51 protein-coding genes and 4 pseudogenes (2 of these 55 running past the window's edge) are annotated in these 57,451 nt (G+C 53.4%); 41 read left to right on the top strand and 14 right to left on the bottom strand.

Annotation, left to right across the window (positions count from 1 at the left end):
- Positions 1-258: the 3' portion of a glycosyltransferase family 2 protein gene (locus ACYQ3G_RS04980; protein ID WP_459823063.1), read on the top strand. 171 nt of this gene lie to the left of the window's left edge; 258 of the gene's 429 nt are visible here — the last part of the coding sequence; its start codon lies beyond the left edge, outside the window; it ends in the stop codon at positions 256-258.
- A 97-nt stretch (positions 259-355) separates the two neighbouring features.
- Here the strand turns inward: ACYQ3G_RS04980 and istB are convergent, their stop codons facing one another.
- Together istB and istA are read right to left on the bottom strand one after the other, a co-directional pair.
- Entirely contained in the window at positions 356-1,099 is a 744-nt protein-coding gene (istB, locus tag ACYQ3G_RS04975; RefSeq protein WP_459822251.1) for an IS21-like element helper ATPase IstB, read from the bottom strand.
- The gene (gene istA / locus ACYQ3G_RS04970; RefSeq protein ID WP_459822249.1) at positions 1,093-2,625 is read right to left on the bottom strand and encodes an IS21 family transposase; all 1,533 of its coding nucleotides are present in this window, start codon (positions 2,623-2,625) and stop codon (positions 1,093-1,095) included. The genes istB and istA overlap by 7 nt, the downstream gene beginning before the upstream one ends.
- 199 nt (positions 2,626-2,824) lie before the next feature.
- Between istA and ACYQ3G_RS04965 the strand changes: the two genes are divergently transcribed.
- The 16 genes and pseudogenes from ACYQ3G_RS04965 to ACYQ3G_RS04890 all read left to right on the top strand — a co-directional run.
- Positions 2,825-3,367: a glycosyltransferase family 2 protein gene (locus ACYQ3G_RS04965; protein WP_459823060.1), complete on the top strand. Its 543-nt coding sequence runs from the start codon at positions 2,825-2,827 to the stop codon at positions 3,365-3,367.
- Positions 3,364-4,569, top strand: a complete 1,206-nt coding sequence (locus ACYQ3G_RS04960; RefSeq protein WP_459823057.1) for a glycosyltransferase family 4 protein — start codon at positions 3,364-3,366, stop codon at positions 4,567-4,569. The genes ACYQ3G_RS04965 and ACYQ3G_RS04960 overlap by 4 nt, the downstream gene beginning before the upstream one ends.
- 32 nt (positions 4,570-4,601) lie before the next feature.
- Complete coding sequence (locus tag ACYQ3G_RS04955) at positions 4,602-5,486, top strand: glycosyltransferase family 2 protein (protein WP_459823055.1); 885 nt, start codon at positions 4,602-4,604, stop codon at positions 5,484-5,486.
- Positions 5,486-6,646 (top strand): glycosyltransferase family 4 protein, encoded by a 1,161-nt coding sequence (locus tag ACYQ3G_RS04950; RefSeq protein ID WP_459823052.1) that lies wholly within the window; start codon positions 5,486-5,488, stop codon positions 6,644-6,646. Before ACYQ3G_RS04955 ends, ACYQ3G_RS04950 begins: the two co-directional genes overlap by 1 nt.
- 30 nt (positions 6,647-6,676) lie before the next feature.
- Positions 6,677-8,812 (top strand): STT3 domain-containing protein, encoded by a 2,136-nt coding sequence (locus ACYQ3G_RS04945; protein ID WP_459823049.1) that lies wholly within the window; start codon positions 6,677-6,679, stop codon positions 8,810-8,812.
- Between the two features lie 274 nt (positions 8,813-9,086).
- Positions 9,087-9,401 carry a type II toxin-antitoxin system PrlF family antitoxin gene (locus tag ACYQ3G_RS04940; RefSeq protein WP_459823046.1) on the top strand — a complete coding sequence of 105 codons (315 nt, stop codon included), beginning with the start codon at positions 9,087-9,089 and terminating at the stop codon, positions 9,399-9,401.
- On the top strand, positions 9,398-9,850 hold the full coding sequence (locus ACYQ3G_RS04935; protein ID WP_459823044.1) for a type II toxin-antitoxin system YhaV family toxin: 453 nt from the start codon (positions 9,398-9,400) through the stop codon (positions 9,848-9,850). Before ACYQ3G_RS04940 ends, ACYQ3G_RS04935 begins: the two co-directional genes overlap by 4 nt.
- 55 nt (positions 9,851-9,905) lie before the next feature.
- Positions 9,906-10,883, top strand: a complete 978-nt coding sequence (locus ACYQ3G_RS04930) for an NAD-dependent epimerase/dehydratase family protein (protein ID WP_459823041.1) — start codon at positions 9,906-9,908, stop codon at positions 10,881-10,883.
- Complete coding sequence (locus ACYQ3G_RS04925; RefSeq protein WP_459823038.1) at positions 10,883-11,866, top strand: MraY family glycosyltransferase; 984 nt, start codon at positions 10,883-10,885, stop codon at positions 11,864-11,866. Before ACYQ3G_RS04930 ends, ACYQ3G_RS04925 begins: the two co-directional genes overlap by 1 nt.
- A complete protein-coding gene (locus tag ACYQ3G_RS04920) occupies positions 11,863-13,764 on the top strand; it encodes a polysaccharide biosynthesis protein (RefSeq protein ID WP_459823034.1) in 1,902 nt (633 codons plus the stop codon). The genes ACYQ3G_RS04925 and ACYQ3G_RS04920 overlap by 4 nt, the downstream gene beginning before the upstream one ends.
- 182 nt (positions 13,765-13,946) lie before the next feature.
- The gene (gene gmd / locus ACYQ3G_RS04915; RefSeq protein WP_459823031.1) at positions 13,947-15,095 is read left to right on the top strand and encodes a GDP-mannose 4,6-dehydratase; all 1,149 of its coding nucleotides are present in this window, start codon (positions 13,947-13,949) and stop codon (positions 15,093-15,095) included.
- Positions 15,096-15,113: 18 nt separating this feature from the next.
- A pseudogene (locus ACYQ3G_RS04910) lies at positions 15,114-16,058 on the top strand (GDP-L-fucose synthase family protein).
- A gap of 73 nt (positions 16,059-16,131) precedes the next feature.
- On the top strand, positions 16,132-17,040 hold the full coding sequence (locus tag ACYQ3G_RS04905; RefSeq protein WP_459823029.1) for a glycosyltransferase family 2 protein: 909 nt from the start codon (positions 16,132-16,134) through the stop codon (positions 17,038-17,040).
- Complete coding sequence (locus ACYQ3G_RS04900) at positions 17,027-17,641, top strand: class I SAM-dependent methyltransferase (protein ID WP_459823026.1); 615 nt, start codon at positions 17,027-17,029, stop codon at positions 17,639-17,641. Before ACYQ3G_RS04905 ends, ACYQ3G_RS04900 begins: the two co-directional genes overlap by 14 nt.
- A 42-nt stretch (positions 17,642-17,683) precedes the next feature.
- Positions 17,684-18,643: an FkbM family methyltransferase gene (locus ACYQ3G_RS04895; protein ID WP_459823022.1), complete on the top strand. Its 960-nt coding sequence runs from the start codon at positions 17,684-17,686 to the stop codon at positions 18,641-18,643.
- A gap of 303 nt (positions 18,644-18,946) precedes the next feature.
- A pseudogene (locus tag ACYQ3G_RS04890) lies at positions 18,947-19,312 on the top strand (class I SAM-dependent methyltransferase); the annotation flags it as partial.
- A 150-nt stretch (positions 19,313-19,462) separates the two neighbouring features.
- Here ACYQ3G_RS04890 and ACYQ3G_RS04885 read toward each other — a convergent pair.
- Complete coding sequence (locus tag ACYQ3G_RS04885) at positions 19,463-20,815, bottom strand: IS1380 family transposase (RefSeq protein ID WP_459823019.1); 1,353 nt, start codon at positions 20,813-20,815, stop codon at positions 19,463-19,465.
- 350 nt (positions 20,816-21,165) lie between these two features.
- Here ACYQ3G_RS04885 and ACYQ3G_RS04880 point away from each other — a divergent pair, with 350 nt between their 5' ends.
- From ACYQ3G_RS04880 to ACYQ3G_RS04840, 9 genes and pseudogenes are all read left to right on the top strand, one after another.
- Positions 21,166-22,254 carry a glycosyltransferase family 4 protein gene (locus ACYQ3G_RS04880; RefSeq protein WP_459823016.1) on the top strand — a complete coding sequence of 363 codons (1,089 nt, stop codon included), beginning with the start codon at positions 21,166-21,168 and terminating at the stop codon, positions 22,252-22,254.
- Positions 22,179-24,098, top strand: a complete 1,920-nt coding sequence (locus ACYQ3G_RS04875; protein ID WP_459823014.1) for an ABC transporter ATP-binding protein — start codon at positions 22,179-22,181, stop codon at positions 24,096-24,098. Before ACYQ3G_RS04880 ends, ACYQ3G_RS04875 begins: the two co-directional genes overlap by 76 nt.
- Positions 24,091-25,164, top strand: coding sequence for a glycosyltransferase family 8 protein (locus tag ACYQ3G_RS04870; protein ID WP_459823012.1), 1,074 nt, complete (start codon positions 24,091-24,093; stop codon positions 25,162-25,164). Before ACYQ3G_RS04875 ends, ACYQ3G_RS04870 begins: the two co-directional genes overlap by 8 nt.
- Positions 25,157-26,329, top strand: a complete 1,173-nt coding sequence (locus ACYQ3G_RS04865) for a glycosyltransferase family 4 protein (RefSeq protein ID WP_459823009.1) — start codon at positions 25,157-25,159, stop codon at positions 26,327-26,329. The genes ACYQ3G_RS04870 and ACYQ3G_RS04865 overlap by 8 nt, the downstream gene beginning before the upstream one ends.
- A 2-nt stretch (positions 26,330-26,331) precedes the next feature.
- The gene (locus ACYQ3G_RS04860) at positions 26,332-27,291 is read left to right on the top strand and encodes a glycosyltransferase family protein (RefSeq protein ID WP_459823005.1); all 960 of its coding nucleotides are present in this window, start codon (positions 26,332-26,334) and stop codon (positions 27,289-27,291) included.
- Between the two features lie 267 nt (positions 27,292-27,558).
- A pseudogene (locus tag ACYQ3G_RS04855) lies at positions 27,559-27,803 on the top strand (hypothetical protein); the annotation flags it as partial.
- 13 nt (positions 27,804-27,816) lie between these two features.
- A complete protein-coding gene (locus tag ACYQ3G_RS04850) occupies positions 27,817-28,815 on the top strand; it encodes a glycosyltransferase family 2 protein (protein WP_459823002.1) in 999 nt (332 codons plus the stop codon).
- A 153-nt stretch (positions 28,816-28,968) separates the two neighbouring features.
- Positions 28,969-30,057 carry a glycosyltransferase family 4 protein gene (locus ACYQ3G_RS04845; protein WP_459822999.1) on the top strand — a complete coding sequence of 363 codons (1,089 nt, stop codon included), beginning with the start codon at positions 28,969-28,971 and terminating at the stop codon, positions 30,055-30,057.
- An 18-nt stretch (positions 30,058-30,075) separates the two neighbouring features.
- Positions 30,076-30,316 (top strand): annotated as a pseudogene (locus ACYQ3G_RS04840) (integrase core domain-containing protein); the annotation flags it as partial.
- A gap of 230 nt (positions 30,317-30,546) precedes the next feature.
- Here the strand turns inward: ACYQ3G_RS04840 and ACYQ3G_RS04835 are convergent.
- Positions 30,547-31,899 (bottom strand): IS1380 family transposase, encoded by a 1,353-nt coding sequence (locus ACYQ3G_RS04835; RefSeq protein ID WP_459822997.1) that lies wholly within the window; start codon positions 31,897-31,899, stop codon positions 30,547-30,549.
- A 161-nt stretch (positions 31,900-32,060) separates the two neighbouring features.
- Here ACYQ3G_RS04835 and ACYQ3G_RS04830 point away from each other — a divergent pair, with 161 nt between their 5' ends.
- The 4 genes from ACYQ3G_RS04830 to ACYQ3G_RS04815 all read left to right on the top strand — a co-directional run bounded on the left by ACYQ3G_RS04830 (position 32,061) and on the right by ACYQ3G_RS04815 (position 35,875).
- Complete coding sequence (locus tag ACYQ3G_RS04830) at positions 32,061-33,002, top strand: UDP-glucuronic acid decarboxylase family protein (protein WP_459822995.1); 942 nt, start codon at positions 32,061-32,063, stop codon at positions 33,000-33,002.
- 275 nt (positions 33,003-33,277) lie between these two features.
- Complete coding sequence (locus tag ACYQ3G_RS04825; protein WP_459822992.1) at positions 33,278-33,841, top strand: hypothetical protein; 564 nt, start codon at positions 33,278-33,280, stop codon at positions 33,839-33,841.
- Positions 33,834-34,769, top strand: coding sequence for a hypothetical protein (locus ACYQ3G_RS04820; protein WP_459822989.1), 936 nt, complete (start codon positions 33,834-33,836; stop codon positions 34,767-34,769). Before ACYQ3G_RS04825 ends, ACYQ3G_RS04820 begins: the two co-directional genes overlap by 8 nt.
- On the top strand, positions 34,766-35,875 hold the full coding sequence (locus ACYQ3G_RS04815) for a glycosyltransferase family 4 protein (RefSeq protein ID WP_459822986.1): 1,110 nt from the start codon (positions 34,766-34,768) through the stop codon (positions 35,873-35,875). The genes ACYQ3G_RS04820 and ACYQ3G_RS04815 overlap by 4 nt, the downstream gene beginning before the upstream one ends.
- 86 nt (positions 35,876-35,961) lie before the next feature.
- On the opposite strand, the gene ACYQ3G_RS04810 is transcribed toward ACYQ3G_RS04815, so the two are convergent.
- Positions 35,962-36,789, bottom strand: coding sequence for a glycosyltransferase family 2 protein (locus ACYQ3G_RS04810; protein ID WP_459822984.1), 828 nt, complete (start codon positions 36,787-36,789; stop codon positions 35,962-35,964).
- A 25-nt stretch (positions 36,790-36,814) separates the two neighbouring features.
- The gene (locus ACYQ3G_RS04805; protein WP_459822981.1) at positions 36,815-37,666 is read right to left on the bottom strand and encodes a glycosyltransferase; all 852 of its coding nucleotides are present in this window, start codon (positions 37,664-37,666) and stop codon (positions 36,815-36,817) included.
- A gap of 52 nt (positions 37,667-37,718) precedes the next feature.
- Here ACYQ3G_RS04805 and ACYQ3G_RS04800 point away from each other — a divergent pair, with 52 nt between their 5' ends.
- From ACYQ3G_RS04800 to wbaP, 3 genes are all read left to right on the top strand, one after another.
- Positions 37,719-38,675, top strand: a complete 957-nt coding sequence (locus ACYQ3G_RS04800) for a hypothetical protein (RefSeq protein WP_459822979.1) — start codon at positions 37,719-37,721, stop codon at positions 38,673-38,675.
- Positions 38,676-38,839: 164 nt separating this feature from the next.
- On the top strand, positions 38,840-39,970 hold the full coding sequence (locus tag ACYQ3G_RS04795) for a glycosyltransferase family 4 protein (RefSeq protein ID WP_459822976.1): 1,131 nt from the start codon (positions 38,840-38,842) through the stop codon (positions 39,968-39,970).
- Positions 39,951-41,417 (top strand): undecaprenyl-phosphate galactose phosphotransferase WbaP, encoded by a 1,467-nt coding sequence (gene wbaP / locus ACYQ3G_RS04790; RefSeq protein WP_459822973.1) that lies wholly within the window; start codon positions 39,951-39,953, stop codon positions 41,415-41,417. Before ACYQ3G_RS04795 ends, wbaP begins: the two co-directional genes overlap by 20 nt.
- On the opposite strand, the gene ACYQ3G_RS04785 is transcribed toward wbaP, so the two are convergent.
- The 8 genes from ACYQ3G_RS04785 to larB form a co-directional block, all read right to left on the bottom strand.
- On the bottom strand, positions 41,374-42,699 hold the full coding sequence (locus tag ACYQ3G_RS04785) for an O-antigen ligase family protein (RefSeq protein WP_459822970.1): 1,326 nt from the start codon (positions 42,697-42,699) through the stop codon (positions 41,374-41,376). The two genes, wbaP and ACYQ3G_RS04785, sit on opposite strands and share 44 nt — an antisense overlap.
- 1 nt (position 42,700) lies before the next feature.
- Positions 42,701-43,525 (bottom strand): hypothetical protein, encoded by an 825-nt coding sequence (locus ACYQ3G_RS04780; RefSeq protein WP_459822967.1) that lies wholly within the window; start codon positions 43,523-43,525, stop codon positions 42,701-42,703.
- Positions 43,522-45,273: an ABC transporter ATP-binding protein gene (locus ACYQ3G_RS04775; protein ID WP_459822964.1), complete on the bottom strand. Its 1,752-nt coding sequence runs from the start codon at positions 45,271-45,273 to the stop codon at positions 43,522-43,524. Before ACYQ3G_RS04775 ends, ACYQ3G_RS04780 begins: the two co-directional genes overlap by 4 nt.
- Positions 45,270-45,890: a hypothetical protein gene (locus ACYQ3G_RS04770; RefSeq protein ID WP_459822960.1), complete on the bottom strand. Its 621-nt coding sequence runs from the start codon at positions 45,888-45,890 to the stop codon at positions 45,270-45,272. Before ACYQ3G_RS04770 ends, ACYQ3G_RS04775 begins: the two co-directional genes overlap by 4 nt.
- A complete protein-coding gene (locus tag ACYQ3G_RS04765) occupies positions 45,887-46,951 on the bottom strand; it encodes a glycosyltransferase (RefSeq protein WP_459822957.1) in 1,065 nt (354 codons plus the stop codon). Before ACYQ3G_RS04765 ends, ACYQ3G_RS04770 begins: the two co-directional genes overlap by 4 nt.
- Entirely contained in the window at positions 46,948-47,862 is a 915-nt protein-coding gene (locus tag ACYQ3G_RS04760) for a polysaccharide deacetylase family protein (protein ID WP_459822955.1), read from the bottom strand. Before ACYQ3G_RS04760 ends, ACYQ3G_RS04765 begins: the two co-directional genes overlap by 4 nt.
- 80 nt (positions 47,863-47,942) lie before the next feature.
- Complete coding sequence (locus ACYQ3G_RS04755; RefSeq protein ID WP_459822952.1) at positions 47,943-49,052, bottom strand: glycosyltransferase; 1,110 nt, start codon at positions 49,050-49,052, stop codon at positions 47,943-47,945.
- Positions 49,053-49,054: 2 nt separating this feature from the next.
- Complete coding sequence (larB, locus tag ACYQ3G_RS04750) at positions 49,055-49,807, bottom strand: nickel pincer cofactor biosynthesis protein LarB (RefSeq protein ID WP_459822950.1); 753 nt, start codon at positions 49,805-49,807, stop codon at positions 49,055-49,057.
- A gap of 136 nt (positions 49,808-49,943) precedes the next feature.
- Between larB and ACYQ3G_RS04745 the strand changes: the two genes are divergently transcribed.
- From ACYQ3G_RS04745 to rplS, 8 genes are all read left to right on the top strand, one after another.
- Entirely contained in the window at positions 49,944-51,347 is a 1,404-nt protein-coding gene (locus ACYQ3G_RS04745) for a sigma 54-interacting transcriptional regulator (protein ID WP_459824185.1), read from the top strand.
- 26 nt (positions 51,348-51,373) lie between these two features.
- Complete coding sequence (locus ACYQ3G_RS04740) at positions 51,374-52,564, top strand: pyridoxal phosphate-dependent aminotransferase (protein ID WP_459822947.1); 1,191 nt, start codon at positions 51,374-51,376, stop codon at positions 52,562-52,564.
- A 162-nt stretch (positions 52,565-52,726) separates the two neighbouring features.
- Positions 52,727-54,226 (top strand): signal recognition particle protein, encoded by a 1,500-nt coding sequence (gene ffh, locus ACYQ3G_RS04735; protein WP_459822945.1) that lies wholly within the window; start codon positions 52,727-52,729, stop codon positions 54,224-54,226.
- A gap of 72 nt (positions 54,227-54,298) precedes the next feature.
- Complete coding sequence (rpsP, locus tag ACYQ3G_RS04730) at positions 54,299-54,544, top strand: 30S ribosomal protein S16 (protein WP_028578084.1); 246 nt, start codon at positions 54,299-54,301, stop codon at positions 54,542-54,544.
- A gap of 62 nt (positions 54,545-54,606) precedes the next feature.
- Entirely contained in the window at positions 54,607-54,840 is a 234-nt protein-coding gene (locus ACYQ3G_RS04725; protein WP_459822941.1) for a KH domain-containing protein, read from the top strand.
- A 1-nt stretch (position 54,841) separates the two neighbouring features.
- Positions 54,842-55,390, top strand: coding sequence for a ribosome maturation factor RimM (gene rimM / locus ACYQ3G_RS04720; RefSeq protein ID WP_459822938.1), 549 nt, complete (start codon positions 54,842-54,844; stop codon positions 55,388-55,390).
- Between the two features lie 739 nt (positions 55,391-56,129).
- Positions 56,130-57,404 (top strand): tRNA (guanosine(37)-N1)-methyltransferase TrmD, encoded by a 1,275-nt coding sequence (trmD, locus tag ACYQ3G_RS04715; RefSeq protein ID WP_459822935.1) that lies wholly within the window; start codon positions 56,130-56,132, stop codon positions 57,402-57,404.
- A gap of 44 nt (positions 57,405-57,448) precedes the next feature.
- Positions 57,449-57,451 carry the start of a 50S ribosomal protein L19 gene (gene rplS, locus ACYQ3G_RS04710; RefSeq protein WP_028578080.1) on the top strand. It continues 345 nt past the right edge of the window, so the window shows 3 of its 348 coding nt (coding positions 1-3); it begins with the start codon at positions 57,449-57,451; its stop codon lies beyond the right edge, outside the window.

The following is a 57,451-nucleotide window of genomic DNA, read 5'->3' as shown; positions in this document are numbered from 1 at the left end:
AACACCCGGCTTTGTCTTCGGTTGCTGCGTATCGACAACTCGGGCGGCCCTGCTCGGCCGCGCAACTTCGCCACAAAATCTGCGACTACTCGATGGATCAGTTTCCTGGATTCGGACGATTGGTGGTTCCCCTCTCGCATCGCACGCCTCAGAGCGGCCCTCAGTGACGATTCTGATATCGTTTATCACCCGTTGGTTGTGGAGCGCGCCGATCATGACACCATGGCCAGACCTGCCTGCGCATTCCGGAGAAACTGAACACTGATTCCATGCCAAACTGAACACGCGTTCCGGCTGAAACTGACCAGGAAATCGAAGCGAAGCGACGCTGGTTTTGGAACGCTATGGGAACTGGTCAGTTGGGGTCAATGATGGATTTCATCTTCCGCATGGATTCTCCTTTGAGGTTGAGCTGGTAGGCGTTGTGGACGAGACGGTCGAGAATGGCGTCGGCCATTGTCGCGTCAGCGAGGTAGTCGTGCCAGGCCGCGACGGGCAGTTGGCTGGTGACGATGGTCGAATGCCTTCCGTGACGGTCTTCGAGCAGTTCAAGCAGTTCCCTGCATGCGGCTGGGGTCATCGGAGCCAGCCCCCAGTCGTCGAGCACGAGCAGAGGGGTTTTGGCAAAGGACCGCATGAGCTTTCCGTACCGGCCGTCGGCTTTGGCGATCAGCAGATCCTCCATGAGCCGAGGCAAGCGCATGTACAGGGCGTCGAAGCCTTCCAGACAGGCCTTGTGAGCCAGGGCGCAGGCCAGAAAGCTCTTCCCTACGCCGGTCGGTCCAGTGATGAGCACGTTGTGTCCCTTGCCGATCCAGGAGCAGGAGCCCAGGCCCATAACCAAGGGTTTGTCGAGACCCCTTGGAGTGTGGAGGTCGATGTCCTCGAAGCAGGCCGCGTGCCTGAGCTTTGCCCTCTTCAGTCTGGTCGTAAGACGGCGGTTCATGCGGTGCATCTTTTCGCGGTCGATGAGAAGCGCCAAGCGCTCTTCAAAGGACAGTTCTTCGATGCCCTGCATGGCCCGCTGTTCCTCCAGAGCCCTGGCCATGCCGCCAAGGCCGAGGGCATTGAGAGTCTGCGTGGTTGGGTGACTCAGCATGAGGCCTCCTTGCGATAGTATTCCGGGCCGCGCACGTTGTCGTGGTGTATGGAGGTCTGATCAGCGTTGCGGATCGGCAACGGCAGACGGTCCAGTCCGGTCTTGAGGATGGACTTGAGGCTTTTCTGAGAAAGGGCGCCCAGATGCAGCGCCCGTTCGCAGGCCGCGTCCAGGCGTTCGGGACCGTGCTCCTTGGCCAGCCCAATGACGCCCAGGCAGGATCTGTAGCCCTGCACAGGATGTTTGCGCGAGTCTATGATGGCCTCGGCCAGCGCAAAGACATTGGGGCCGAGCTTCCGTGCCCATTCCATGATGCGCTCCGGGGTCCAGCCCGCGTATTCTTGGTGGCTCTTGGGCATGTGTTCCATCACGGTCGTATGCCGTCCTTTCTGCATGGACCTAGGATGCACGGACACGCGCTGGCCCTTGTGGAAGCATTCCACGCTGGTGGCCGTGATCCGAACGTCGACACGTTTTTTGATGAGGCTGCACGGCACGGAGTAATAATGCCCGTCCACTTCGACATGGTAGTCGATGTTGACCGTGGCCTGCTTCCACTCGGCAAAGACGTAAGGGGCGCACGGCAGCGGGAGGAGTGCTGGCTTGTCGAGGGTTTCGAAAGCCTCCCTTCGGCTGCCCGGCAGCTTTTTGAACGGTCGGGAGTTGAGGTCGGCTACCAGGGCGGCGATGGCAAGGTTGGCTTCGTGCAGGGACAGAAAGATCCGGTTGCGCAGTCTGGCCAGAATCCAACGCTCCACAATCTGCACGCCGACCTCAACCTTGGCCTTGTCCTTGGGCTTGCGCACCCTGGCCGGGATGACGGCCGAGCCGTAGTGTGCAGCCATGTCGTCGTAGGTCGGATTGATGTCGGGCTCGTAGCGGCAGGCTTTGTTGACGCCCGACCGCAGATTGTCGGGGACAAGCAGATGCGGGGCGCCGCCGAAAAAGGTGAAGGCGCGGACATGGGAGCCGATCCAGTCCGGCAGGCCCTGCGTCCACGTGGCCTCGGCAAAGGTGTAGTTGCTGGCACCAAGCACGGTCACAAAGATCTGGGCCTCGCGAACCTTGCCGCTGAACGGGTCCTGGATGGGAAGGGTCTGGCCGGCGTAGTCAATGAAAGCCTTTTCCCCGGCCAGATGGATTTGGCGCATGGATGGCTTGAGTTTGCTGACGAAGGCGCGGTAGCGGTCGCAGAAGCAACTGTATTGCAAGCCGTCGGGTTGCTCTGCCTTGTACTCCTCCCAGAGCAGAAGCAGGGTCACAGAGCGTCGTTTGCGCTCTATGTGGACGTCGGCCCAGTTCGGCTCCGGCCGCTTCACAGTGCTCGGCGGCAGGGGCGGAAAGAGCAGGCTCTCAATATCCGAGTCGGACAAGCCGGGCGGCAAAGGCCAACCTATATTGGCCGCCCGAGATCGACGCAGATACTCGATTGCGGTGTTGTGTGAAATGCTGAGGCTCTGACCGATCTGTCGCACGGTCAGCCCTGATTGAAAGTGAAGTCGTAAGACGTCTTTGATCTTGCGCATGGATAACCTCGAATTGGCCATGGGCACCTCCTGAAAAGGAGTATGCCCGAGTTATCCAGCGCCGCACCCGCTGAGGAAATTTTTCCCGTGGGATCGAACACGACCCGGTGTTCAGTTTGTTCCGGAATCGGTGTTCAGTTTCCCATGGATTCCGTGTTCAGTTTGCCGCGGAATCGGTGTTCAGTTTGCTCCGGAATCCATGTTCAGCTTGGATCGGAATACGCAACCTGCCCACGGTTCGCAGATCGGGGGCGCGTTGCGTATGGCAGATGCCCTGTGCCATATGGTGCGAATTGGTAATCCATTTCCAACCTCTGGAACGACGGTGAGACGTGAAGCCATGATTGCCATTGGTGGTTTTGACGAAAGTCGGGACCTTGCGTCTGTTGAGGATTTCGACGCTTGGTTTCGCCTAGTCGCCAAGGGGGCCCGTGTGCGATACATACCAGAGGTTCTGGGTGCCTATTGGGTAGGCTCTGACCAGATCAGCACGTTTAACGCACGGCAGTTTGAACGGCAGCGTCATCTTTTTTATCGCCAACTTGAACTGCTCCCCCCGTCTTATCGGGCACTTGCCAAGAGTAACTTCGGGTACTTGCTGGGCAGTTACGCACTGGATCTGGGACTGCCGGGTGCGCGCACCTATTTCAGCGATGTCCGCCTGAGTGAGGAACCCCTGCGCTGGCTGAAAGCGCAGATCAAGCTCTGGCGAGCGTCGCGGTCCAAAGAGGGCTCGCAATGAGCCATAGACCCAAAGTCCTGCTCTGTTGCGAGCACTACCCCCCCAGTGTAGGCGGCGTGCAGGAAGTGATGCGCCAGATTGCTGAGCGATTGGCCGCAGATGGCGTGGACGTTACTGTGGCCTCCAGTCCGCACCCTGACCGCGCGCAAGACACCTTGCGCAATGGCGTGCGGGTGGTGTCCTTCCCAATCAAAGGCAACCGAGCAAAGGGTATTGCGGGGCCGGTCGAGGAATACCGTTCCTTTCTGCTGCAAGGGAACTTCGATGCCCTGCTGATCAAGGCGGCCCAGCAGTGGACATTCGATGCCGCCATTGAGGTTCTGCCTAGGCTGAGTTGCCGAAAGCTGTTCATCCCATGCGGCTTCTCAGGGCTGCACGATCCGTTTTACGCGGACTACTACCGCATCATGCCGGACTGGCTTCGGTGCTTCGACGGACTGATCTTTTACGCAACCGATTACCAAGACATCGCCTTTGCTCGCCATCATAAGGTTTCCCATTTACACCTTGTCCCTAACGGCGTGGATGAAAGAGAATTCATAGATCCTAGCGACCAAGGAATACGTCACAAGCTGGGGATCAATATTGGTGACGATCTTTTGCTTTCTGTGGGAAGTCGACTAGCGGCTAAAGGTCATTGGGAGGTCATACGTGCATTCAGACATGCGCGACTTATTCGACCTGCAACGTTGGTAATTAATGCCAACTCTCCTGGGAGTCGATTTGTTGAATTGTTCAAGCGTCAGGTTAAGCATCTTTCAACTGGCCGATGGCCATTGGTATGGTTGGCATGGCTACAAGGACTCCAAACGTCGAGCAAAAGGGTAGTGATCGTCGACTTGCCGCGTTCCGATGTGGTAAATCTTTACAAATCTGCAAACCTTTTCGTTCTTGCATCGCATGTTGAGTATTCTCCTTTAGTGCTTTTTGAGGCGTGTGCGGCGGGAACCCCATTTTTAGCCTCTTCGGTTGGTAACAGCAACGAAATTGCCCTCTGGACGGGCGGCGGTAGGGTGATACCTCGACACAAAGAGACTTCAGCCGTATTATCTATTCCAGTCTTGGGGAATGAAATGGGAGACATGCTCTCAAATCCCGAGAAAATTCGCGCAATGGGTCAAACCGCAAGAACGTTAATCTGGAGTAAAGGCTTCACTTGGGATCAGATTGTTCCGGAATACCGGCGCCTGATGCTGGGCTAAGTTATGCCTTTGTCCAACCGCTTGGATTCGTTATGACAAGTTACTGTCCTATTATCTCGGTAATTCTTCCTGTGTTCAACGGCAAGAAAACAATTCTCGCGGCAGTAACCTCCATATGCCAACAGACTTTTGAGAACTGGGAACTCTTGGTACTTGATGACGGATCAACAGATGACTCTTTATTGGCGGTGAGTTTTCTTCGGGACGAGAGGATAGTTTCAGTTCCTCGGACCAATGCTCAGGGTCTTGCCACTCGTCTTAATCAGGGCATTGACTTGGCCAAGGGGAAGTATATCGCCCGCATGGACGCCGATGACATTGCATTTCCCGAGCGGTTGGCCCGGCAGGTTGAATTTTTGGAATGCCATCCCGATGTGGATCTGGTTGGGGCGCGGGCGATTGCCTTCCGTGAAGATGGGAGCGTGATAGGCTTGCTTCCCTTTGCGCAGAGTCATGACGAAATCTGTGCGCGCCCATGGAACAACATTCCCCTGGCCCACCCGACCTGGATGGGCCGAGCCGAGTGGTTTCGACGGAATCGGTACGCCATTCCAGAATACCACAGAGCCGAGGACCAGGAACTGCTGATCAGGGCATCGCATACCAGCACCTTCGCCTGCCTGCCAGATGTTTTGCTTGCGTACAGGCAAGGGCCATTTTCAGCACGGCGGACGCTGACCGGCCGGACTAGCCTCTTGCGTGCCCAGGCACGGCATTTTCTCCAGAGGGGAGAAACTGGTTTTTTGTGTAGGGCCTTTGTACTTTATGTGATCAAGTCCATAGTGGACTTGGGCGCAAGCCTACCGGGAATGGATAAGCTCTACTTCACGCGCATGAGGGATGCGCCGGACCCAGAATCGCTGCATTATTTTTTGTGCATCTTTGCAGATCAAGAATCATTGGGGAAAAAGTGTTGATGTCACCCAAGCTTCTTTATTTCATTACAGAAGACTGGTTCTTTCGCTCCCATTTTCTGGGCCGGGCCAGGGCGGCACTTCATGACGGATATGAGGTTGTGGTCGTGGCGCGGGAAAGTTCCCATGGAAAGACGATTCGTGATCAGGGGATGAGATTCATTCCGCTTCCAATTTCCCGGCGTGGATTGAACCCTTTTCGGGAACTGATAACAATTCTTCGCCTCATTTTGATCTATCGCCGAGAGCGTCCTTCCGTGGTCCATCATATTGCCCTCAAGCCAATCATGTATGGAACCATTGCAGCTATTTTTGCCGGATGTCGCAAAATCATCAATGCGCCGGTTGGGTTGGGATTTGTGTTTTCTTCCGGTTCCTGGAAAGCTCGTTTTTTGCGGCCTCTCGCTATGTTAGGACTCAAGGTTTTGCTTAACCCTCGTGGTAGCACGGTCATTTTTGAAAATCAGGATGACGTGGGGGCTTTTGTAGCCGCAAAGATCGTCCGTCCCCAAGACGCGATTCTGATTCGCGGGGCGGGGGTGGATACTCAAGAATTTGCAGTTGCTCCTGAGGCGGACGGTTCGCCAGTGGTCATTTTGGTCGCACGAATGCTTTGGGACAAAGGTATTGGCGAATATGTCGAGGCTGCGCACATATTGAAAACTCGCGGCCGGGTCGTGCGTATGCTTTTGGTCGGGGCACCGGACGATCAGAATCCTGCCTCGATTCCGACCAAGGCGCTCAACGAGTGGAATTTGAGCGGGGCGGTGGAGTGGTTGGGACATCGGAGTGATATTCCCGAACTTCTGACTCAGAGTCATATTGTCTGTCTGCCATCATACCGTGAAGGATTGCCCAAATCGTTGCTCGAAGGCTTGGCAGCAGGGCGTCCACTCGTGGCCACGGATGTCCCGGGTTGTCGCGAGGCAGTGCAGGACGGGGTCAATGGGTTTCTGGTGCCTGCAAAGGATGCACGATCTCTGGCCGATGCCTTGGAAAAATTGATCCTGAGTCGTGAACTGCGTCAAAGAATGGGTGAAGCGTCACGCAATCTGGCACTATCGGAATTTTCATCGCAGCGAATTGAAGCGGAGACATTGGCCGTGTATTTTCAATTATCTCAGAAGGGCATGCCCTCGAAGAATCAAACATCTCGTACGTAATATGTTCACTATCGCACCAGGATGCAATTCATGACCCAACCTGCACGTTTCTCCATTTCTCAGACCGGCGAATTCTGGCTTGCGTTCGTGCTTGTCGTCTTCACGACGATTTCCATCCGCCTTTCGGAATTGCCGTACTGGCAGGATGGGGCATTCTTGCTCAATGGCGAACATCTTATGGCTACCCACGATGCCTATGCCTGGTTGGCCGGAGTCAAAGGTCTTGGCAACTATGTCGATGCGCCGTTTTCCCGGTTGCTGGCCATTTTGCACTCGGTGTTGGGTGTGGACGTGGCGACTCTGGGATTCTGGTCTCCTGTCCTTTTTGTCCCGTTGCTGGCCTTGCCCGTCTGCCTGCTTGCCCGTTTTCTCCGTCTTCCAGAAGGTGGCTTGGTTTTTGGGATATTGGCCACGTCTGGACTGGGCTATCTGGTGCGAACGCGTCTCGGGTTTTGTGATACCGATGTGCTGACTCTTTTTTTTCCAATTGTAATCGCGAGTTGTTTGGTGGCCTGGTTGAGCGCTCTGCTCAAAAATATTTGGCCGCGTCCGGACGAGCCTTCTGGGGTTGAAGTATCTCCGCTTGGCGCGATAGCGCTCGCGTTTTGTGTTGGAGCGCTTGGAAAGGCTGGCATCCTTTTTTATTCGAGCAGCACGAGTGTCATTTTCGCCATGTATTCAGTCGTTGGCCTGGTTGGTGCTGTTCTTGCTCGCAAGGATGGACGCGAGCTTTTTTGGGGTGGTTTGATCCTGATGTTTGCCATGACCTTTGGAGGATGGATAGCTGCATTGCTGGCTGCCGCATGGGTTGTATGGTGCCTGCGTAAACCCCAAGGCGTTGCGGTAAAATATCAGATTGCCGGAATGGTCACGGTTGCCGTCGCTGTGCTCATTCTGTCCAATGTCCATGAGTTGATATGGGCCTTGGTGCAGCGAGTGTTTTTTTACGCCAAAACTGGAGCGCCGGGCTTCGGCAACGCTACGGCGACAGAACTCAAGTTGCCAGACATCGCCCAAAGCGTTCGAGAGGCTCAGAATCTTGAATGGGATTTGATCGGCGCGCGGATGGGCGGGAATTGGCTGGTTTTCACACTTGGCATGTTAGGATTTGGATTTGCGTCTTGGCGCCGCCCGTCCCTTCTCGTTTTTCTGCCGTTTCTGGGCTTGGGGTTGGCAAGTGTAAAACTTGGCAATCGCTTTGCCATGTATGGCACTGTCGGCATCGGCATGGGACTGGGGTTCGGTTTGAGCGAGTTGCTGTGCATGCTCCGCCAGAGCCAGGGGCGGCGCTGGATCGCTCAGTTGGTGATGGCTTGTGTGGCGCTTTGGCCCTCCGCGGACTTCATGCAGGAGATGCGACCGGTGCCGGTGCTGCCTCAAACCTTTGCCCAGACTTTTTTGGAATTGCGGAACGCAACAGAGTCCGACGCTCTGCTTTGGCAATGGTGGGACTATGGTTATGCAGGTCAATACTACGCCGAAAGAGCTACGTTCGGCGATGGCGGGCGCCAGTCCGGGCCCTGGCTTTACCCCTTGGCGCGCGTGCACTGCGCAAAGACACCCCGCGAATCCGCGCAACTCATGCGATATTTCGGTCAGGCGATGTTGGAATCCGGTTCCACCAACACGACGGACATGCGAAGCGCCTTGTTTCTGGGCGACCCGGTGCAGGAGATTCGGAAAAAGGACGCATCGGCGGCCAGGCAGTTCGTCGATGAGTTGGGCCAGTCGCAGCAGGACATCGCGACGACCGTGCCGAACTATTTCGTCGTGTCCTGGGAAAACCTGCGTCTGGCCGGGTGGATCGGGTATTACGGGCACTGGGACATCGTCTCCGGGACCAGTTCGCCGGGCAAGATGCAGCAGATCCAAGGGGAGATCCGCGTGGATTCGGGCAATGGGACCTTGGTGCTCAACGGCAAGCCCCTTCCGCTCGACTCCCTGGACGTGATCGAGGAAAAGGGCACGCGGCATTTCGAATGGCCCAACGGGTCCGGCACGCATGTGCTCATCAACCAGTTTTCCCGCCAGGTGTTTCTGACAGACTCCAAGATGTACCGTTCCATGATGGTGCAGATGCTCATCCGCGACCCCGAGGATTTCGCCGACGATTTCACCCTGGTCGTGGACAAGTACCCGTGGGTGCGTGCGTACAAGGTGCGCTAGCTGGCTGGCTGAAAAATTCAAAATTCGTAGGCCGTTAAAAAAATGGTGATGCAAGGAAGTGAAAAAATCCAGGGCGCTCAGTGTATTGCACATACATAAGCGGTCTGGATTTTTTCGCTGACGCAGCAGATCGCCGTTTTGGGGCGGCCTGCTAGGCCGCCCCAAAACGTCAGGTGGTCCGGTTCACGGTCGGTTGAAGTGGCCGGGAGGCGCGATTGTTGACAAGGTAAGGAATAATCCTTACCTTGCGCCGAAACAACCGGGAGAACGTTCCATGAACACCATTCACGAAGTGGCGACGGTGACCTCGAAAGGTCAGATCACGTTGCCCAAGTCCATCCGTCAGGCCCTGGGCGTTGGTTTTGGGGGGAAGGTGTCGTTCAGACTGCGCGGCGACGAGGTCGTCGTCACGCGCAGCGAGGAGGCTGAGCACGAGGATCCGGCCATTGCCAGTTTTCTGGAGCTTCTGGAAAGGGACATCGAAGCCGGGCGCAATATTCGGCCTCTATCCGGAAAGCTTGCGGAGAGCATGGTCGCGGCTCTGCACCTTCCTGTCGATGAAGACATCCAGGGCGATGTGGAGCTATGATTGAAAATCATGGCTGGAAGCTGTTTTTCCACGAGTGCATGCTGGAGCAGTTGGAAAGGCTGAAAGCGGCGGCGGAACGGGCCAGGCGAAGCGACCCGGAATGCCATGCGTCAAACTCCAACGTGAAACTTTTTACAGCGGTTTCCCGCCTCGTTTTCGATACGATTCCTTCCGACCCGTCGCGTCCCGAGTATCGCCTCGGGACGACCATGGGGCCCGCCTTCCGGCATTGGCGCAGAGCCAAGATCGGAAGGCGTTTTCGTGTTTTTTTCCGGTACGATTCCGCGTCCCGGGTGATCGTCTTTGTCTGGATCAATGACGAGCAGACTCTGCGCTGCGCCGGCGGCCGGTCCGACCCGTATGTGGTGTTCAGCAAAATGCTGTTGCGTGGCAATCCGCCGGATGAATGGAACGCCCTCCTGGCCTCCTCCAAGTCAGAGGAGCGCTGAGTTGCGAAAGGGCTGCCCGATGCAAGATGATTTGTCTGCCTGCGGAGGTGTCCGGATGAACGCTTCATTCCCCATGCGGGCGCTGGTCACCGGTGCCTCGGGATTCATCGGGCGCCTGTTATGTCGGGAGCTGTCGACTTTGGGCTGCGAGGTCACTGCCGTGCTCCGGAGTCCTGGAGTCGGCCCCTGGGGTGCGGTGGTGAGGGCGGAACTGGGACGTGATAGCCTCGACTCTTGCCATCTCGAAGGCATCGACACGATCTTCCACTTGGCGGGCAAGGCCCACACACGTGCCCGTACAGCTGCGGAAGTCAGCGCGTACGAGACCGTCCATGTGCACGGCACGCGTTCCCTCATGGTTGCCGCCAGGCAGGCCGGGGTGCGTTGCTGCGTGCTGCTCAGTTCCGTCAAGGCCATGGGCGAGGGCGGGGCGGACGTCTGGGACGAAACCACGCCGTGTGACCCGCAGACGCCTTACGGCGTCACCAAGCTCGCGGCCGAGCGCATCGTCCTGGAGGAACTGCCCGTGTCCTGCCCCGTGGTCCTGCGGCCGACGCTGGTTTACGGCGCGGGGAGCAAGGGCAACTTGGACCTCATGATCCGCGCCGTCCGTAAGGGCCTTTTTCCGGCCATCGCCTTCCCCCCCAACGCCCGTTCCATGATCCACGTCGTAGATGTGGTCCAGGCCTGCCTGCTGGCTGCGGGTCATCCGGCCGCCTGCGGCCAGACGTATATCCTGACCGACGGCCTGGAGTATGCCACGAACGACATTGTCGGGTGGATCTTCGAAGCCCTTGGGAAACGTCCCGGCGTACGGCTTCCCTTCGGCTTGCTGCAGGCCGCGGCATCTCTTGGCGATCTTGCCGGAAGATTGGGGCTGCACTCGCCGCTGACCTCGGACGCCCTCGACAAGCTGGCCGGGAGCGCCAGGTATTCCAATGCGAAGATTTGCCGGGAGCTGGGCTTTGCGCCGTCGCGGGGTCTGCGGCAGGGGATTCGTGAGATGGTCTCGACAGGATCGGAGCGGGCTTGATGGATATTCTCCTGTCTCTGCTTGCCGGCGCGTTGGTGAGCGTTCCGTGCTGTATTATTGTCCCACGGCTGCTTGTACACGGCGGGTTTCTGGACATGCCCGGAGAGCGCAGTTCCCACGTCCGCCCCACGCCCAAGGGCGGCGGCGTTGGCATCGTGCTGGCTTTCGCCGCGGCTGCCGTCGCCCTGGACGCGCCGATGCATCTCTGGTTGCCGCTTTGCGCCCTGGCAGCGCTGAGCTTTGCCAACGACCTGCGCGGGATGTCCTCGAAGTGGCGCCTGGTGGCACAATTCATGGCGGCGGCGGTGGCGCTGGGTGGCGCATGGTGGAGCGGTCAAGCCGCCTGGGGCTGGTTCCTGTTTCCGCCTGCTGTGCTTTTCGCTGTTGCGACCACGAATTGCTACAACTTCATGGACGGCATCAACGGCATCGCCGGGATCACCGGGATGACAGCCTTTGGTAGCCTCGTCGCCTACGGCGCCATGCACGACTCGTCCGTGCCTCTGCTTTTGCCGATAGTCGCGGCCATTGGCGCCGTGATCGGCTTTTTGCCCTTCAACATGCCTCGGGCCAGGCTCTTCATGGGTGATGCGGGCAGCATCTTCCTGGGCTTTCTCTTTTCCATGATTGTGTGCATTTCAAGCCATTCTTGGACCGAATTTTTTGTTCTGGCCTCGTTTCTGTATCCGTTCTATGCCGACGAGGCAGTCACGATGGTGGAGCGTATCTGGCGGAGTGAGTCCCTCATGCAACCCCATCGCCTCCACCTGTATCAATTTTTGGCAAACGAGCTCGGAGTTGCGCACTGGAAGGTGAGTACGGGCTACGGCCTGGTTCAGCTAGTCGTGATCCTGCTTGCGGTCGGGGCCGGTCGGCAGGGGCTTTGGGCTGTGCTGGCACTGGATATTGTTCTCCTCGGTGTGTGGGCGGCGGTGCATTGGACCATGAAGCGCCGTTTCCATCAGGGGCGGAGTGAGGCATGATGGAGTTTCCTCCTTTTTCTACGGCCATGTTGAGGAACAAGAACCTCTACCTCATGCTCGTCGGCGAATCGGGCCTCTTTGCGCTCGCGCTCATGCTTTCCTTCCTGCTGCGCTTCGAATTCGACATCCCCCCGGATTTCTTCCGCCAGATGCTGCGCCTCCTGCCTCTGGCCGTGGCCTTCAAACTCGGTTTTTTTCTCCTGACCGGCCTGTATCGCGGCATGTGGCGCTACACCGGCCTGTCGGACCTGTGGCGCATCGCGCGGGCCGTGTTCATGGCCGAGGTGGCGCTGATCCTCTATGTCGTCTTCGCGTCCCACTTCCAGGGCTACCCGCGCTCGGTCTTCATCCTCGATCCGCTGCTGGCGTTCGTTTTCGCCTGCGGGGCGCGGGTGTTCATCCGCTCGGTGTACGAATTTTCCTTCCGTCCGGGGGACGTGTTCTCCGCGCTGCTGCCGGGGATGCTGTGCACCCCGGCGTCCGGCGTGCGCGCCTTGATCGTCGGGGCAGATGACGTGGGGGCGAGGATTGCCAAGGAGATTCTGGAGGCCCGGGATTCCGGCCTGCGCCTGGTCGGATTTGTGGACAGCGACCCCACGCGCATCGGCCGCCGCATCCACGGCCTGCCCGTGTTCGGCCCCCTGGAGGAACTGGCCCGTGTGATCGGCATGAGCCGGGCGGAGGAGGTGCTGGTCAGCGCCGCCCAGAGCGGGGAGCACCTGCGGCGGGTCATGGACGCCTGCGAATCCGCGCAGATCCGCATCAAGAAGTTGCCTGCGTTGTCGGATATCGCCAGCGGCAAGGTCTCGGTCAAGGCCCTGCGCGACGTGCGCTACGAGGACCTGCTGGGCCGCGAGGAGGTGCACCTCGACGAGGCGGGCATCAAGGGCTACCTTGCGGACAAGGTGGTACTGGTGACGGGTGCCGGCGGCTCCATCGGGTCCGAGTTGTGCCGTCAGATCATCCGCTTCGGGCCCCGCAAGCTCGTGCTCTTCGATGCCGGGGAAGAGAACCTGTATTCCATTGAAATGGAACTCGTGCACCAGCGGGGCTTCACGAACTACGTGCCCATCCTCGGGCAGGTGCAGGACGAGGCCCTGGTTGAGACCGTGTTCCGCAAGCACAGGCCGCAGGTGGTCTTCCACGCCGCTGCCTACAAGCACGTGCCCATGCTGGAACTCAACCCCTGGCAGGCCGTGACGAACAACATCGTCGGCTCGCGCACCGTCATGGAGGCTTCGGTCCGGCACGGGGTGGAGCGTTTCGTGCTCGTGTCCACGGACAAGGCCGTGCGGCCGACCAACGTGATGGGGGCGTCCAAGCGGGTGGCCGAATTGATGATGCAGGGCTTCACAGGCGGTGGAACATTGTTTATGGCCGTGCGCTTCGGCAACGTGCTGGGCTCGTCGGGCTCGGTCATCCCTCTTTTTCGCGACCAGATCGAGCGTGGCGGTCCGGTCACGGTCACCCACCCGGAAGTGACCCGCTACTTCATGACCATCCCGGAAGCGGCCCAGCTCATCGTCCAGGCCGGAGCCCTGGGCCGGGGCGGGGAAATTTTCGTGCTGAAGATGGGTAAGCCCGTACGCATCGCAGATTTGGCCAGGGATTTGATTGTTCTTTCAGGCAAGGATCCGGCGGAGATCGAGATCAGGTTCACGGGGCTTCGGCCTGGGGAGAAGCTTTTTGAGGAGCTGATCACGGCGGGCGAGGATGTGCTTGAGACGGGGCATGAGAAGATCATGGTGCTTCGATCCGACAGGGCTCACGTTGAGGACGGCGCAAAGATGGGAGCCCTGCTGGAGGCCGCGAGGCATTTTGAGATTGGTGGAGTGAAGCGGGGGCTTGAGGATTTGGTGCCTGAATATTCGCCTATGAGCAATGTGCCGGCTGATTAGATCTCGTGATATTGGGCATATAGCGTAATTTCGTATTACATCCCCACTCAGTTCCTTAAGCCAAAAAGCTGCGTCATACATGCGAGTGAAGGTTTGACGCAATCGCTTTTCCGTGTTTAACGGCTATGCCCAAGGCCGAGACGGAAGGGTTGGCATCTCGAACAAGCTGAGTGGAAGAAAGAATGAAAAAAGCTTTGATAACAGGCATTACGGGTCAGGATGGCGCGTATCTGGCCGAATTTTTGATCAAGAAGGGATACGAGGTTCATGGCGTCAAACGCCGTGCGTCGCTGTTCAATACCGACCGCATCGATCATCTCTACGAAGATCCGCATGTCGACAACCGTAAGCTCGTTCTCCATTACGGGGATCTGACGGACTCCACCAACCTCATTCGGATCGTCCAGGAAGTTCAGCCCGACGAGATCTACAACCTCGCAGCCCAGAGCCATGTGAAGGTGTCCTTCGATTCCCCCGAGTACACCGCCAACGCGGATGCCTTGGGCACGCTGCGCATCCTGGAAGCCATCAGGATTCTGGGGCTGGACAGGAAGACCCGTTTTTATCAGGCGTCCACCTCCGAGCTGTACGGTCTGGTGCAGGAAATTCCACAGACCGAAAAGACGCCATTTTATCCTCGCTCCCCCTACGCCTGCGCCAAGCTGTATGCATACTGGATCACGGTCAATTACCGGGAAGCCTACGGCATTTATGGCTGCAACGGCATCCTGTTCAACCATGAATCCCCGATGCGCGGCGAGACGTTTGTCACGCGCAAGATCACGCGCGCCCTGGCCAGGATCGTGCTCGGCCTGCAGGACAAGGTGTTCCTCGGCAACATGAACGCCAAGCGTGACTGGGGTCATGCCAAGGATTACGTGGAGATGCAGTGGCTTATGCTGCAGCAGGATGCGCCCCGGGATTATGTCATCGCCACAGGCCGTCAGTTCTCGGTACGGGAGTTCGTGTCCATCGCGGCTTCTGAGCTTGGCGTTCGGCTGGATTGGCGCGGAGAAGGGGTGAGCGAGAAGGCCGTGATATCAGCAATAGATGAAACCGTTCTGCGCTCCCACCATGTCGGGAAGTGCCGCTTGGACAAGCTGCCTCGGGTTGGCGACGTGATTTTGGAAGTCGACCCGCGCTACTTCCGCCCGACCGAAGTGGAGACCCTGCTGGGCGACCCTGCGCAGGCCAAGCGCGAGCTGGGCTGGGAGCCGAAGATATCGTTTGAGGAGATGGTCAGGGAAATGGTTGTCGAAGATCTGTCCTTGGCAGCCAAGGACAAGGTCTGCCGGGACAACGGGTTCAAGGTGTTCGATTACAACGAGTAGCCGGTGGTTTGGAACATGATGGAAAAAGACAGCAAGATCTACGTCGCCGGACACCGCGGACTGGTTGGAAGCGCCATTTGCCGAAGACTGGAAAAGGACGGTTTCGCCAGCATCCTGAAGCGCACCAGTTCAGAGCTTGATTTGCGCAACCAACTGGCCGTGGAAGATTTTTTCGCGGCCGAGAAGCCGGAATACGTCTTTCTCGCCGCGGCCAAGGTCGGAGGCATTCACGCCAACGATACCTACCCGGCGGATTTCATCCGCGACAATCTGCAGATCCAAACCAATGTGATCGACGCTGCTTACAGGCACGGGGCCAGGAAGCTCCTTTTTTTGGGGTCGTCGTGCATTTATCCGAAGCTGTGCCCGCAACCGATCAAGGAAGAATATCTGCTGACCGGGTTCCTTGAGCCGACCAACGAGTGATATGCCATTACCAAGATTGTTGGGATCAAGATGTGTCAGGCGTATCGTAAACAGTATGGTTTTGACGCCATAAGCGTTATGCCGACCAATTTGTATGGGCCGGGTGACAATTACCACCCCGAAAACAGTCATGTTATTCCGGCGCTTATCAGGCGGTTTCACGAAGCCAAGGAATCAAAGGCCACGAGGGTTTGTATCTGGGGAACGGGCACGGCTCTGCGTGAGTTCCTGCACGTGGACGACATGGCAGAAGCATGTTTGTTTCTCATGGGCAGCTATTCGGATTTCAGTCACATTAATGTTGGCAGCCAGAACGAGTGGACCATCATGGATGTGACGCGTCTCGTCGCGAGGGTCGTTGGTTTTGAAGGGTACATCGAAATTGATCCCGCCAAGCCCGACGGTACTCCGCGCAAGCTCATGGATTCCAGTCGCTTGTTTTCCATGGGCTAGGTGCCCAGTATCTCTATGGAAGAGGGGTTCCGGGATGCTTATCGAGATTTTGTGAACACGATGGGCAAAAGGTTTTATCAGTAGCGAGTAATATTACTGCCCTGGTTTTATATTTTAGTTGCTTGTAAAGCTTCTTGCGCGTGACAAGGGGGCAAAAATGGGACTTAAATATATATGCAAGAGGCTGTGCAAAGGGTTGTCGCCCAATAATCTCAGGTCGATATTTACCAAAACCGACATGCCGGAACCGAGATTCTTTGCTTTCGATTCAACTCCGTCTGACATGGGAGATTATATTCCTGGATTGGTCAGTTTTATTGTGCCAACAATGTATCGAAAAAAAACGGAGAGCCTCGCCCGGTTAACTCATCCTTTGTATACACTTAGGGAATTGTTGCGCGATATCCATACGAATGTGACTGTTCCCTTTGAAGTTATTGTTGTGTGCAATGAAGTTGATAATAGAGAATATATGGAATTTGTCAGGGCATCCGCGCATATCGTCCGTTCATGCCAGAATAGTGAGAATGTTGGCGTCCCGCGTTCCTGGAATATGGGTGCCCAATTGGCAAAGGGGGAATATCTCTGTTTTGTCAATGATGATGTTGAGATAGGGCCTGGAACTGTTGAGTGCATGGTAGGGGCTTTGGCGTCTGATTCAACAATAGGGATGGTTGGCCCAGCCGGAGCCTTATGGTATCGGCAGGAGCCTGGGCCAGCAGTTGGTCTCGCGCAAGTGGAGGAAGCAGATGCGATATGCGGTTGGCTTTTTATGACTCCGCAGAGAGTTTTTGTCGTCTCTGGCGGATTTGATGTGGCTTATACTCCAGCACTGGTGGAAGAAATAGACTATGCCTTCGCTGTTCGTAGTAATGGGTACAAATGCGTGGTTATTCCTGGCATGAATGCAACGCATCATCACGTTAGCGGAGCGAGTAGTAGCGATTTGCCCTTGCGGGCGATGGGATATTCTTTGTCTAGAGATGCTCTGACGGCGCGAAATCGATCTTATTTCGAAAGAAAATGGCAATCTTTTTGGGAAGGAAAAAGTCGTGAACGCTTTTAAAAAATTTCGGTGCCGAGTAACAAGCATTTTGAGGGCACGCGATGTGAAATATGATGAGGATTTTTTTACGGAAGCTTGGTTTTCAAACTGGAGCGAGCTTCAATATATTTTGGCAGATTTAGTGCTGGCTGTTCCATCATGGCGTTCTGTTTTAGACTTTGGCTGTGGCCCAGGTGTAATGATAGATCTGATGAATCAACGGGGTCTGGACTATACTGGGTATGATCCTTCCCCTGGGGCCAGAGCATTGTATCTGAAGCATTATGGACAGTGCCCTGATAAGTTTGTTTCAAAGTTGAATAAAGATGATTTCGATGTTGTCGTATCTTTTGATGTATTAGAGCATATGAATGACGATGAGATAGATTTATTTATATCAAAATTTGCAAATGTTCGAGATATATTGGTTAACATTAGTCGTGTTCCCGGTATCCCAGGGCATATAAACTTAAAAACAGATAATCAATGGATTGCGTTTTTTGAATTGCGTGGCAGGGTTCTTAATAAGACTCTGACTGCTACGTTGCGTAATAGATATAAGAATCTCAAGGAAAACTGTAGTGATGCTTGGGATAGAAATATGTTTGTGTTTTCTCTCTAGTTTTTTTCTCTGCGCAATGAAGTAATTATGAATGAGTATAGTATGATAAATCCATATAATTCTCCTATTGTCATTATTGATATTGGCGCTGCTCAGCCAGATCATGTGCGTTGGCAAGCATTTCCTCATCGTGTTGTTGTTGGATTTGAGCCCAATTTGGACGAGTTTAGGAGTCTGTGTTCTTCGAAGAATGTTCGGTTTTACAACATTGCCGTTGGATCTGTAAATGGCACTGTTCCACTGTATGTCACAGGATATTGGAGTAATAGTTCGATATTGCGTCCGAATATTCCATTACTCAAGCAGCTTGCCTATAATTTAGCCCACTGGGAGGTAGTAAAAGAGATTGGGGTAGCGTGCTCGACACTTGATGACGCGCTGAGTGGAGATGGTTTGCTCCCCAACTTTATCAAGGTTGATACGCAAGGCTCAGAGCTGTCTATTCTGAGTGCAAGCCCGCGATCCTTGGCCAATGCTTTCGGCCTTGAGATCGAAGTCGAGTTTTTGCCTTTGTATGAAGGTCAGCCGTTGTTTGAAGATGTCCAATCTTTTATGCGACAGCAAGGCTTTCAATTGATGGATTTGGGCAACAGGCTTAATGTGAAAGGGCGGAACTCGGTAGCGCTGGGAGGCGATAAGTCTAATCTAATTTCTGCCGATGCGCTTTACTTTCGCAGTCTGGATTCTCTTGAGCCTGCGCTATGCTTTTGGGGGGTAGCTGAACTTAATGCCGCTACGGCTGTATGCATGGCCTATGGATATGATGATTATGCATTTGAGTTGTGTTTACGGGTTCAGCAGTGCAATTCTGATTTGCAAGCGCATGCGTTAGATATTAATAAATTATTATCAGCAAAAATAGAGCTATCGATTTTGCAGCGGATAAAGCGAGCAGCTTGGATACAGGCGTTTGGGAAGTTATTTCGTGCTGTAGGAGATCGTATAGTTATTGATAAGCAGTTTGGAAAAACTGCATGCTGGTTTTCTGGTGTTGGAAATTAATGCGTAATGTCGCTGTGTTGTGGAGATGTGGCTATGAGAGGAGATTTTTTGAGAAGAATGTCTAATAAAATGTTGCTCAAGACCCTTTCTTAGTATTCGGAGATGGCGCGTGAGGAAAAGTTGCAGAGTTACATCAAGATAAGCTATGATGCACGTACTCAGGGGTACGTCGTGCTCTTGTGATGCCTCACTGTCCGAGGGTATGATAGAGATTGAGTTTGGAACAAGTTTTGACCTGAGAGATAGGCAGGCATGCCACTTGCTGTTGAAAATTTTTGAAACTGACAGAGTGCTGGATGTGGGGGGCATAACTCTCTCAAGCATGCAGACGTAGTTGTTGATATTGATTCAGAAGAGAGTTCGCATCGTAATAACAACAGGTTGAAACTATTTTCTCATCAGGAGCTTGTTCAGGCCACGGTTGAGGCACTCCCTTTTACAGATAACGAATTTGACTATGTGTTTTGCTCTCAACTACTGGAGCATGTAGAAAATCCGGCCCTAGCATGTGCGGAGTTGCAACGAGTGGCTAAGAGGGGTTTTATTGATACTCCAAGGAGTTGCTGTGACCTTGTCTTCAGCCATCAAGATTGTCGATGGCTTATTGATAAAGTAGATGGAATACTTCCTGAATCCGTGGACATCTGCTGTCAAAACTGTCCACTCTAAATTTTGAGCCCTTTTTTTCAAAAAATGGGTAAACGTTGGCCACTCAATTTACTTTTGATGACCTCTTATTCTTTCAAGAGTTCCTGGACACCGACTTTTTGCAGTTTTCAGACGTACTACTCCTAGGAATGCAGCCTAATGGCCCTTTCGTTACGCCGTCTTGAGACGATAAAACAGGTCAGAGACCACCCTGAACCATGGCTCCGGGCAGGAGACATGCAGGATCACCTTGCGTGCATGGCGGGTGATCCGGGCGCAAATGCTCATCATGCTCCGCATGACCGTCTTGGTTCTGCGACGGTTGGCTTTTTTCAGCCCCAGCATCCGAGCCACAACCAAGTCCACGGAGGCCACCCGAAGCATGTTGTAGACCAGCATGCCCAAACGCAGAAAGGGTGCATTCACGGCAAACTTGCCCGACGGCAGGCGTTCCATGTCCATCTCGGTCTTGAATTCCCCGTGGTGCTGCTCGCTGGTGCCCCGCTTGCGATACAGCTTCAAAGCCTGATCGGCATCGAATTCCAGGTTAGTCCACAAAACGCAAACGCGGACCTCTGGAATCATCATGAACACACCGTCCTTGCTCAACACTTCCGTGACCTCGAAAACCTGACGGACAGGCATGTTCTTCTTTCCGATCTCGCACATCACGAAGCCCCGGTAGATCCGGCCTTTTTCTCGGGACGTTGCGAAATTCTCTACTTTCTGCGCATGCTCCTTGGCCGTGGCGAGCCAACCGGTCACCGGCTCCCTGCGCAGATTGTGCTTGATGATGAAGCCGGTGCGCGACTGCGTGCACAGAGTCTCCAGACGCTCCTTGCTGTCAAATCCGCTGTCGGCGACCACGAGAACGTTCGCATCCACCATGGACTTGGCGTACCCGAGGCTCTCCAGGATAAACTCATCCGTGCCCTCGCAACTGGAGTGGCTCGATCCGGGACGAAGCTTGCCGTTGACCATCCAGCCGCCACCAAGATGAGCAAAGATCGGAGCGAAGCCGAATCTCTTGTCGTACGTCGCGCTGGCACCTTCCTTCTCGGTGTCGGCGTTATCGAAAATGCTGACGTCGATATCAAGGCGCACCCAGTGCTCTTTCTTGTTGTCGTCCCTGGTCATCTCGATAAGTTCAGGCTGCATTCCAGTCTTCTTCCACAACTCGACCGAGCAGCGGGGCAACTGGGCATCCAGGTCAGTTTCCAAGGCGGTCCGCTGAAACCGTTGCCGCAAAATCTCGGCGGAAGGAACGCGTCCAAGGCCAAGGCTGGTCGCGAAGAAATCGTCGCCGTAGTACTCACGAACATGGTCGAAATCCGTTTTGCCTTGGCACACGAGGCCAGCCAATGTGCGGAAAATTTCACGCTCCTTGATCTGCGGAGCTTTTCCAGGCCCAAGACGGTCGACCAGTGTATCCAGACCGCAAACCCTGGTCATCTCGCTAATCAGAGCCAGACCGACATGGCCAATGTTGTTTCCTTCGTTTCGCTTGATATCGGTGATGAGCATTGCAAACTCCTGTCGCACCCAATGGGTGCAAAAAATCATTCAGGAAAAGCAGGCTCAATATACCGGTATCATTGATTTATTTCAAGTACAAAATGTTTCAAAACTGTATGTTCAATGTAACTTTTTCACGGATTTAGGATACTTTTTTTTAGATTAAAGCCAATAAGAATGACGCATAGTGTTTTATTTAAGCATTGGGGAGTGCTCGCTTGGCAATTAGACGCAGAAGTGCGAGAACGAATTGAGAGAACATATAAGAATGTTTCAAATAATTCCTTTGAATGGAAAGGAAGATTCGAATATAAAGTTGTTGAATCATGGTAAATGTCACGACGTACTTGTTATAACACATGAAAAAACTGTCTGTTCTTTTTATCTGTCCACGATTCGGAACCATCCATAGAGGTGTTGAAACCTTTGTAGGATCGCTAGTTGTTCAGTTGTCGCGATACGACATGCAGCCCTCAATATTGTCTCACTCGCACGAGTTGGTGATTCCCGGTGTGGAAATGATCTTTTCAAGCGTGGTGAAACGAGAGTGGACTGACAAATTTGACAAAATAAAGCTGATTCGCAAGGTTTTGTCAAGGTTCAACCTGCGCCCGGGTGCAACACTGGAAAGCGCGAGTCTGTATTGGTTTGCTGTCCTTCGCCCACGAAAGCATGTTTTTGACGTTGTTGTCCCGGTTGGTGGGGAGTGGACATTCGCTCTGGCGCGGAAATATTTTCCAGACGCGAAGGTCATTAGTTGGGGGCAAGCAGGGCCTGTCGAGAGCGAGTTGCTACTCTCTGACGCCTTTATTGCCGTCACGGAAGTTGACGCGCAACGGGCAGCGCTACTGACTGATAAGCCAATTTTTTGCATCCCCAATGGTGTTGATGTGGATGTATTTACGGTGCAGACAGGCCAACCCCCAATTCCCACCATTCTTTGCTGTGCCGCCCTGACGGATTTTAAGCGATTGGATCTTTTGTTGGATGCTGCGGGCCTTCTTGACCGCTCTGTGCGTATTGTGCTTGCAGGACAAGGTCCTCAGGAAGCCTCGTTGCGAAAGCATCCCACTTGTCAAACGCACTGGGTTGAGTTTGTCTCACGCCCCTGGAATGAAATGCCGGCGCTCTACAAGGACGCAACAATTTTCAGTCTTCCCTCGCCTGAAGAAACCTTCGGCATAGTTTTTCTGGAGGCTCTCGCCACGGGTTTGAATGTGGTTGCTCATGATTCTCTTGCGCAGCGCTTTGTTCTTGGCGACAGAGGGTATTATGCCGATGTTTACGATGCCAAAGCTTATGCTGAGCAACTCAATAATGCTTTGAAGGCAAGGGATGTCATGGCAAACCGCGCAAGAGCTGAGTTGTTTTCGTGGCAGCAAGTCGCAGAAAGATTCGTGTCAGTGGTGGCGCAATTGACAAACTCTTGCAGTGGCATCTTAAAATGAAAGCGCAAAAATCTTCAAAATGGTTTTCTGAACTACAACAGCTTGGCTGTTACATCGACAGACGCGAGCGGGTAAGGCTTTATGTTCTGGTCTTGTTATCACTGTTGCCCGCCTTGGCTGAATTATTTGTCGCTTCAGCTATTGCTCTCCTTGCGCTGGCTTTTAGTGCTCCTGAGAAAATCTATAATAACTTTTTTGGGCAGTTTATAATTAGCTCATTGGGTTTTAATTTTTTACTTGATCAGCGCATGCTGTCTGTGTGTTTAATTGCGATGCTTTGTGCTGTCATCGCATTAAAAAATGCACTTACGCTATATCAAGCTTATTTTGGGTGCCAACTATGCGAATCTATCTCTCGTAATTTCATTTTAAAAATTTTTAGATTTTATCTTTATGCTCCATGGAACTGGATTGTGCGCAATAGTAGCGCAGATTTGCAATTTTCTATTAGTACTGCGTTTCAAGTTGGTCAGATGATGCTGTTCGTAAGCTCGTTCATAGCTGGATGTAGTACTGTGATTATACTTGCAGTTGGTGTGATTATTATTTCCCCTGTGCTTTCAGGTATTTTTTTGCTTGTGGGTGGCGGGGGAGGCTTGCTGATCCATCAAATCTCCAAAAAATATCTGGACGAGCTCAATAATAAAATTGTCCAGCAACAGCAAAAGTTCGGCAGGAGCGCATATTTTGCTCTGCACGGCTTACGGGAAACCAAGTTAAACAACCTGGAGACGCGGGTTTATGGTCATATTCGCGAGCAGTCTGTTTTATTGAGTAGCCAAGTCGCTACTAAAACTGCCTTTTCGCGCATCCCTTTTTTGCTTATGGAATTTTTCGCATTTCTTGCGCTGACGTTACTTTTGATTGTTCTTTTGTATGTTCAGCAGATGAGCATGGAAAAAACCATAGCTATAATGAGTTTTTTGGTTGGCGTAGCATGGCGTATTCTGCCGGCTATCAATAAAACAACGGAAGCAAGTTTGTCTATCAGATCATTTTATCCGCATGTCCGAATTCTTCTGCAAATCTATGAACAGGAAGAGCGGTTTAAGCTGTCATATAGAGAGCCAGAAGAGGGCTTGGGGCCAAGTTTTTCAAAAGTTATTTTAATTAATGAACTTGAGTATACGTATCCCGGCGCGGAAGCGCCCGCCGTCGCTGATATCAGCTTTGCAATCCCAAAAGGAACGATGGTGGGGATTGTCGGGCTTTCAGGTGCGGGTAAAAGCACCTTGGTCTCGTTGCTCACAGGGTTGCTGCGCCCGGACAAGGGTGGAATTTTGCTCGACGACGCGCCTCTGATCGAGGAGATTCACCCTATCTGGATGCGTTCCGTTGGGTATGTGCCCCAGTCTCCGTTCTTTTTTAATGATTCATTGGCGGCCAATATTGCCCTGGCTGATTGGGGGAAGGAAATTGACCGTGAGCGTGTGCTGGAATGCTGTAAGCTTGCGGTGCTTGACTTTGTCGATCAGCTGGAAGACGGAATCGATACTCCCATAGGTGAACGAGGCGGGTGCCTATCTGGTGGGCAGGCCCAGCGAGTGGCTATCGCCCGGGCGTTATATTCCAAACCCAAGCTGCTCATTTTTGATGAGGCTACCAGCGCACTGGACCAGCGTAATGAAATTGCCATTCACAACACTGTGTTATCGCTCCGTAATGAAATGACGTTGTTGATAATTGCGCACCGCCTGACAACCGTAGCTGATTGCGACTCAATAATCTGGATGGATAATGGCAGAATTCGTGCCATAGGTAGGCCGCACGAGGTGCTGCCGCAGTATACTGAATATATGAATTTGCATGGAGCATCTCTGGGTAACGAGGTGATTAATGCGTGAGGGGACTACAGTCAGTCCTTTGGCGGCGTTTCGGTCAGAGCTCGGCGTTGTGCCCGTTGTTTCGGCCATAGACGCTAATTTTGTGCCGGTTTACAGCGTTTTCCTAGCGTCGTTGCTTGCGCATAGTAAGCCTGACAGATTTTATGACCTTATTCTGCTGACAGAGAATGTATCTGCTGATGCGATGCATGCGTTTCAGACACAGGTATGGTCTTATGATCATGTTTCCTTGCGCTCAGTCGATATGACAAATTATCCCGTACCTTTTTTGGACAAGGTTGGCTTTAAGAAGCCTGCTTTTTTTCGTCTGATTATGCCTGATCTTTTACCGGAGTACACAAGGGCCGTATACTTGGATGCGGATACTGTGTTGCTGGATGATGTTGCAAAGCTTTATGACGCGTTGAAGTACGGTTTTGCAGCAGCGATCCCAGACATCACCATGCAGGCGTACTATAATAATCCTAAGGTAACGGAGGATTACCTTGGTTCCTATGGGAATATAGGCACATACTGGGATAAACATCTCAACCTCAGCGATAAGGCCAGGGCTGCATATTTTAATTCCGGTGTCCTGGTTTTTGATTTGGAAAAAATGCGTCAATCCAATATTGTCGATAAGACTATGGCATTGCTGCGCACAAAGCCATTTATTTTTCCTGATCAGGATATCCTCAATATCGTTTTTGATGGAGACGTTCAGAAAATTTCCCTCCAGTGGAATTTTTTTCAGGCGCTTAACCCAAAGCTTGAGTACCCTGACGATGTGCTTGCAGATCGAGCGCTGTCGGCAAAAAAAGTCTGCCTTATCCACTATGCATGGAAAAAACCGTGGATAGAAGTGGATAGCGTTCCATACGAGGAATACTTTTGGTTCTATGCCCGGCAATCCATCTATTATGAGCAGCTGTTGACGAGAAGGCAAAATGCTGCGCAGGCTCGGCGCTTTTTTGTCAAAATGCGTCACAGGCTGGCTACAAGCCAGTTGATGAAACTTGTGAAAGGACGATTTCCAACGACTTATGATGCAATTCGCACCAGCTGGAGGGGGGCAAGGCGTGGCTGAGCATTTACGCAATTCAGTTGTTATAGCTGTAGACTGCTCGGTATTTGCCTATTCTCACGGTGGTTTGGCCTCATTTTTTCGCCCTTACCTGTTGCAGATGCTACGAGCGTATCCTCAATATCGCTTTTATCTTGTTGCGCCAGAAATCGTTGATTTGGACGAGTGGAGTCAATTCTCCAACGTTTGCATAGCTTTTTATTGTGATACAAAGCCCTTGTTTTGCGGCAAAGGGCGTTCGTTGCGCAAAATCTGGGAGCTATCCATCAAGCTACATCAGGTGAAAGCTGACTTTTTGTTGAGTCCTTACTATGCTTTTTTTATACCCATGCGGTACAAGCAGAAAAGTATCATTACTGTGCACGATACATGCTTTTGGGATGTTCCCCAGTTTTTTTCTAGCTACGATCGCTGGACACACAAGGTTTTATTGGCTTGGAACGCGCATCTTGCATATTCCGTTTTGACCGTATCAGAAGCAAGTAAGAAACGACTGCTGCTCAATGTTCCCGGTTTAAAGGAGGATGCTGTCGCAGTTGTATACAACGCGTGGGATGACGAGGGTGATCTCGCTCAGCAGGAGTCGTCGTATGGCTCCAGGCTACAGTTTCTTCTTAAAAATGCACCTGCAAATCTTCTGTTATCCAGCGGTGGTTTTAGCGGTACAAAAAATATAGATATCGTTCTAAAAGCGTTGCGGCTTGCAGTTGATAAGCGCGAAGACATCGGCCTTGTTTTGACAGGTAATGCGCGATATGCTGGAGAGCTATGGCAGATGATTGATATGCTCGAATTGGAAGAACATGTTTTTCCTACCGGAGTTGTTTCCGACGCTGAGATGCGGTGGCTTGTGAGTGAACGCTGCGCTGCGGCTGTGTGCATGTCCAGATATGAAGGGTTTGGCCGCAGTCTTGTTGAGGCCATGCACGCGGGGCTTCCGCTTCTTTGTTCCGATATGTCGACGAACAGAGAAGTTGCTGGTGATTATCCGGAGGTTTACTGCGCTATTCAGGATGTGGAAGCTTTAAGCCTGGCCATGGTAAACGTGGTGGATTCCCCCAAGCGTGCGCCTGTTTTTGATGAACGTTTTTCACTTGAGCGTAACTGGAAAATTTTTGCAAGCCGAATTGACGTTGTGCTTCAAGAAGTTTTGGGCTCAGGGAGGTGAGAATGCAGCCTATCGCTGTTATCAATTCTTTTGCCAACGAGTACACCACCGCCGGTTATTTTGTGGAGGCTCTGAATGATATGGGTGTCGCGTATCAACAGTTTCATCCAAAAGAGCAGCGAATTATTCCTAAGGATTTTGCAATGCGGTTGTATATCGACGATGGGACGCATTATTGTATCTATCCTGATGCGGATGTGCTTAAAATTTTATATGTAATAGATACCCATACTCGGCTTGATTTAGATATGTATATGGCTCGGTTCGCAGATGCTGTTTTTTGCGCTCAGTTTAATGCAGTTGGGCCGCTCAAAAGGATTTGTAGTAATACATCGTGGTTGCCTTTGGGGTGTTCGCAAAAATGGCATAGATGTAAGAACCCGCCTTTTCAATATGATCTGGCTTTTATTGGTGGAGTGAATGACCCAAAGCGAGAAATGTATTTGAGCTTTTTACGGAAAAGATACGCTAATCGCTCTTTTATTAATCGTGCAAACAAGTCAAATATTGGAGAGATTTACTCCGGATCGCGGATCGTTTTTAATATTTCCATAAATAACGACATCAATATGCGTTTTTTTGAGGCGCTTTGTAGTGGCGCTCTTCTTATTACGGAGCGCATTCAAAATAATGGAATGGAGCGACTGCTCCAGAGTGTCGATAATCCGGTGTGCCTCTTTTTTGATACTCTGGAAGAGGCCGTTTCTCTGATTGATTACTATCTTGAGCATGAAGATGAGCGTCAGGCTATTGCTCAACGTGGTAAGCTATTTTCCGAATCACAAACATATATGGCGCGTACGAAAACAATTTTTGAAGAATGTTCGTCATTATATCCTAAAGGTGCAAACAAAGCTTCTTATTTATGCAATTGTGCAATTCTTGATGTGCTCGAAAGTGGAATAAGAGATACTTCTGGGAGGTATTTTAGAAGATTCAGGCAGGCGATTAAAAGATGCTAGGCGATGTATAAAGATCTTTGCAATGATTCCTTGTAGTTGTTTTGGCTGCTCGAGTTGTATAATCCGTCTCCTTCACTTGTGAAGTATAGAGCGCATTTAATATCTAAACTAAATAGTCTGTCCTGAAAATATGACAATATCCAGAAATTTATTGAAGTTTGTCGAAGATAATGTGTTGTAAATAACCAGTAGCGTAACAGAAATTCATTTTTATGGTCGAAATCACTCTTAGGTAACTGACGATGCAACCCAAAAAGTCAGCTCGGCGCCGCTATCAAGCCAATCGTCGGCCATCTCAAAAGCGATCACAGGATGCTTCGAAACTATCTTAAAGGTCAGATTGGGGATTCCGTAAACCAGTTCATGGCCTGTGCGGCCTTCAACTTTCTGAAGTTGATACGGATGCTGTTTTTTTGTGTCTCAAATTACTTGGGGTCGTTTTTCGATCAGATATTCGGCCGGTACTGCTTGTGCCTGAAGGGTCGTATTTAGAGTTTTTCAGGATCGATTAGTTAAGAAATATTTATGTCATGCCAGCCGAAAGTTTCAGTCATACTTGCCGTATATAACGGAGAAGAGTTTTTAAACGAATGTATACATTCTATTCGAATTCAGACTCTTTCAGAGTTTGAATTTATTATTGTTGATGATGCATCGACAGATGCTACTCCTGATATACTAAAACGTCATGCTGTTGAAGATAGTCGTATAATTATTTTAACAAATGAGCAAAATAAGGAACGTTCATTTTCTCGAAATCTTGCCATAAAATTAGCCCAATCTGATTTAATTGCAATCATGGATGCTGACGATGTTGCCGCTCCGACGCGTCTTGAGAGACAGTATGAATTTATGCTTTTGCGCACAGATGTTTCTCTTTGCGGTTCGTTTATGTCTTATCTTAATGAACGTGGGATGTGGAGCAATTATTGCGATGACCATATGATACGTGCGCATATGCTATTTGAATGTCCGCTTGCGCATCCAACAGTTATGTTTCGTCGTAATATTGTTGTGGACGTTGGTGGATACGATGAAAACAACTTTGTTGCCGAAGACTATGCATTGTGGGCAAAGCTGGCAGACAATGCTAATGTTCATTTTGCAAACATTCCAGAAGTATTAGTGTACTATAGGACGTATCCTCATCTTGACCGTCAAGACTATTACAAAAAACAACGCGACGGGGCGAGTGAGGTGCATAAAAAGTTGCTAAAGCGGCTTAACGTTCCTATCTCCCCTTCAGTTTTAAATCTGCATTGGCTTTGCACTGGTTATTGCACATTATCCATTCTAGACTTGATGCGAGCAAAGCGTTGGCTAAAAGTCTTATTGCAGGTTAACGAGTCTTGCCATTTTTTTAGTCATTCGGCGCTGAGTGCTGAAATTGCTGAACGTCGTTGCAGGCTGTGCGCGCAAACGCCAATAAATTTGAAAACTTTTTTGCGACCTTTGTGGCATCGTTTGCCTAGTAATATTCGGTCTTTTGTTAGGAGTTTTGTGGAGCGCGTGAGGTGTCATTAAAGCTATCGATCTATTTTTTATCTACAGTGCTTTGTAGGTAGTATTGAATACTGACACAGATAGATTGTATATTTGTTTAAGATTTTTTTTCATAGCGACTATTTTTTTTGTTAGGCATATTTGTAATTCGCAATATATTTATAAGGAAAAATCATGCGTATAGCAATTATCGCTGATTTTGATGTCATGGGGGGCACACGAACCTATTTCGAGTTACTTGCAGGTATGTTGCATCGTGAAGGGCATGAACTTGTCGGGCTTGTGCCCAGCGCGGCGGAAGATGACGACTTTTTTGACCAGATTATGCGGAATAAGTTCCGCGCTTGGTGTACATTTCCATCCCGGAGAGGATTTTTTTCTACGCGGCAACCTTTTGCCGCTTTTTGGGAGTGGAAGCGTCTGCTTCCGTTTATTCTGCGGTATAAACCACAAGTACTTTTTTTTACACATGGAACGCCTGGGCACTGGTTGTCATGCCTTTTGTTGCCCTTGCCTTCAGTTCATGTTTTGCATAGTTGTGTGTTATCCAACAAACCTCCTGAGTGTTGGATTCTTCATTTATTCCTCAGGCGGTTGGGTAGAAAGAGATGTCTTTGTACCGTTTCTCATTTTGCAGCTGGACTTATTAATAATGCGTGGAATGTGCCCACAACCGTAATTTATAACCCAGCATCATATAGTTTTGCCGGACATTTCGATGTGCGGCCAGGATGCACGCGCATCATCACCTTGGGGCATGTAGTCGATTATAAAAATCCTTACACTTGGGTGTGTGTTGCCCATCGTGTTTTGGCGCGTCATCCAAATGTTAGCTTTATCTGGTATGGAGATGGTCCGTTGCTTGAGCGTATGCGCAATCTCTCAAAAGGACTGGATGGCGTGTCATTTCCCGGCAGAATCACAAGATTGCAAAATCCATTCAAAGATGGTGCCGTATATTTTCAGCCCAGCGATCTTGAAAGCCACGGTATCGCTGTAGTGGAGGCCATGTGTAATGGTTTACCCTGTGTTGTTTCCTGCGCGGGTGGCTTGCCTGAATCTGTACAGCACGGTTTCAATGGCTTTGTGTTGTCTCCTGACGATGCTTCTGGAATGGCAGATGCCATCTGTTGCCTCTTGGAAGATTCTGACATGCGGAACGACTTTGGTAATGCGGGGAGAATTTTAGCACAGGAAAAATTTTCTTTGGAGCATTGGGAAAAAGAAATCCTTGCCCTCATTAATAATGTTGCCAGAAGTTAGTTGTCTACACTTTAGGAGCTGATCGATTATGGTAAGCCATGGCAGAATGGGTTGAACGAGAGTTGTAACCGCAAATTTCACAACAAGTGTTAGCCGACGTAATGCTTACGGTTTGACCGAAGCACAGGTTGTGACCACGGAATGGAGGAGAGCGCTATAACTTCGTCTGCCCACATTCATGCTTGAAAATATGACGCCCGAGCATTTCTGTTGGTACTATGGAATAACCCTGAACCGTGGGGAAACTTACATGAATTGAGTGGCCGAAGTTTCCCGTCAGGTTTTAATATTATTTATCCTGAATCCGTGGACATCTGCTGTCAAAACTGTCCACTCTAAATTTTGAGCCCTTTTTTTCAAAAAATGGGTAAACGTTGGCCACTCAATTTACTTTTGATGACCTCTTATTCTTTCAAGAGTTCCTGGACACCGACTTTTTGCAGTTTTCAGACGTACTACTCCTAGGAATGCAGCCTAATGGCCCTTTCGTTACGCCGTCTTGAGACGATAAAACAGGTCAGAGACCACCTTGAACCATGGCTCCGGGCAGGAGACATGCAGGATCACCTTCCGTGCATGGCGGGTGATCCGGGCGCAAATGCTCATCATGCTCCGCATGACCGTCTTGGTTCTGCGACGGTTGGCTTTTTTCAGCCCCAGCATCCGAGCCACAACCAAGTCCACGGAGGCCACCCGAAGCATGTTGTAGACCAGCATGCCCAAACGCAGAAAGGGTGCATTCACGGCAAACTTGCCCGACGGCAGGCGTTCCATGTCCATCTCGGTCTTGAATTCCCCGTGGTGCTGCTCGCTGGTGCCCCGCTTGCGATACAGCTTCAAAGCCTGATCGGCATCGAATTCCAGGTTAGTCCACAAAACGCAAACGCGGACCTCTGGAATCATCATGAACACACCGTCCTTGCTCAACACTTCCGTGACCTCGAAAACCTGACGGACAGGCATGTTCTTCTTTCCGATCTCGCACATCACGAAGCCCCGGTAGATCCGGCCTTTTTCTCGGGACGTTGCGAAATTCTCTACTTTCTGCGCATGCTCCTTGGCCGTGGCGAGCCAACCGGTCACCGGCTCCCTGCGCAGATTGTGCTTGATGATGAAGCCGGTGCGCGACTGCGTGCACAGCGTCTCCAGACGCTCCTTGCTGTCAAATCCGCTGTCGGCGACCACGAGAACGTTCGCATCCACCATGGACTTGGCGTACCCGAGGCTCTCCAGGATGAACTCATCCGTGCCCTCGCAACTGGAATGGCTCGATCCGGGACGAAGCTTGCCGTTGACCATCCAGCCGCCACCAAGATGAGCAAAGATCGGAGCGAAGCCGAATCTCTTGTCGTACGTCGCGCTGGCACCTTCCTTCTCGGTGTCGGCGTTATCGAAAATGCTGACGTCGATATCAAGGCGCACCCAGTGCTCTTTCTTGTTGTCGTCCCTGGTCATCTCGATAAGTTCAGGCTGCATTCCAGTCTTCTTCCACAACTCGACCGAGCAGCGGGGCAACTGGGCATCCAGGTCAGTTTCCAAGGCGATCCGCTGAAACCGTTGCCGCAAAATCTCGGCGGAAGGAACGCGTCCAAGGCCAAGGCTGGTCGCGAAGAAATCGTCGCCGTAGTACTCACGAACATGGTCGAAATCCGTTTTGCCTTGGCACATGAGGCCAACCAATGTGCGGAAAATTTCACGCTCCTTGATCTGCGGAGCTTTTCCAGGCCCAAGACGGTCGACCAGTGTGTCCAGACCGCAAACCCTGGCCATCTCGCTAATCAGAGCCAGACCGACATGGCCAATGTTGTTTCCTTCGTTTCGCTTGATATCGGTGATGAGCATTGCAAACTCCTGTCGCACCCAATGGGTGCAAAAAATCATTCAGGAAAAGCAGGCTCAATATACCGGTATCATTGATTTATTTCAAGTACAAAATGTTTCAAAACTGTATGTTCAATGTAACTTTTTCACGGATTTAGGATTTATAATTAAGGGGTAGAGTAATGAATAAGCGTGTCCTTGTGACAGGTGGTTCAGGTTTCCTTGGCTCTCAACTCTGTAATCGTCTTGTCAAAGGCGGAGTAGATGTTTTGTGCGTAGACAATTTTTTCACAGGTAGCAAAGCTAATGTTGCTCATTTGATTGGAGCTCCGAACTTTGAACTTATGCGTCACGACGTGACATTTCCACTTTATGTCGAAGTTGATCAAATCTACAACTTGGCATGTCCCGCGAGTCCGATTCACTATCAGTTCGACCCTGTGCAAACTACCAAGACCAGCGTTCATGGGGCGATTAACATGCTGGGCCTGGCCAAACGGGTGAAAGCTCGTATTTTTCAAGCTTCCACAAGTGAAGTCTATGGAGATCCGGAACTACACCCGCAGCCGGAAAGCTACTGGGGCAAGGTCAACCCGATAGGGCCACGGTCTTGTTACGACGAAGGCAAGCGCTGTGCCGAAACGTTGTTTTTCGATTACCATCGGCAACACAATCTGGACATCAAGGTTGTGCGCATTTTCAACACATACGGACCGAACATGCATCCCAACGATGGGCGAGTGGTGAGCAATTTCGTTGTCCAGGCGTTGAAAGGTGAGGACCTTACCATTTATGGCGATGGCCAGCAGACGCGATCTTTTTGTTATGTTGATGATATGATAGATGGCTTTGAGCGAATGATGGAAAGCGAGAAGGGCTTCACCGGCCCTGTGAACATGGGCAATCCAGGGGAGTTCACTATGCTGGAACTGGCAGAGAATGTTCTGCGTCTAGTGGGTGGCAAGTCGAAACTCGCCTTCCATCCGTTGCCTACAGATGACCCGAGGCAGCGAAAGCCAGATATTTCGTTGGCCAAAGAGAAGCTCGGTTGGGAACCCCGTGTGCATCTCGAAGATGGATTGCAGGAGACAATTGCTTATTTCAAGAAAATTGTTCATTCGTGAGCCTTTCGGACATGACAAAGTCGCAGACGAGCAGATACGCAGTTGTTACAATGGCTGTTGGTAAGAAGTACAACAGGTTGCTGTCTTTTTCATTGTTCCCCTTCATGGATTTGCCAAAAAATGCGGCGCGGATTTGATTCTGCGATGAGGCTCCCAATCCAAAATTTAGGCGAAGTATATAGAGTCAAAAGCTGTTACTTCCAAATCTATATAGTTCCTACGATTGGATTTTCTTTGTTGACCTTGATGTCTTGATATCGAGTAGCGCTCCGTCTGTGTTTGATTGTATCGATGATTCCTTTGCTTTTTCTGCTGCTGTTGACAATCGTGAATCTACTGGATTTAAAAACACAGCCCTTCACGTTTGGCGTCGGCCAGACATACTGGAGGAGACCCACAGAAGTTATTTCACCTCCCGTGGGTTTCAGGACAGCGAATTGCTGCGCGGTTCTATCAATGGAGGAGCTTTTCTATGCCGACCGTCTGTAATCGGTAAACTTTTTGAAGATGCATATTGGTCTGACTTGCCTGAAACAAGTCATGAAGAAGCTATTGCAGCCTATGTTTCTCAAACCAATGGGCTGTTCAAGCCTCTGGATGATCGCTTCAATACGCAGGTGCTTCATGCATTGAGCGCCGATGAGCCTCAATTCGCACGTGATTTTGCGCATGGGTATCATTTTAAAATTTTAAAGAGATTGCACAACATCATGCCGCCAGCTATGCTCAGGACTTTATACCCACGTGTTTATACACGCGTTGTTGCTGAGAAATTGAGGGAAAACTATATTCTTCACTTTGCCGGCAACTATCCATTCCTGGGACTGGCCAATGACTGACTACGAACTCACAACACCTGTCGCATTCATTATCTTCAATCGCCCTGATACGACGGCCAGGGTGTTTGCCGAGATCGCGAAGGCGCGTCCGCCCAAACTCCTGGTGATCGGAGATGGCCCGCGCGTTTCGCGACTAGGAGAAGTGGAGCGAGTTGCCGCCGCGCGGGCCATTATCGAAAAAGTTGACTGGCCGTGTGAGGTGCTGACCAATTTTTCTGAGGTTAACCTGGGTTGTAAGAGGCGGGTGTCAAGCGGTATAGACTGGGTGTTCGAGCAGGTCGAGGAGGCCATCATCCTCGAGGATGACTGTCTGCCTCATCCTACTTTTTTCCGCTTCTGTCAGGAGATGCTTGAGCGATATCGTTATGACGAGCGCATAGCCATGATAAGTGGTGATAACTTTCTTTTTGACCGTGTGCTTGTGCCTGATAGCTATTATTTCTCGCGTTATCTTCATATTTGGGGGTGGGCGTCATGGCGTCGGGCTTGGAAGGACTATGATGTTGAAATAAGGGATTGGCCGCAGGCGCGGCGTGATGGTTTACTTGCTGCCTACATTGGGCGCAGTGGCGAGAGATCCTATTGGCTACAGGCTTTTAACGAAGTGCATCAAGGCCTTCTCGACACTTGGGATTATCAGTGGGTCTTGAGTTCCTGGTTGCAAAGTCGGCTAGCTATCATGCCTGCGGTTAATTTAGTTTCAAACATCGGATTCGGCCAAACTGCAACTCATACCACGGGTGCTAGTATTTACGCAAATATGCCGACAGGAGAAATTGTGTTTCCGCTTTGTCACCCTCGTTATGTATTTTCGCATCAGATAGCAGATGTTTATACAGCCAAAGGTCATTTTACTGTCAGCCTGCGTCGGAGAATTTTGAACAAGGTTAAGAAAATCGCGAAATCAATCCTGAAATTGATGCCATGAATATCGAGAGAATGAAAATCGCTTACGATCACCAGATTTTTGAATTACAAAGATATGGCGGTATCTCTCGCTATTTTTTTGAGTTGGCCTGTCGTATTCATGAATATAGCACTGATATTGTGCGGGTAATCAGCCCTTTTTACATAAATGAGTATTTGTCAGATTCGAATGTGCCCGTAGTAGGCATTCGTGTGCCGCATATCCCTAAAATAAGATTTTTGTGTTCGTATTTTAATAGTATTTTTTCGCCAATTGCGATTCATAAGTACAATCCAGAAATTATTCACGAGACCTACTACTCTGTAGATTCTGTTCGTGCAGATCATATTAAAAGAATAATTACTATACATGATATGATTCATGAGCTTTTTCCGGATAGTTTTACGTTGGAGGATGCTACAAAGAGCAAGAAGGCGACAGCTGCTAGGCGAGCGGATCACATTATTTGCGTTTCGGAGAATACGCGCCAGGACCTCATCCGTTTTTTGGATGTCAATCCTGCCAAGATATCCGTAGTCTATCATGGCTATGAGTTGCTGGCGAGTCCGAGCGGTGTGCGACGGTGCGAAGCTCCTTTTATCTTATATGTTGGCAGTCGAGGTGGTTATAAAAATTTTGATCGGCTTCTCCAAGCGTATGCCGCATCTCCTTTGATTCATGACGAATTCAATTTGGTGACTTTTGGTGGTGGTAGATTGACAATACGCGAGCAGGCTCGAATTCAAGAATTGGGTGGGAGGCGGTTGCAGGTAAAGCATTTTAGCGGCGGCGATGAGGTTCTAGCCGACCTGTATGCCACTGCGCGTCTATTTGTATATCCATCTCTTTATGAAGGCTTTGGGATTCCTCCGTTGGAAGCGATGAGTGTTGATTGCCCTGTCATCTGTTCTGATCGGAGTTCGTTGCCCGAAGTTGTTGGAGAAGGTGCCGGATATTTTGATCCCGAATCCGTCGATTCCATCGTTGCTGAAATGACTCGCGCGTTGTTCGACTCTTCATATAGGCAGAGTCTCATTGATAAGGGCAGATGCCAATCTTTGAAATATTCTTGGGATAGGTGCGCCCAAGAAACACTTAACGTTTATCGTCGCGTAATCGAATCCTAATCAGTCCTGATGTCTCGAACAATGTATTTCGGAGTTGTTGGGAGAGGTCGAGGATGATGGGTTGCTCAAAAAATTCAAAAATACAATTATATGTCAAGGAGTCCTTTTAACCGCCCTCGGAACATTTCCCAGCGATAGCGCCAAGTTCCCTTACCTTCGATCATCGCTCTCCAAAGGGGATAAGCAACGTTGGCAATTTTGAACCAGAGGGGTAGCTTATGTTTTTTAAGTATGAACATGCGTCCGCGGCCATAGGACCGCCATTTATGGGCGAGATCGTGGTTTTGAGTGTTTGGTAAGGGATGAAATACACGAATGGCAGGTACTCGCCACACTAGCCCAATACCTGCCGCTCGCAAAAGGTAGTCTGTATCTTCGCCGCAACCATAAGGTAGCCCCGTGCCTGGCCCAAGAATGGGGTCGAACATGCCGATGGCTTTCACGGCGCTATGGCGGTAAAATTGAACATAAGTTTCGCCACGCCGGAATAATTCGCGGTAGTTCATTGCGTAAGTGTCAAAATTATAAAAATTTGAGCAGAATAGGGCGGAATCGTCATGCGCCCAAATTCCTACGGCACACTCTGCAGATTCATGTTGCTGGAAAAATTTCGCTGCCATCTCCAGAGTATCGGGAGCATACCAGCAATCATCATCAGGAAAGGCCACAATGTTTCCGGTGAATAGTTTGAAAAGTGCGTTTCTCGCGTTGGAGACCCCGCAAGGATTGATGCGGATGCGTTGAATGTGTAGATGAGATGCAAATGTGTTCAGAGTAGCGTCGAGGAAACCTTGAGGATTTTGATCTGCAATAAGTACTTCAAAGTCCTTGTGCGTTTGTTGGCACAAACTTTCAAGAAGTCTTTTGAGTTCTCTGGTGCGTCCAATGGTCGCAATGGCAAGAGATACTTTCATGGTGATGTTATTTTGAGGGAATGTTCTATAATCGATGGCGGTTGCGCAATTTTCGCAATAAATTGGCAAATTTGGCCGCAGTGGCTAAGCCAAAAAGTTTAGCCAGTAGGGCACAAAGGATGCTCCTCGTTAACCGAACAAGAATTTTCCATGGAAATGACTTGGGAAAGAATTGTCGTGAAATTTTCAATTGTTCCCATTCGCCGCGCCACATGCTGGTGAGCGAAGAGCTTACGCCGCCGGTAGCCATGCATACTAGCGGAATATCATGAACTTCAACGTTTCCAAGCGTAAAGGTTCTAGCCAGAAAGTCATAGTCGCCAGCTATGCGGAAGTTGGTGTTAAAGCGGTGCTTGTCAAAAAGCGTGCGTTTGTGGAACAGTCCTTGGTGCGGCAAGGCCATTCCCTGTGCGATGTCCCGTGCAATATTTCGTGATGGGTATAGCATGCTTTTGTTATCTGTAGTAATTGGAAAATTTATTACATCGCTTGTTGTTATTACAGGTGTTGCCATGTAGAGTGTTTTTTCTGGTAAGCTGCGTAATAATTTTGCAGCAAGGTATAAACTGGATGGGGTGATTAGTCTGTCGTCTGCGCCTAAGAAAAGTATCCATTCTCCTGTTACGCGTTCTACGGCGCTATTCCATGCATCGTATATACCTTTGTCTCGACAACTGCATGCCTTGATAAAAGGCAATCTTTTTTTCCACTGTTCGAGGATTTTCAATGTTGCGTCGCTGCTTGCGCCGTCTTGAACGACAACCTCTATGCTTAGAAAATCTTGTTCGGCAAGAGAGGCGAGCAAGGTTGGTAAACTATCCGCTGCATTATATGTTGCAACAACGCATGATAATAATGGACGTTCAAACGAATTCATGCTTCAAAGATTGCCACAAGCTCAATATGGGTGCAAGCCTTTAGGGGTGTCAATGGAAAAAAGTTTCGGTATTGTAATTACATGCTACCCTGGTGACGTGCACTTTGCGCAAGCGTCATACATGAGCGTTCGATATTTTCTTGGGCCAGATATGCCCATTTGTTTTGTCGTTGATGGTGATCCAATCTGTCTTGGCGAGGTATTGTCGGACGCAAACGTGACCACATTAACGCGTAATGATGTAGTTGACTCTCGACTAAAAGAGACTGGTTTTGGGTGGGGGTTCACAAAAATGGTAGGGCTTTGGCATAGTCCTTTTAAAGAGTCGCTTTATCTTGACGCAGATGCCATAGTGTGGGGCAATGTGATAGAGGATTTTTACAAGCATGGTTACGACTTTATCGTTGACCAGCAAAAATTATACTCCGATGTAGAAATTGCTTTTTGGTTTTTTGCTCCCCAGGAATTAGTCAAGTACTATCCAGATTTTGATTTTACGAAATTTCGAGCTCGTTACGCCTGTACGGGGACATTTTATGCCCGAAGAGGTGCGCTTGATCTCCAAGACTGGTATGATATTGCCATGCTTCAAAAGCGAGACCCGAATGTTTTTCTTTTTGGCGGGGAAATGGGCCCCCTTAATTTTCTATGGGCTTATGGTTGCCAACGTGAGTCGTTACGTATACTTAGCGTTAAATATCAGGTCATTCCTGTTGATCACGACGATGTTGAATTGCAAGAATACTACAGCCCTGAAGCATTGCACGCAAATCGAGTAAGGCCCGCAGTTATACATTTTTGCGGCAAAAAACCGAACATTTTTTCCCGCTCTGCCAAAGTAGCGAGCATGAATTTCTTTCGTAAGCAGTACTTGTTGCAAAAGGCGAAACTGTCCCCGTGGAGCGCGCTGTTGCTCATGGCGTGGCAGGATGTCCGCTTTGTTTTCGTGCCTTGGCTGAGGCGCGGTGTCTCTAAGGTAAGAAGTCTTTGCAGGCAAATCGCTCATTGAATCGGACTCCTGTCACCCTGTGGGTGTAGCCCAAGAAGCATGTTTGCCCTCTCGCAAATGATTATTCTTTCGACTAAATTATCAACGTTCTTTACCGGCGCCGGTCAATAGTGGGTGCTGTTTTAACGCTACTATTTTTATCTAGATGAGCAGGTGAATACAAATTGAGAGTCGCCGTTGTCCACTATTGGTTCATATCGCAAAGAGGTGGTGAAAAGGTTGTTGAAGGATTCTGCGATCTTTATCCAGACGCAGATATTTTCACTCTTGTTCTAGATCGCGACGCGTTGTCTCCTCGTATGGCAATGCGTATAATATTCACTTCGTTTATTGACACGCTTCCCCTCTCAAAACGCTGGTACAAACACTATCTGCCTCTTATGCCCCTGGCCTTGGAGCAATTCGATCTGCGCGGATATGACCTCGTCATTTCTAGCGAATCCGGTCCCGCCAAAGGCGTGCTGACTTCCCCTGATACGCTGCACATCTGCTATTGCCATACACCCATGCGGTACGTCTGGGATATGTATCACGATTATATGTCCAGTTCAGGTCGAATCAAAAGATTCTTCATGGCCCCTCTTCTTCACTACCTGCGCCTGTGGGACAGGCTCAGTGCCGACAGGGTGGATCATTTCGTGGCCAATTCGGCCAATGTCGCGCGTAGGATTGCCAAGCATTACCGGCGAGAAGCGGATGTAGTCTATCCTCCGGTGGCAGTGGAGGATTTTTTCATTTCGGAACAGCATGATGATTTTTATCTTATGGTTGGCCAGCTGGTTGGTTACAAACGGGCCGATCTTGCTGTGAGGGCCTTTACACGCTCCGGAAAGCGCTTGGTCGTTATCGGGGAAGGCGAACAGATGCGCATGTTGCGCGAAATGGCAGGCAAGAATGTCGAGTTTTTGGGCCGGCAGCCTTTCGAGGTCTTGCGCGATCACTACTCCCGTTGCCAGGCCCTTGTTTTTCCCGGGGAGGAAGATTTTGGGCTCGTGCCCCTTGAAGCCATGGCTTCTGGGCGGCCAGTCATAGCCTTTGGCAAGGGCGGGGCGTTGGAGACCGTCGTGGATGGCAAGACAGGTGTTTTCTTTCATGAACAGACCGAAGACGCGCTGCTTGAGGCAGTCGAGCGCTTCGAGGGCATGAAGAGCGAGTTTGATCCGGCTGAGATCCGTGAGTACGCGTGCCGGTTTAGCCCGGAAAGGTTCAGGTCTGAGATGTCGAAAATTATTGAGACTCAACTTCGCGCGCATGCGCGCGCAATGGGACGATGGGATGTTCAAAACCAGAGCTGACGCCGCGGTCACAGCGGAAAATATCAATGCGATTTTGCCCCGGCAAGGCATGCTTTCCGGCTTCAGGATTACGGGCCTTTTATTGCTGTCCGATAGCGTTGCACTCTTGATGGTATGGTGTCTGAGCGTTGTCGTCAGGTATGCCCTTGGCGGGTCTTTTGGCCTTGAGCTTTACTGGAACATGATTCCGTTGCTGCTCCTCTTTCCGGCGGCTTATGCCATTGCCGGCCTGTATCCCGGGATTTTGCTGAGTCCTCCAGAGGAACTGAAGAAGATTGCCCAGTCAACTTCCGTGATTTTTTTGATTCTTTTGGGGGCGATCTTTCTGTCCAAGCAAAGTGACACGTTCTCCCGAGGAATTTTTGTCATGGCCTGGCTTGGTGTTTTGGCGGCGGTGCCTTTTTTTCGGACCATGCTCCGGCGAAAGGTGGAGAAGTGGAGGCGCTGGGGTCATCCTGTGGTTATTTTGGGTGCAGGCAAGACAGGTGAAGCCGTTGCGGAAGCATTGGCGCGGGAGCACCGCCTGTGCTTGCGCCCGGTGGCATTTTTTGACGATGACCCGCGGATAATCGGGAAAAATTGCGTGGGGCTCCCCGTGATAGGTCCCTTGGATGCTGCACGGAAAGTGACCGAGGAATGCAAAGGATCCACCGCAATTGTGGCCATGCCCGGAGCAGGGCCGGCCAAGCTGGTGGAGGTGTTGCAAGGGCCGGCCGCTGATTTCAGGCGGTTAATCATCATTCCGGACCTGTTCGGGGCGTCCTCGCTGTGGATATCCGCCTTCGACATGGGCGGGATTCTGGGCCTGGAAGTGCACCAGAAGCTTCTCGACCCGCGCAGGCAGTGGATCAAACGTTGCGCGGAACTGGCTCTGATTTTCTTCTTTTCGCCGCTTATTTTGCTCCTTTCCGCAGCCATAGCATTGGTCATCAAGCTGGATTCAAAAGGCCCCGTGTTGTTTGGCCACAAGCGGATCGGGCGTGACGGCAAGGATATAACGATCTGGAAATTCCGGACCATGGTCCGGGATGCTGGCGCCGTGCTGGCCGAATGCCTGAAGTCCGACCCGGCTTTGCGTGCGGAATGGGAAGAGAAGCATAAGCTGGTCTGTGACCCCCGGATCACCAAGGCGGGACGCTTTCTGCGCAGGACAAGTCTGGACGAGTTGCCGCAGCTCTGGAATGTCGTGCGCGGTGATTTGAGCCTGGTCGGGCCGAGGCCCATAGTTTGGGACGAGGTGGACAAATACGAGGGTGGCTTCGTCCTCTACAAGAAAGTCAAGCCGGGTTTGACAGGATTGTGGCAGGTTTCAGGCAGAAGCGGCACTTCGTACTCCGAACGCGTCAGGCTGGATGCGTACTATGTGCGCAACTGGTCTGTTTGGCTTGATATTTATATTCTGCTCAAGACGCCCGGGGAAGTATGTCGATGTCGGGGTGCGTGTTGACCGTATTGCTTTTTTGGAGAGCCAACCCGCACCCCATGATGATGCCGAGGATTGAGAACGCCATGCCAAGCCACCACGTCCGGAAGAAGTCATGGGCGCTCACGCCAGTGGCCATGTATCCCAGAAAAGCTACCCAGAAGCATGAGGTCACTTTCCATACGCTAGATTTATTGGCGGTCCGAGCAATGAGAATCTGTCGAAGACTCCACAGCATGTAGAACAACATAAAGAAAAGCAGGATGCCAAGCCCTACCATACCCATTTCACACAGAAATTGCAGGTAAATGTTGTGGGGATGCTGGATGCTCTGCGAATGTATCTGGAAGTCGAGTCCCAGTGCATGTACTCCTGGATTGAAACTGTTCAGGCCTACGCCTAGAATTGGAGCACTTTCAAAGACCTTCCAGGCATAAGGCCAGAGTTCTTTGATTCGTCCATCCTGCATGATCATTTCAAATGACGTTCGTTTGACGAAGAGCAAAGCTCCCACCAAGGCCGCACCACTTCCGAGAACTCCTTTCCAGGAAATGGCTTCGAGCAGTATGAGGCTGGCGGTTACGGCCACAAGAAAACCCAGCAGTCCGCTCCTGGTTTGAGAGCCCACCAGCAGGAAGATGCCGGGTGCAAGTAAGACGGCCATGAATGCGTACTTTGCCTGCTTGCTCCATCGTGACGGCAAAATGAACCAGGTGGCAAGGGCCACTGGAAGAACCAGTGATATATAGTTCCCGACGCGATATGTTTTAAAGGATCCTGTCAGTCGAATCCCCGTCGGTCCGCCGAGAGGGGCATCGCCCCGTATCAAGTCGAAGCCCGTGACATATTGATATATCCCGTCAAGCCCTTCGTAAAAACCGGCGATTGTGAAAAGAATGGCGAGGAGCTTGATGTCTTTTTCATTCCGAATAAATTCCAGGCCTATGAAAAAAAGTGTAAATGCGCCGTTGATATTCGTTTGGAATCCATACCAGCCGTTTGATATGTTGATATTGTGAAATATTTTTAAAAATAAAAATAAGATGAATAAAAAATAAACCCATTTTATGCGTCCAAGAGCACAAAGGTTTGATTCATGATATTTTGTTGAATAATAGCCGATCAGTCCGATCAGGGCCGCAATTGAACCAACGTTGGCCGGAGCTTTCCCAAGTGGGAGTGTCAGGATGAATATGCAAAATCCTATGCGAAGCAAATTGATAGAGAATAGGCCTAGATTGTCTTTATCGTAAAATGAGCTGTTAAAAATATTATAACTGCAGTTGTTAAAAAAATAAGAATTCATTTTATGACATCTCTTTGAGGTATCGTGTTTTGTATCTTTCCGGGTGTCTTTTTCTTTTAATATCTAGAATGAGTCTATTTGCATAAATGTATGCTTTTGTTAGTGCTTTAAATTTGGTTAATTTATAGAATAAAAGATATTCCTGCATTTTTTCGGCATTTCTCGATGCAGCCTTGAAGTGGAGAATGCTGCCGGTTCTTCTTTTGACATCATTGAAAAATTCAGACTCGAGAATCAAGATTTCCGCATTTTCAAATCTGTATTTTTTTCCAGGGGATATTATATTGTTAAGGCTGAGCAATATGTCGCTCAGGGTTTTTTGGTCTGTTGAGTCCTGATCGCCTTCGCATCTTGAAATCCATTTATTGAGCAGATTTTCCAAGCCCGCCTTATTATTCGACAGGGGGTCTATCAGTATGACTCCGCTGTTGATAATCCCATTTTTGCGAAAGTCGCTTGCCGTCTGTTCGGAATATATCCTGAAAGTTAGGCAGATGTCTGCCTCAGGAAAAATAGGGCGCTCCGTAAAGAGGCAATCTGCGTCGATAAACAAGAATTTGTGCTGCGATCTGTAAAAGTAGTCAAGAATGCACTTTGGCTTGTGCGTTGCTTTTATGCTATTTTTTGAGTTGATATTCTTGTATTCTTTGCTTGCCTTAAATTCGATGAAATGCGCATTGATTGTCTTTTTTGTATTCTCGCATATTCCGAGATCGTAAACGACGAGTTTTTTTCCAAACGTCCGCAAGCAGTTTTCTGCCAAGTTTCTGACAAAGTGGGCGTATCCTTCGTCAGCACTCGTGACTATTGCATAGGAATCGTTCATTTTTGACCTTCGAACTGGAGCGTGTAAAGTTTCGTGTACAGCGGGCAGGTCTGCAGGAGTTGTTCGTTGGTGCCTTGGCTGACGATTTCACCGTTTCGCATGACGATAATCCGGTCTGCGGAGAGCACGGTGGAGAGGCGATGAGCGATGACAATGCTGGTTCTCCCCTTCATGAGGTTGTCCAGCGCCTGCTGGACGATGCGCTCGGATTCAGTGTCCAGAGCCGAAGTGGCTTCGTCCAGGATCAAAAGCGTAGGGTTCTTCATGATGGCCCTGGCAATGGTCAGACGCTGTTTCTGTCCCCCTGAGAGCTTCACGCCTTTTTCGCCGACGACCGTGTCGTAGCCTTGGGGCAGTTCCATGATGAAGTCATGGGCGTAGGCTGCCTTTGCAGCCTGCTCCACCAGTATTTGGTCCGTGCCCGGTTGCCCGTAGGCGATATTGTCTCGTACCGACAGATTGAAGAGAAACGGGTCCTGAGACACGATGCCAATGTTCGTGCGCAGGCTGGCCAGCGTGTAGTCGCGCAATGGGCGGCCGTTCAGACGAATTACACCCTCCGTGCAATCGTGAAAACGCGGCACCAGGTGCGCAAAGGTCGTTTTGCCGGCGCCGCTCTGGCCGACCAAGGCGATGCGCTCGCCTGCGTTGATTGTCAGGTCGATGCCCTTCAGAGCCGGTTCCGGCGCTCCCGGATAGGAAAAGCTCACGCGCTCAAAGGACAGCACGGTGAACGGGGGGGTGTATTCGATCGTGCCGCCGGTTTCTTCAACCAGCTCCGCCGAATCAAGAATTTCGAAGACGCGCTCCGCCCCTGCCATGGCCTGCTGGATGGTGTTGTTGGCTTGGCTGATGGATTTGAAGGGATCGTACAGCATGATAAGGGCTGTCATGAAGGAGAAGAATTCTCCGGGAGTCCGGTTTCCGGCAATAACTTGGCTGCCGCCGTACCAAATGACCAGCCCGGCGCCGACGGCTCCAATGAGTTCCATGATCGGGGAAGAGAGCTGGTTGTACATCTTCCCTTTGATGCCGATGCGAGCCAGGTTGTTGCTGACATGCCTGAATTTGTTTTTTTCGTACTCCTCGGAAGCAAAAGCCTTCACCACCCGCAGCCCGTTGAAGCTCTCCTGGAGGTGGGAGGAAATATCAGCCAACTCAGATTGGTATTTTCTGCCGATTTTGCGCAACTTCCGTCCGAAGTAGATGACTGGATAGACTGCCAGCGGGAAAACAAGACAGGCCCAGAAGGCGAGCTGCATGTCTCTGTAGAGGACAAGGCCGATCAGTCCGACCATGGTCAGGCTGTGCTGTATGAGCCGTATGAGTTCCGGCAGGCTGGCGCTGATCAGATTCACATCGCTGATGATGCGGGACATGAGCATCCCGACGCGGGTTTCGCCAAAAAAATCCATCGGCAGGCAGATTATCTTCGCAAACAGCTCATATCGCAGTTGCTCAAGAACTTTTGTTCCGCAGTAGGACATGAGAAACTTCTGTACAAAGAGCCCAAGTCCTTTTGCAAGAAAGACGGCGACAAGAAGAAATGGAACAATGACCAGCGAGGTGGCGTCCTTTTTGATGAAAATTTCGTCAAGAGCTGGTTGAACTAGGTATGCAGCTCCTGCTGTGCTGAGCGCGACAACGCCCAAGGCCGCAAAAGAGGCGACAATAAGCAGCTTGTACGGTAAAAAGTAGCTCAGGCTGCGCCGAAGCATATTTACAGTATGGTTTTCCAGGAATTTCATGATTTACTCGGCAGCCTTTCGGCAATGCCCATCTCCTTGTACAGTTTGCGGAAGCAGCGGTTGGTCTTGGCCCGGACAAAGAAGGGCCAGCGTAACCAAAATTGCCCTCTGTAGCGCTCTTTGCCGGTTTGAAAGTCGATGAAGACCGGACACTCCGGCGATTTTACCAGGATGTTGCGTGGCACGATCCCAAAATGATCAATGGCATGGCGTGCAAAGACTTCGCGCCGAATGCGTTCAAGTGTCGTCCAGAAATCGGGGCTGAGTACGCGCGTGTTCTTGACAAGGCTTGGCGCGATTTCTCCCCTGTCGTCACGGACCACGTCCATGACGAGCGCCTTGACGCCGTCCCGAGTTGTTTCGATCCTGTGTATGTGCACAAAATGGCGGCGGAGTTCTACGGGGCAGACCGCGAGAATCTTATTGTAGTTCTTCCATTCGTATTCGAGAAAATCCCTGATTCCGTATTTGGCATTCACTATTTCGTCAGGATCGGGACGCCCTCCCTTGAACCTGCGTTTCTGTATCAACACTTTGGCGCAGAGGTCGGGCTGGCCGACCACGGCGCGAATTTCGCACCAGCCGCCTTTGACGATCGGGGGGCCAAGTTCAATCACCGGCAAGCTCCTTGTGCCTGGAAAAAATAATCAATTTTATCGGACATGATGCGTAGCGAATTCTCATTGGCCGCGTTCCAGAAAATTTGGCCGAGTTCCAGGATGTCCTCGACTTCGGTTTTGAGCAGGCTTTTCAGGGTGGTTGCGACATGTTGCGCATCGGAAGAAGCGGGCAGCAGCAGACGTTGAGCTTGGCGCGGCCAGACTTCGTTAACGCCGCCGGTATCCCTGGCCACGCATACCAGCCCTTCAGCCATGGCTTCAAGCAAGGTGTTGGGCAGTCCCTCGCTGTAGGACGGGAGAAGAAAAATGTCCGATTTTCGTAGCGTGCTCCTCACATCCTTCTGAAATCCATGCCACACGACCCTGTCATCAAGGTCGAGTCGGGAGGCCAACGCTTTCAATTCAGTCTCTATGCGTCCGGTCCCCACAATGTCATAATAAAAATCGTACCCGAGTTTTTTCAGTCCGGCCAGGGCCCCAAGAACATCCTTGTGTCCCTTGTCCGCGTTGAGCTGGCTGGTGGAGATGAAGCGCAAAGGGGAGTGCACCGTGGCCGGCGGCTCCGGAGCCGGCTCCTTGCCCGTCAGGACCACCGTGACCTCTTCCGGTCTGAGATACGGCAGTTCCTGCAGCATGCCGTTCTTGATCTGCTCGCAGGGGACCAGGATGGAGGGCCGCACCCATTTGTGCATCAGGCGCACCTTCCAGGTGTTCAGCATGTCGCCCGCCAGCCCCACCCGGTGCACGACAGGAATGCCGAGAACCCTGGCCGCGATACCGGCGGAACGCATGTCCTTGCCGACGTTGACGACAACCAGGCCGATCTTGCCCTTGCGGAACATCCCAATGAAGCGTGAAATCAGCAGCGGGTTGAAATCAGGGCCGAAGGAAAGCCCCATGGCTTCCAAGCCCATATCGCGCGCCTTGTCGACGAAGGGGCCCGGGCGTCCAACAATGACGGCGTGATGGCCCCGGTTGGCCAGACCGCAGGCAACGTCCAGGGTCCAGCTCTTGACGCCGCCCCATTTGTTTGTGGAGTTGACGAAACAGATCTTCACGCACGTCCCTCGGGGCGTCTTCCCCGGACCAACGAAGCCGTGGCCCTTGTGGACAGAAGGGTCGCCTTGGCCCCTAGCCAGGAGCGGCTTTTGCGGTCCTTGACCGCCAGCCTCCCAATGCGAAGGGGGTCCGTTCCCGGCCCGACGTACCCGGCCCGAAGATTCAGCACCCCTTCATATCCTGCCTGTCTGGCCGCTTCCAGGGTGATGTCGTCATATTCCCCCCACGGGAGGCAGAGGAAAGGGCAGGGCTTTTCGAGAACGCTCTCTAAATGCGCTTTGCTTCTGCTGAAATCATCAAGGCAGAATGCCAGGCGCTCTTCGGGCGTTGTCAGGGTCAGAGGGCGGCCGGCCCAGTCAAGGCCGAAACCGGCATGTGCGTAGGCGCTTCCGACGCGGTGGACTTGGGTGTCTGCAGGGGCCGGTCCGCAGAGGGCTTCGTGGCTCCAGTGCAGGTTGTCGCCCAGGACGCCCTGCCGAACCCGGTTTATGAAGCAGGCTTGATGCGCTGCCGAGTGCGAATAGACCTCCATTCCTGCCTCGAGAACCATGGCCCGGACCTCGTCATGGTTCATGAAGCCCTCGAAATGTCCCTTGAGCGCTCTGCGCATGATCTCGCCCAGGGACGGCACGGGTGTGCCCTGGCCGCCTTGGTCCGCACGTGGGCGAGCCTTGCCGGGCGCCAGGAAATCCGTGACGGCGAAGAAAGCGGCGCACATGCCGCGCCGCAGCAGTTCTGGAACTGCGTAGACCCAGTTGTCCAATGTGCAGTCATCGAAGGTCAGGACCACCGATGGCCCAACCATGCGCCGATTGCCCTGTATGATTTCGAGCAGGTGCTTCAGGCTGATGCTTTTGAAGCCCATACCGGCGAGAAGGTCCAGGTGGCTGCCGAATTTTTCCGGCGTCATGCCACTGTCCGGCCGCACCTGATGGTAGCACAGGATCGGAATGCTTCCGCCCAGAGTTGATTGCAGAAGAGACAGCGGTTTCATTGTCTGGCCAGTTTCGTTAATCTGGCATAAAGATCGAGAGTTCTGTCGCGCATGGCTTCTATGGAGAACTCGTTTCTGAATTTCGCTTGGTCGGCAGGGGGCAGCGCCAATGTCTGCTCCAGTTGAAGTGCGGGGGACATGCTTTCGTTGAGAAAGTTGATACGGTTGTAGTAGGAACGTATTTCCCGCAATGGTTCAGACTGTCTGGCCAGGATCGGTAAACCGTAAGAGCACGCTTCGAGAACGACTCCCGGCATTCCCTCATGCGCTGGTCCCGACGTGAAAAGCAGGGCATCCAGTGTGGAGTAGGCGGCGTGCATGTCCTGCATCTCCCCAGTGAATGTGACTTTGGCCTCAATGTTTAAAAGCCTGGCAAGCTTTTTATGAGGTGCCTGGTCCCCTCCGCCTATAATCACGAAATGAAAGCTCCCAGGGCGTTCCTGCAAGGCCTTTGCCGCAAAATGCAGAAAAAGGTTCAGGCCCTTTCCTGCCGTTAGCCGTCCTACGAAGCCAATGAGGGGCTTGTCATGGGGAAGGTGAAATTCTTCAAGGGCCATGGTGCCCATAGAAGCCAGTTTATCGAGCCCATTGTGGAGCACGCTGATCCTGTCCAACGACAGCCGTGTCATTTGATGATAGTATGCTCGGGTCTCCTCTGAGACGCAAACGACATGGTGGGCCATCAAGCCCATGACGGCGGCTTCTTCCTTGCATTGCTTCCACCGGCGAAACCGTGTTGCGCCGTACCAATGCTGGCCGCGCGAGTGAACCTGGCCGATACGAACGGGTATCTTGGCTAGCCAAGCCGCCAGAATCCCGAAAATGTTGCCGCCGAAGGAGTGGGTGTGCACGATGTCGGCCTTGTGTTCCCGGAACAGCCTGGCCAGCCTGGCTATGGCCAGCGGGTCCCAGTGGCCCTTGCGGGGCAGGAAGTGCGTCCGTACGCCCAAGGCCGCCAGCTCATCGAAGAACACGCCCTTGTCCTTGTAGGTCACGACGTGGACGTCGTAGTGCTCCGTGAGCAGCGGCAGGAGTGCCCGCAGCCTGCGTTGGACGCCGCCCACCTTGAGGTTGTTCGTGACCCGAAAAAGAACCGGTTTGCGCATGGTTACCCGTTTTGACCCAAAATTTTCTTCGCCAGCACAGCCGCCCCGAAGCCGTTGTCGATGTTGACCACGCCCACGCCCGGCGCGCAGGAGTTGAGCATGGCCAGGAGCGGGGTCAGGCCGGCGAAGTTGGCCCCATAGCCTGTCGAGGTCGGGACCGCAATGATCGGGGCCTTGACCAGGCCGCCCAGGACGCTCGGCAGGGCTCCTTCCATGCCGGCCACGGCGATGACGACGCGGGCTTGGCGCAGGGTGTCCAGGTGCCGCTCCAGGCGATGCAGGCCGGCCACGCCCACGTCGGAGACCAGGTGCGCGCTCAAATCGAGGAACCTGGCCGTGCCCAGGGCCTCGCGGGCCACGGGCAGGTCCGAGGAGCCGGCCGTGACGATGAGCACGTCCGACTCGGGCGCCCTGGGGTCCGGCGTCAGCAGGTCCGCGCCCAGGCTGAAGAGCCGGGCCTCCTCCCACAGGCATCCGTGGGGGAAGATTGAGAGCAGTTCCCGGCCCTGGCCCTCGGCGATCCTGGTTGCCAGGACGGGGTGGTGCCGTCCGAGGGCGTCCAGGGAGGCGGCGATCTGCTCCAGGGTCTTGCCCTGGCCGTAGACCACTTCGCCCACGCGTGTGCGCTCGAAACGGCCGGGGTCGAGGTGCAGCCCGTCGTGACCGCAGCCGCTGATGGATTGCGCCGCCGCTTCGCAGGAGATGTTTCCGGCCGCGACATCGCGCAGCAGTTGTTCGAGATTCTTGGGGTTCATGAAAGAATGTACCTGATAAAATGATGGGCGGCCACGGAAAATCCGCCCCAGCCCTAGCAGAAGGGCCGGGGACGGGCAAGCCGCCTGGCCCGGCCCGTATTGCAAAGAGGCCTTGGAAAAGATAGCGTGCGCGGATATGGCGGCCAAGCGTATCCTCTTCATTTCACGATCGGAACTTGTTTCCCCGCTCCATGCGCAGTTCAAGGCCCATGACTGCCAGGCCATGGTCGTCGAGGACCGTGCCTCGGCCCTGAAGGTCATCGAGGGGCGCAAGGCCGACCTCGTCTTCACTTTGCCGAGCCTGCCCGGATACCGCGCCCAGGACCTGCTCGAAACCGTGCGGCAGTCCGATACCCCTCTCCCGGTCATCGTCTTCACGGACAAGGGCAGTGCTGACGAGGCCCGCCTGTTCATGGAACTGGGCGCCCAGGACTACTGGCTCTGCCCCCTGACCTGGGAGAAGGTGCAGGCCGCCCTGCCCGCCGACGTCCCTTCCGGACCCGCCACACCCGCCGCGCCGCCCCAGGGGAAGCCGCGCGAGGTGTCCATCATCGGCCGGCACCCGGCCGTGATGCGGGTCCTGGCCCTGGCCCGGCAGGTGGCCGCGTCCAAGGCCACGGTGCTCATCTCCGGCGAGTCGGGCACGGGCAAGGAGATGTTCGCGCGCTTCATCCACGTTCATTCGGGCCGGGAGAACGGGCCCTTCGTGGCCGTGAACTGCGCGGCCCTGCCCGAGCATCTGCTGGAGAGCGAGCTCTTCGGCCACGAGAAGGGCGCCTTCACCGGAGCCATCTCGCGCAAGCTCGGCAAGTTCGAGCTGGCCAGCGGCGGCACGCTGCTCCTCGACGAAATTTCCGAGATGGCCCTGCCCCTGCAGGCCAAGCTCCTGCGCGCCCTGCAGGAGGGCGAGATCGACCGCGTCGGCGGCGTCGAGACCGTCAAGGTCGACGTGCGCGTGCTGGCCACCACCAACCGCCACCTGGAGCAGAGCGTGGAGAGGGGCGAATTCCGCCAGGACCTCTTCTACCGCCTGAACGTCATCCCCCTGCGCCTGCCGCCCCTGGCCCAGCGCGGCGAGGACGTGCTGCTCCTGGCCGATTTCTTCATCCGCCGCAATTCCCGTGAATACGGCCTGGGCGCCCTGCAGCTCTCGGACGACGCCAGGCAGTGGCTCATGGCCCACGACTGGCCGGGCAACGTGCGCGAGCTCCAGAACCTCATGGAGCGGGCCGTGCTCCTGGCCGGCGGCGGCCCCATCCGGCCCGTGCACTTCCTCATGGACGGCCAGGAATGGTCGCCGGAGGACGAGGAGGCCGAGGAAGCGACTGGGAGCGCCCCCCCGGTCCAGGCCCCGTCCATTTCCTTTGAAGAGGGCGGCCGCATTCCGACCATCCAGGAAATGGAGATGCAGCTCATCATGAAAAGCCTGGACAGGACCTCCGGCAACCGCACCAAGGCTTCGGAGCTGCTTGGAATTTCCGTGCGCACCCTGCGCAACAAACTCGGTGAATACAGAAAGATCGGTCTCGACATCCCCTGAGGACCGGGCCGTGCAGGAGAAATATCATGCTTTGTTCGCAAGTTGAGGGTTATCTGTCCAGATCGTCGTGGATCCGGCGCATGTTCGAGGCCGGCATCGAACTCAAGAAGAAGTACGGGGCCGAGAACGTGTACGACTTCAGCCTGGGCAACCCGGATTTGGCTCCGCCCGCGGCGGTGGCCCAAGGCCTGCGCGAGCTGGCCGACGAGGCGGGCAAGCCCTTCGCCTTCGGCTACATGCCCAATGCCGGCTACCCGCAGGTGCGGGCGCGCCTGGCCGAGGTCATCGCCGGCGAGCAGGGCACGGCCGTGAGCGCCGATCAGGTGGTCGTGACCTGCGGCGCGGCCGGAGGCATCAATGCCCTGTTCCGGGCCGTGCTCGAACCGGGCGACGAGGTGCTCTGCCCGGCGCCGTATTTCGTGGAGTACGGCTTCTACGCCGAGAACCACCGCGGCGTGCTGAAGGCCGTGCCGTCCAAGCCCCTGACCTTCGAACTGGACTTGGCGGCCTTGGCCGCGGCCATCACCGAGCGCACCCGCTGCGTGCTCGTCAACTCGCCCAACAACCCCACCGGCCGCATCTATACATTAGATGAGCTGGCCGCTTTGGCCGACGTCCTGCGCCAGGCCTCGGCCCGCACGGGCCGGCCCATCCTGCTCATCTCCGACGAGCCTTACCGTTTCCTGGCCTACGACGGGGCCGATGTCCCGGCCATCTTCCCGGTCTACGAGCACAGCGTGGTGGTCAGCTCCTTCTCCAAGAACCTGGCCCTGGCCGGGGAGCGGGTCGGCTACGTGGCCGTGAACCCGGCCATGCCCGAAGCGGGCAAGCTGGTGGCGGGCGTCATCCTGACCAACCGGATTCTCGGCTTCGTCAACGCCCCGGCCGTGGGGCAGAAGCTGCTGGTCAAGGCCCTCGGCCACCAGGTGGACGCTTCCGTCTACGCCAGCCGCCGCGACGCCATGGCCGAGGTCCTGCACGAAGCGGGCTTCTCCTTCTCCATGCCCCAGGGCGCGTTCTATTTCTTCCCGCGCATCCCCAAGGGCAGCGACGATACGGCTTTCGTGAACGAGCTCATGCAGGAGCAGATCCTGGCCGTGCCGGGCTCGGGCTTCGGCTACCCCGGCTATTTCCGTCTAGCCTTCTGCGTGGACGAAAGCACCATCCGCGGCGCCGGCCCCGGCTTCGCGCGGGCCTTCGCCAAGGCCATGGGTTAGAACTGCCGGCCCGGACGGCTTTTCGACCGTCGGACGTTTTCCGCCTTTTTTCGTCTCGCCCCCGCGACGCGCAGCGTTGCGGGGCGCCGAGGCCGTACTTGACGGGTGCATGGAACTTGTCTATGCAACCCTACTTCTTTTCCCTACAATAGGTGCCCTTGCATGTTCGACAGCTTGTCAGACCGGCTTGAATCGGTCTTCAAAAAATTGCGCGGCCACGGCCGCCTCGACGAAGGCAACATTCAGGAAGGCCTGCGCGAAGTGCGCCTGGCCCTGCTGGAAGCCGACGTCAACTTCAAGGTCGTCAAGGATTTCGTCGAACGGGTCAAGTCACGGGCCATGGGGCAGGACGTGCTCGGCAGCCTCACGCCGGGGCAGCAGGTCATCAAGATCGTCCACGAGGAGCTCATCGAACTCCTGGGCGGCGAGAGCTACGCCCTGGACTTCAAGGGCAAGCCGCCCTACGTGATCATGATGGCCGGCCTGCAGGGCTCGGGCAAGACCACGTCCGCGGCCAAGCTGGCCCTGTACCTGCGCCGCCAGAAGTACCAGCCCTACCTGGTCCCGGCCGACGTGTACCGCCCCGCGGCCATCGACCAGTTGACCAAGCTCGGCTCGGAGCTCGGCGTGCCGGTCTACCCGTCCACCGTGGAGATGAATCCGGTGGACATCTGCGCGGCGGCCATGCGCGAGGCCGAGCTCAAAGGCTGCTCCGTGATCATTCTGGACACGGCGGGCCGCCTGCACATCGACGAGCTGCTCATGCAGGAGTTGGTCGGCATCAAGGAAAAATGCCGGCCCCATGAAATTTTGTTCGTGGCCGACGCCATGACCGGCCAGGACGCAGTGACCGTGGCCGAGAAGTTCAACGAGGTCCTGGACATCACCGGCGTGGTCCTGACCAAGATGGACGGCGACGCCCGCGGCGGCGCGGCCCTGTCCATCAAGTCCATCACCGGCAAGCCGCTGAAGTTCGTCGGCATGGGCGAGCGCCTGAGCGAACTGGAGGTCTTCCACCCGGACCGCATCGCCTCGCGCATCCTGGGCATGGGCGACGTGCTGACGCTCATCGAGAAGGCCCAGGCCACCATCGACGCCAAGGAGGCCGAGGCCCTCGAGAAGAAGTTCAAGAAGGCCGAGTTCGACCTCGAAGATTTCCGCACGCAGATGCGGCGCATCAAGAAGCTCGGTTCCCTCGAAGGGATCATGAAGCTCATCCCCGGCATGGGCCAGATCCGCAAGCAGCTGCAGGACGTGCAGATGCCCGAGAAGGAGCTGGCCAGGGTCGAGGCCATGATCAACTCCATGACCATGGCCGAGCGCCACGACCCCAAGATCATCAACCCCAGCCGCAAGCAGCGCATCGCCAAGGGCAGCGGGGTCACGGTCACTGAAGTCAATCAGCTGCTCAAGAATTTCGAGCAGATGCAGAAGATGATGAAGAAGATGATGGGCGGCAAGATGCCGGCCATGCCCCAGGGCGCACGCATGCCGGGGATGCCCGGCATGGGCGGAATGCCCGGAGCTCTGCCGGGCGGCATGCCCGGAATGCCCGGCATGGGCGGTATGCCCGGAAAGGGGCCTGGCGGGCGTTCGGCCGCGGAAGCGGCCAAGCTCAAGGAAAAGCGCAAGAAGGCCAAGAAGCAGCGCAGGAAAAAATAGCCGCCCGGCTTGCCCCTTCCGCTGGAGGCGGGCGCCGGACGCGCACCACACTTACGTTCAGGGAGAACTACAATGGCTATGAAACTCAGACTGACCCGCATGGGCTCCAAGAAGAAACCCTTCTACCGCATCGTCGCCGTGGATTCCGCTTCCCGTCGCGACGGCCGGGTTCTTGATTACGTGGGCTACTACAACCCCATGACCGAGCCCGCCGACATCAAGATCGACCAGGACAAGATCAAGAGCTGGATGGAACGCGGCGCGCAGCCCACAGATACCGTTCGCTCCTTGCTAAAGAAAGCTGGATTCAGTAATTAGTACCTCCAAAGCTCGTCGTTCGGCTCGACTTGCGACCCTACAGCTCTACAGCGGAGGTACCTATGCTCAAGGATTTGATCGAATTCATGGCCAAGTCTTTGGTTGACAATCCGGACAGTGTTTCCGTTTCCGAAATCGAGGGCGAGCAGACTTCCGTCATTGAACTCAAGGTAGCCAAGGAAGACCTTGGCAAGGTCATAGGCAAGCAGGGTCGCACGGCCAGGGCCATGCGCACCATTCTGGGCGCGGCTTCGACCAAGGCCAGGAAACGTTCCGTCTTGGAGATTCTGGAGTAGCGTGTCCGTCGAGAATTCAGGCCCGGTCAGGCTTGTGGAACTGGGCCGGGTCCAGAAACCGCATGGCCTCAAGGGGGAGCTCTGCATCGAACTTTATGCAGACTCCCCTTTCCTCTTTGAGGGATTGCGGCGCATCTACCTCCAGCTCCCGGGCAAGAAACCCAGGCCCTGCGAGCTTCTGGAGTGGCGTCCCCACCAGGGACGCGCGTTGATTTTTGTCGACCGCTGTCAGGGGCGGGACCAAGCCGAGGGCTGGCGGGGGGCCGAGGTGCTGGCCAGGGAAAAGGACCTGCCCGAGCTCGACGAGGGCGAGGTGCGGCCGGAGGATCTCATCGACCTGCCCATCATGCACGTCGACGGGTCGCGGATCGGAATTTTGGCGGACATCCGGGACGTGGCCGGACAGGAGCTGTGGTTCATCCACGACGACCAGGGCCGCGAGATCCTGCTGCCGGCCGTTGAGGAGTTCGTCCTGGACATCGACCTGGACGCCGGGGTCATCGTCGTCGACCCGCCCGAGGGGCTTCTCGAACTGTACCAACAACCATGAGCGTGATCGACTGAAGGCAAGAGCGCGCAGGATTGTCGATACACAATGTCGTCATTCCCGCGCAGGCGGGAATCCATACTTTTCAAGTAACTCGTTGACATCACGGAATGGATCCCCGCCTTCGCGGGGATGACATCGAGGCAGACGCAGCTGGATTTTCTAAAGACTCCGGTACTGGCAATGCGTCATTCCCGCGAAGGCGGGAATCCATGCCTTGTAAAGTCCTCGTGAAATTGCGGAATGAATCCCCGCCTTCGCGGGGATGACATCGAGGGCAGGCGTAGCGGGACTCTCCAAAGACTCCGGCACTGGCAATGCGTCATTCCCGCGAAGGCGGGAATCCATGCCTTGTAAAGTCCTCGTGAAATTGCGGAATGAATCCCCGCCTTCGCGGGGATGACATCGAGGGCAGGCGTAGCGGGACTCTCCAAAGACTCCGGCACTGGCAATGCGTCATTCCCGCGAAGGCGGGAATCCATGCCTTGTAAAGTCCTCGTGAAATTGCGGAATGAATCCCCGCCTTCGCGGGGATGACATCGAGGGCAGGCGTAGCGGGACTCTCCAAAGACTCCGGCACTGGCGATGCGTCATTCCCGCGGAGGCGGGAATCCATGCCTTGTAAAGTCTCTCGGTGAAACTGCGGAATGGATCCCCCCCCTCGCGGGAATGACATCGGGCGATGCCGCACGTTTTTTGCGGCCCTCCATCATGCTCCATCCGGATAAACGTGGAAGCAGGAATGCGTTTTTCAGTCATCACCATCTTTCCCGAATTCTTCGAATCGCCCCTGTCCTGCGGCCTGCTTTCCAAGGCCCGCGAGAAGGGGCTGGTCGAGTTTTCGTTCATCAACCCGCGCGACCACTCCATGGACAGGCACCACAACGTCGACGACCGCCCCTACGGCGGCGGTCCCGGCATGGTCATGGCCGTGGACCCGCTGCGGCGCGCACTGTCCACCCTCGGGCCCAAGGCGCGCATCCTCATGCTCAGCCCCAAGGGCCGCCCCCTGACCCAGGCCCTGGCCCGCGAACTGGCCGGGGAGGAGGAGCTGGCCCTGCTGTGCGGGCGGTACGAAGGCTTCGACGCCCGCCTGGAGGAACTCTGCCCCATCGAGGCCGTGTCCGTGGGCGACTTCGTGCTGAACGGAGGCGAGACCGGCGCCCTGTGCCTCATCGAGGCCGTGGGCCGGCTCATCCCCGACTTCATGGGCAAGGACGAGAGCGCCGACGAGGAAAGCTTCAGCACGGGCCTCCTCGAATACCCGCACTACACCCGGCCCGAGGAGTACGAGGGCCTGAAGGTGCCCGAGGTCCTTTCGTCCGGTCACCACGGCCGCATCGCCCAGTGGCGGCGGGAGCAGAGCCTGGAGACGACCCTGCACATGCGGCCCGACATCCTGTCCAGGGCGCCGCTGACCGACGAGGACATCAAGTATCTCAAAGCATTGGACAGGGTCAGGTCGGGGCGCAACCTGCACGTGGCCCTGGTGCACTACCCGGTCGAAAATAAATCCGGTCAGACCATCACAACATCTTTGACAAACCTCGACCTCCACGATATTGCACGCGTTTCGTGTACCTATGGGCTCGGCGGATATTATATCTGCACGCCCGTGGCGGATCAGCAGGCGCTGGCCCGCACGCTCGTGGGGCACTGGCGCGAGGGGTACGGGCTCACGGCCAACCCCGACCGCAGCGAGGCTCTGGGCCGGGTCCGGGTGGTGGGCCTCCTGGACGACGCAGTGGCCGACATCGCCGCGCGCACGGGGCGCAGGCCCAAGGTTCTGGCCACCAGCGCCAAGGCCGGGAACATGACCTGCGAACAGGCGGCCCGGTGGCTGCGGGACGAACCTGTCCTGCTGGTGCTTGGTACGGGGCACGGCCTGCGGCCCGAGGTTCTGGAAGGGGCCGACGGCATGTTGCGGGCCATACGTTTTATGGATAGGTACAACCACCTTTCTGTCCGCTCCGCGGCGTCCATCATGGTGGACCGTCTGCTGGGCGATGTGGGTTAAGATTCGTGGCGGCGTACAGGCCGCTTCAGATAAAGGAGAAAATCATG

It is taken from the genome of Desulfomicrobium salsuginis (assembly GCF_054657795.1).
Note: the sequence above shows the minus strand (reverse complement) of the source record. Positions and strands in the feature narration are given on the sequence as shown.

What these genes read in the sequence shown, in the direction of transcription:
- ACYQ3G_RS04945 (WP_459823049.1), top strand. Translation starts at nt 6,677, where the DNA reads ATGACCCAACCTGCACGTTTCTCCATTTCTCAGACCGGCGAATTCTGG.
- ACYQ3G_RS04965 (WP_459823060.1), top strand. Translation starts at nt 2,825, where the DNA reads ATGTTCAGCTTGGATCGGAATACGCAACCTGCCCACGGTTCGCAGATC.
- istB (WP_459822251.1), bottom strand. Translation starts at nt 1,099, where the DNA reads ATGCTGAGTCACCCAACCACGCAGACTCTCAATGCCCTCGGCCTTGGC.
- ACYQ3G_RS04820 (WP_459822989.1), top strand. Translation starts at nt 33,834, where the DNA reads ATGACTGACTACGAACTCACAACACCTGTCGCATTCATTATCTTCAAT.
- ACYQ3G_RS04955 (WP_459823055.1), top strand. Translation starts at nt 4,602, where the DNA reads ATGACAAGTTACTGTCCTATTATCTCGGTAATTCTTCCTGTGTTCAAC.
- ACYQ3G_RS04895 (WP_459823022.1), top strand. Translation starts at nt 17,684, where the DNA reads ATGATAAATCCATATAATTCTCCTATTGTCATTATTGATATTGGCGCT.
- ACYQ3G_RS04755 (WP_459822952.1), bottom strand. Translation starts at nt 49,052, where the DNA reads ATGCGCAAACCGGTTCTTTTTCGGGTCACGAACAACCTCAAGGTGGGC.
- ACYQ3G_RS04905 (WP_459823029.1), top strand. Translation starts at nt 16,132, where the DNA reads ATGGGACTTAAATATATATGCAAGAGGCTGTGCAAAGGGTTGTCGCCC.
- ACYQ3G_RS04740 (WP_459822947.1), top strand. Translation starts at nt 51,374, where the DNA reads ATGCTTTGTTCGCAAGTTGAGGGTTATCTGTCCAGATCGTCGTGGATC.
- gmd (WP_459823031.1), top strand. Translation starts at nt 13,947, where the DNA reads ATGAAAAAAGCTTTGATAACAGGCATTACGGGTCAGGATGGCGCGTAT.
- ACYQ3G_RS04835 (WP_459822997.1), bottom strand. Translation starts at nt 31,899, where the DNA reads ATGCTCATCACCGATATCAAGCGAAACGAAGGAAACAACATTGGCCAT.
- ACYQ3G_RS04925 (WP_459823038.1), top strand. Translation starts at nt 10,883, where the DNA reads ATGGATATTCTCCTGTCTCTGCTTGCCGGCGCGTTGGTGAGCGTTCCG.
- ACYQ3G_RS04950 (WP_459823052.1), top strand. Translation starts at nt 5,486, where the DNA reads ATGTCACCCAAGCTTCTTTATTTCATTACAGAAGACTGGTTCTTTCGC.
- larB (WP_459822950.1), bottom strand. Translation starts at nt 49,807, where the DNA reads ATGAACCCCAAGAATCTCGAACAACTGCTGCGCGATGTCGCGGCCGGA.
- ACYQ3G_RS04885 (WP_459823019.1), bottom strand. Translation starts at nt 20,815, where the DNA reads ATGCTCATCACCGATATCAAGCGAAACGAAGGAAACAACATTGGCCAT.
- ACYQ3G_RS04725 (WP_459822941.1), top strand. Translation starts at nt 54,607, where the DNA reads ATGCTCAAGGATTTGATCGAATTCATGGCCAAGTCTTTGGTTGACAAT.
- ACYQ3G_RS04760 (WP_459822955.1), bottom strand. Translation starts at nt 47,862, where the DNA reads ATGACGCCGGAAAAATTCGGCAGCCACCTGGACCTTCTCGCCGGTATG.
- trmD (WP_459822935.1), top strand. Translation starts at nt 56,130, where the DNA reads ATGCGTTTTTCAGTCATCACCATCTTTCCCGAATTCTTCGAATCGCCC.
- ffh (WP_459822945.1), top strand. Translation starts at nt 52,727, where the DNA reads ATGTTCGACAGCTTGTCAGACCGGCTTGAATCGGTCTTCAAAAAATTG.
- ACYQ3G_RS04860 (WP_459823005.1), top strand. Translation starts at nt 26,332, where the DNA reads ATGCAGCCTATCGCTGTTATCAATTCTTTTGCCAACGAGTACACCACC.
- rpsP (WP_028578084.1), top strand. Translation starts at nt 54,299, where the DNA reads ATGGCTATGAAACTCAGACTGACCCGCATGGGCTCCAAGAAGAAACCC.
- ACYQ3G_RS04830 (WP_459822995.1), top strand. Translation starts at nt 32,061, where the DNA reads ATGAATAAGCGTGTCCTTGTGACAGGTGGTTCAGGTTTCCTTGGCTCT.
- ACYQ3G_RS04775 (WP_459822964.1), bottom strand. Translation starts at nt 45,273, where the DNA reads ATGAAATTCCTGGAAAACCATACTGTAAATATGCTTCGGCGCAGCCTG.
- ACYQ3G_RS04815 (WP_459822986.1), top strand. Translation starts at nt 34,766, where the DNA reads ATGAATATCGAGAGAATGAAAATCGCTTACGATCACCAGATTTTTGAA.
- ACYQ3G_RS04805 (WP_459822981.1), bottom strand. Translation starts at nt 37,666, where the DNA reads ATGAATTCGTTTGAACGTCCATTATTATCATGCGTTGTTGCAACATAT.
- ACYQ3G_RS04920 (WP_459823034.1), top strand. Translation starts at nt 11,863, where the DNA reads ATGATGGAGTTTCCTCCTTTTTCTACGGCCATGTTGAGGAACAAGAAC.
- ACYQ3G_RS04880 (WP_459823016.1), top strand. Translation starts at nt 21,166, where the DNA reads ATGAAAAAACTGTCTGTTCTTTTTATCTGTCCACGATTCGGAACCATC.
- ACYQ3G_RS04785 (WP_459822970.1), bottom strand. Translation starts at nt 42,699, where the DNA reads ATGAATTCTTATTTTTTTAACAACTGCAGTTATAATATTTTTAACAGC.
- ACYQ3G_RS04845 (WP_459822999.1), top strand. Translation starts at nt 28,969, where the DNA reads ATGCGTATAGCAATTATCGCTGATTTTGATGTCATGGGGGGCACACGA.
- ACYQ3G_RS04850 (WP_459823002.1), top strand. Translation starts at nt 27,817, where the DNA reads ATGTCATGCCAGCCGAAAGTTTCAGTCATACTTGCCGTATATAACGGA.
- ACYQ3G_RS04930 (WP_459823041.1), top strand. Translation starts at nt 9,906, where the DNA reads ATGAACGCTTCATTCCCCATGCGGGCGCTGGTCACCGGTGCCTCGGGA.
- istA (WP_459822249.1), bottom strand. Translation starts at nt 2,625, where the DNA reads ATGCGCAAGATCAAAGACGTCTTACGACTTCACTTTCAATCAGGGCTG.
- ACYQ3G_RS04800 (WP_459822979.1), top strand. Translation starts at nt 37,719, where the DNA reads ATGGAAAAAAGTTTCGGTATTGTAATTACATGCTACCCTGGTGACGTG.
- ACYQ3G_RS04745 (WP_459824185.1), top strand. Translation starts at nt 49,944, where the DNA reads ATGGCGGCCAAGCGTATCCTCTTCATTTCACGATCGGAACTTGTTTCC.
- wbaP (WP_459822973.1), top strand. Translation starts at nt 39,951, where the DNA reads ATGTTCAAAACCAGAGCTGACGCCGCGGTCACAGCGGAAAATATCAAT.
- ACYQ3G_RS04810 (WP_459822984.1), bottom strand. Translation starts at nt 36,789, where the DNA reads ATGAAAGTATCTCTTGCCATTGCGACCATTGGACGCACCAGAGAACTC.
- ACYQ3G_RS04940 (WP_459823046.1), top strand. Translation starts at nt 9,087, where the DNA reads ATGAACACCATTCACGAAGTGGCGACGGTGACCTCGAAAGGTCAGATC.
- ACYQ3G_RS04935 (WP_459823044.1), top strand. Translation starts at nt 9,398, where the DNA reads ATGATTGAAAATCATGGCTGGAAGCTGTTTTTCCACGAGTGCATGCTG.
- ACYQ3G_RS04960 (WP_459823057.1), top strand. Translation starts at nt 3,364, where the DNA reads ATGAGCCATAGACCCAAAGTCCTGCTCTGTTGCGAGCACTACCCCCCC.
- ACYQ3G_RS04870 (WP_459823012.1), top strand. Translation starts at nt 24,091, where the DNA reads ATGCGTGAGGGGACTACAGTCAGTCCTTTGGCGGCGTTTCGGTCAGAG.
- ACYQ3G_RS04780 (WP_459822967.1), bottom strand. Translation starts at nt 43,525, where the DNA reads ATGAACGATTCCTATGCAATAGTCACGAGTGCTGACGAAGGATACGCC.